This window comes from Streptomyces sp. DSM 116795, from assembly GCF_055792905.1.
This window is the reverse complement of record NZ_CM147707.1, coordinates 4,810,001-4,867,671: the sequence shown is the minus strand read 5'-3', so window position 1 is coordinate 4,867,671 and position 57,671 is coordinate 4,810,001. Positions and strand designations below refer to the sequence as shown.

Sequence of the window (57,671 nt, the reverse complement as noted above, 5' to 3'; positions counted from 1 at the left end):
CCGCCAAGCATGATGGACGAGCCGCCCGATGCGCCGCAGCCTCCGCTCGTCCCGTACGGTCCACCGGTGCCCGAGCCGCTCGCGCACCGGCGCGGGGAAGAGCCCGACCGTGAACCAGACGGTGAACCGTGCCTGCGGCCCGCGCAGCGCACGCCAGACGGCATGCGGCATCCAGGAGAGCGCCGGCGGCCTGGCGATGAGGCGGATGTCGAGCACGTCGCGCGCCAGCTGATTGTCCTCCAGCACCTCGCGCGCCATCCGGTCCCAGTACGCCTGGAATTCGGGCCAGCTCTCCGGCACGGGCCGCATGCTCATCCCGTACAGCCGCCACCAGCGCACGTGTTCGTCGAAGAGCTGCCGCTTCTCGTCCTCGCTCAGGCCGGGTCCGAAACGGTCGGCGACGAGCAGCGTGAGCATGAAGAAGGTGGAGTGTGCCCAGTAGAAGGTGTCCGGGTCGAGCGCGTGGTACGGACGTCCCTGCCCGTCGACGCCCTTGATCGTGTTGTGGTATCCGCGCACTTGACGGGCGGTCTCGACGGCGCGCGGACCGTCGTAGACGACGCCGCCGATCGGATACAGCGAACGGAACAGCCGCTGCCAGCGCTCCTCGAAGAACCGGGAGTGCTCGGCGACTCCGGCGCCCAGCCCGGGGTGCATGTTCTGCATCGCGCCCGCCCAGGGGGCGAGCAGCACTCCGCGCCAGTCGCCGAAGTACTTCCACGTCAGCGAGTCAGGGCCCAGCGGCTCCTGGCCGGCGGGGCCGGGCCTGGCATCCGGTTGCTGCTCCACACCCCGGCTCCTTCCCGCTACGGGCCTGCGCGAGTCACCGGCCGGCGGCCAGTCACTCGCCGGCGGCACCCGCGGAGGCCGCTGCGCCGATCGCGGCACCGGTTGCGATCTGCATGTCGTCCAGCGCCTTCTTCAGTGCGGGACCGGCCTCGCCTGCACGCTCCGTCAGCGCCTTGATGCGCTTCTTGTGCTCGCGCCGGTCCTTGCCCGAAGTGACGGTGGGCAGCCGGCCCACCGCGGCCAGCGCGGTCAGCGCGGCCTGCCGGGTGCTGAACTCCTCCACGGGGCGCCCGCTGGTCAGCGTCTCTACGGCTTCCGCACGCAGGCGCTTCACCGAGGCGGTGTCCTTCACGGCGATCCCGTCGTAGCGCCAGGTGCGCCGTTCGATACGGATGGCGCGCTCGCGTTCGAGTTGCTGCTCCACTGCCTGGAAGCACTGCTTGCGCTTCAGCTGCACCAGCGCCTTCCACTTGCGGGGCTTGTCCGCCGCTATCGCGCGCAGCGCCTCGTCGAGCACCGGATCGCCGGTACGCCGGTCGCCGACCGTGCGGGCCTTGCCGCCCTCATCGGTGAGGCAGCCGCGATCGGTCAACTCGACGAGCACAGCGGCGCGGAGCACGTTGCCCAGCACGTCCCGCTTAGTGAGCTTCTCCTTCTCCATGTCGCACGCGAGCAGGTACAACTCGGCGGGGAGGCTGCGCTGGTCCCCCGGATTCTTGTCCTTACGGTCCATGCCCCCATCACAGCACGGGAGGGCGGGACGACTTAAGCCCCGGTGACGGGCTTTGTTGGGGCGCGCCGTGTTCGCTTCGGGTGTGTTCGTGGTGCCGGGGGCGGGCCGTTCCGGCGGCGTCCGGTTCCGCGACGGGTTCGCCTCCGGGGGGTGCGTGGTGCCGGGGGCGGGCCGTTCCGGCGGCGGCTCCGGGAAGGCATGATTTTCCTCCCTGTGCCGTTACGGGCCTTTGTTCTGGCTCTCATGTGCCGGTCCGCAAATCCTGCTTGAGTTTCCCGGAACCACCACCTCCACGTCCCCCCCTCCCGTGCGTCGGCGGCTCTCCCCCGGTGGGAGTCACCTCGTCCGTCCCCGGCCGGGCTCCCGGATGGTTGTGAGTCCCCAACAGGCCCCTGACCAGGGCTGGTTGACGGTCTAAGGCACTCGCAAGAGTTGGCGAAGTCCAACACACGGTGCAGCGGTGGCAGCCGCGAGGGTGCAGAAACGGCGCGCAACCCCGAGGGGGTCGCCGGGGGCGAAGCCCCCGCAGGGGGTGCCGGGGGCGAAGCCCCCGCAAAGGGGGTGCGGGTGGCGGAGCCCCCGCACTGCGCGGCGGAGCCGCGCAAAAACACGACGAGGGTGACCCGGTCCGCGCTTTCCGCGGACACAGATCACCCTCACCCGAGTGGAGATGGCGGGAATCGAACCCGCGTCCAACGGTGCAAAAGAAGGGCTTCTCCGAGCGCAGTCCACTTCGATTTTCTCGGCCCCGGAGATCACGTGGACAAGTCTCCGACGGGCCCAGTCACTGTTTGATGTCCCGGCAGACCCCGTGACCGGGCCTGCGCGGTGAGTCCCCTAGCTGATGCCAGGATCCGGGTCGGGAACGCACCCGGGCTGACACTTCACACTCGCTGCTTAGGCAGCGAGGGCGAAGGAATCGCGCTTCTGATTGGCGATTATTTTTTTGCGGCACATGGTTAACGAGATCATTGCCGCGTTCCTCGGCTCGCTTCACCTGCTTCGACATCCGCTGTCGAAACCGATCATCCCCATGTTGAGTTGACAACCCACAGCGCTTACAGGGCCCTCGCGGGCGGCGCGCTGTGACCATGGTACGTGACCTGGCCACACCACGGCCAACCGTATTGCGCGCATCGGTATTCCCACCCGCAGCACAACCGTAAGGTTTCCTTACAGTCAGCGCCTACGCGCTGTGCTCAGACCTTCACCCGCTGCCGCCGTCGTGCCGCGGCCATCGCCCGGTCCGACTCGCGCCGGTCCTGCCGCTCACGCAGCGCGTGCCGCTTGTCGTACTCCTTCTTGCCCTTGGCCAGCGCGATCTCGACCTTGGCCCGCCCGTTCAGGAAGTACAGCTGGAGCGGCACAAGCGTGTGACCCGTCTCCTGGGTCTTGCCGATCAGCTTGTCGATCTCGTAGCGGTGCAGCAGCAGCTTCCGCTTCCGCCTGGCCGTGTGGTTCGTCCACGTGCCCTGTGCGTATTCGGGGATGTGCACGTTGTGCAGCCAGGCCTCGCCGCCGTCGAGCTGGGCGAAGCCGTCGGCCAGCGAAGCACGGCCCTGCCGCAGGGACTTGACCTCCGTACCGGTGAGCGCGATGCCGCACTCGTAGGTGTCGAGGATGTGGTAGTCGTGCCGCGCCTTCTTGTTCTGCGCGATGAGCTTACGGGCGCCCCTCGCGTCCTTGGCCTTCTTGGCCTTGGCCTTGTTCTTGTTCTCGTCCTTCTTCGACATAGCCCGGCCATTCTCCCACTACGACCGGGTCTCCAGGCCACTCAATACTGTGCGGGCCCGCTCCGAGGCGTCCCCCGGGGAGTCGACCGGCAGGTCCGGGGTGATGCCCTCCCCGTCCAGCGAGCGGCCCGAGGGTGTTGCGTAGTGGCCGACGGTGAGCTCAGCGACGGAGCCGTCGGGGAGCTCCCGGGGCATCTGGACGGAGCCCTTGCCGAAGGTGCGGGAGCCGACGACGACGGCCCGTCCGCGGTCCTGCAGCGCTCCGGTCACCAGCTCCGCGGCGCTCATCGTGCCGCCGTCCACGAGTACGACCAGCGGCGGCGCCGCCCGGCCGTTCGCCGAGGCGCCGTGACGGCTGTCGGCGTAGAGGGCGCGCTGGCTGCCGTGCTCTTCGTACGTGGCGACGAGGCCGCCCTCCAGGAAGACGGAGGCCGCGGTGACCGCCTCGTCGACCAGGCCGCCGGAGTTGCCGCGCAGATCGAGCACGACGCCGGAACCCGACGGGGCGTGCCGGGCGACCGCTTCGCGCACCTGCTCGGCGGAACCCTTGGTGAAGGAGGTGACCTTGATACGGGTGACGCCGCGGCCCATCCGGTCCACGGCCACCGCGTCGGTGCTCAGCTGCACCCTGCGCAGCGTCTCCTTCAACTGCCGCCCGTCGCGGTCCAGTTCGAGCTCGACGCTGCTGCCCACCGGGGACGGGTCCGCGGAACGGCCGCCGGTCTCCGAACCTCGCAGCCGGGCCACGACGTCGGTGACGGGGTGGTCGGAGACGTCCTCTCCGTCGACGGCGCGCAGCCGGTCGCCGCGCTGAACGCCCGCGCGGTGGGCGGGACTTCCCGGTGCGACCCGGGCAACGGAGACGGACGGCGTTCCCTGGGCGTCCCGTTCGCGGCGCACGGAGACGCCGACGCCGACGTACTCCCCGTCCAGGGTCCGTTGAAGCCCCTCGTACTCGCGGGCCGTATAGGCGGAGGACCAGCGGTCGCCGCTGCGGCTGACCAGATCCTCGGCCTCTTCACCGCCCGGGTCCGCGCCGTCGTCCCTGGCGCGCTCGGTGTCCTCGTACAGGCCGGCTGCTCTGCTCGTGGCGCTGCCGAGGGTGCCGTCGCCGAAGTCCGCGTTCGCGGGGGTCTCCCCCGCCGCCATGTCACGCGAGCCCGCGAAGGCCCGCACGCCGTCGCCCCATGCACCGGTGGCCGCGCCCGTCGCAAGAACGCTCGCGAAAACCAGTGCCAGACCCGCTCCGCGGCGCAGTTGCCGGGAGCTTCCCCTCCGTTTGTCGGGGGATGGGGCGGAATACCACGAGTCCGACATGCTTCGGAGTCTAGGCCAGACGAGGGGCGCCGCACGGCCCGTTGGCCGTACGGCGCCAGCGTCGTGCGTCACACCTTCAAGTACTTGCGCAGCGTGAAGAACGCGGCCACCGCAGGCATCAGGACACCCACCGCGATGAGCAACGGCAGCACCTTGAACACCGCGTCCCAGCCGATGAAGTTGATGAGTGCGATCTTCTCCGCGAGCCAGCTGTCGATGAGGAAGAACTTGCCGCCGAGGAGGAGCACGCACGCGAACCCCGCGCCGATGAGCCCGGCGATCGCCGCCTCCAGGATGAACGGCATCTGGATGTAGAAGCTGGAGGCACCCACCAGCCGCATGATCCCCGTCTCCCGTCGCCGGCTGAAGGCCGAGACTCTGACCGTGTTGACGATCAGCAGCAGGGCGACGACGAGCATCAGCCCCATCACGAACAGGGCAGCGATGTTCATGCCGTTGAGCAGATTGAAGAGGTTCTCAAGCAGGTTCCGCTGGTCCTGGACCTCCTGCACCCCTGGTCTGCCGGAGAACGCCGTCTGCAGCACCCGGTACTTGGTCGGGTCCTCGAGCTTGACCCGGTAGGACTCCTGCATCTGGTCGGGCGTGAGGGAGTCGGCGAGCGGAGAGTCCTTGAACTGCTCCTTGTAGTGCTTGTACGCCTCGTCGGCGGACTCGTGGTAGACCTTGTCGACCACGCGCAGCTTCTCCAGGTCGGTGCGGATCTGCTGCTTCTGCTGCCCGGTCACGGCGCCCTTGGCGCAGTTCGGGTCGGAGTCGGCGTCGTTCTCGTTGCACAGGTAGACCGACACCTGGACCTTGTCGTACCAGTAGCCCTTCATGGTGCTGACCTGCTCGCGCGCGAGCAGGGAACCGCCGGCCAGGGCCAGAGACAGGGCGACCGACACGATCACCGCGAAGGTCATCGTGAGATTGCGGCGGAGACCGACGCTGATCTCCGACAGTACGAACTGGGCGCGCATGGCGTCCTTTCAGTGTGTTGCCGTCTCAACTGCTCAGACTGCTCAGACTGTTCGCCCTCGGGCCCGCCGGACGCAGCGCCGGCGGCCGCCCGCCGGCTGCTCAGTGCTGGTAGCCGTAGACACCGCGCGTCTGGTCACGCACGAGCCGGCCGCGCTCCAGCTCGACGACACGCTTTCGCATCTGGTCGACGATCTGCTGGTCGTGCGTGGCCATCACCACTGTCGTACCGGTCCGGTTGATCCGGTCCAGCAGCTTCATGATTCCGACGGAGGTCTGCGGGTCCAGGTTGCCGGTCGGCTCGTCGGCGATGAGCAGCATCGGACGGTTCGCGAACGCGCGGGCGATTGCCACGCGTTGCTGCTCGCCGCCGGAGAGCTCCCCCGGCATCCGGTCGTCCTTGCCGCCGAGGCCCACCAGGTCGAGCACCTCCGGGACCGTCTTGCGGATCTGGACGCGGGACTTGCCGATGACCTCCAGCGCGAACGCGACGTTCTCACCGACCGTCTTGTTGGCCAGCAGCCTGAAGTCCTGGAAGACCGTCCCGAGCTGGCGGCGCATCTGCGGCACCTTCCAGTTGGACAGCCGCGCGAGGTCCTTGCCCAGTACGTGCACCTGCCCGGTGCTGGCGCGCTCCTCGCGGAGGATCAGCCGGAGGAAGGTGGACTTGCCGGAGCCGGACGAGCCCACCAGGAAGACGAACTCGCCGCGCTCGACGTCCAGCGAGACATCGTGCAGCGCCGGGCGGTTCTGCTTCGGGTAGGACTTGGAGACGCTGTCGAATCGGATCACGGATACACCATGTCGGCCTGGGGTAGGGGCAGCGGAAGCCGGGGTGCGGCTCCCAGGGCACTCTCTCTCCCCCTGGCTTCGCCGGGGAAGGACCCCCACCGGGCTTCCGCCGGGGGACCCCGCCTGGCTTCGCCGGGGGCAGCTCCCAGCGTTGGCTGGGGGAGTGTGGCGACCTTACGCGAACCGGCCCACGGTGCGCAGTCGGCGTCCGTTGTTGGTGGGCTTGGTCACGTGCCCTTTGGGGCAAAGCGGGCATTCGCGGTCTTTCCCTCCGGCTTTCCGGGGCGGGTGGCGCCGGCGGGCGGCGGTCGGCACCGAGCCTCTGCGCACGCGCGCGGATGCTGGCACAGTGGAGTGGAGGACCGCATCCTTTGGGGAACCGATTACTCCCCGGTGTCGTTGGCAGACTGAGAGGAGTTCGCATGACATGCGACCGACTGGTGTGTGCCAACTGCGCCGGCCCCGTGAGCGAGGGCCGCTGCTCCGTGTGCCGCGCACACCGCGAGCGTCTGCACCGTGAGTCGCCGTTGGCGAGCCTCTCCCCCACCGCCCTGTTCGCGCTGCTGCTGGCCCTGCTGACCGTCGCGCTCGTGGCCCAGCGGATGGCGACGGCGTAATGGCGTGAGCGGGTCGCGACGCCGCGTGATCGCTTCCGGTCACCGTCGCCCCCCGCCCGCCTCGCACCCGTACACGTACGAGGGGCCCGGGACGCGCTGTCCGCTGCGTCCCGGGCCCCTCGCCTGTGTATCTGCGCCTGCGGACCTCAGGCAGCCGTACGGCGGTTGATCATGCGCGGCATGACGCGGAAGGCCACACCACCCGCGATCATCGTCGCGGCACCGACCAGGAGGTAGGTCGTCTCGGCGGAACCGGTGTCGGCCAGCTCCTCCTTCGGGGCCTGCGGCTGCTCGACGGGCTGGCTGCCCGAGCTGTCGGGCTGCGTCTCGCTGCCGCAGTCGACGCTGTCGTCGTTCAGGTCGCAGGTGTCGTCGCCACCGCCGGAACCGCCGATGGTGGCGGGCTCCTCGCCGCCGCCGGTGTCGCCACCGGTGTCGCCGCCCGTGTCACCACCGGTGTCGCCGCCGGTGGTGCCCTCGGAGGTGTCACCCGTGGTCTCACCGGAGGTGCCCTCGGAGGTGTCGCCCGTGGTGCCCTCGGTCTCGCCACCCTCGACAACGCCCGTGACGCCACCGTTGACGGTGCCCTCGGTGTCGCCGCCGGTGTCGCCACCGGTGGTGCCCTCGGTCTCGCCGCCGGTCTCGCCACCGGTGTCACCGCCGCTGTCGCCACCGCCGATCACACCACCGAGGAGGCCGCCGACGAGGCCGTCCTCCTGCGCCGCGGCGCTCGGGCTGGCGGCCTGCGCGGCACCCGCAGCGGTGAACGAGGCGCCGACGGCGAACACCGTGCCGGCTGCAACGCGCGCCACACGCAGCCGCGTCTTCGATTTCATCATTGGCCAACTACCCCCAGTAGTTTCAATCTTCAATGGAGCAGCTGTGTGACGGGCTGCGGAGCCTCTTGCCGGGACACGGATTCTGTCCGCTCATCACCCCCGCACGCGCCCCTGACACAGGCATGCGATCGCACAGCTTTCCCACTTTTCACACCTCAGTCAAGCGAGAACAGTGTGAATTGGCCGTTCCGCACGGCGAGTTCACGAGTGCCGTCCGAATCGTTATGCGGACGTGGCTCGTTGAGCCTCGTGATCAGCTCTCGTCCTGCTGCTCCTGCTGCTTGCGCCAGCGGATGCCTGCTTCGAGAAAGCCGTCGATATCTCCGTCGAGAACGCTCTGGGGATTGCCGACTTCATGTTCCGTCCGCAAGTCCTTCACCATTTGGTACGGGTGCAGGACGTACGAACGCATCTGGCTGCCCCAGGAGTTGCCCCCGTCCCCCTTGAGCGCGTCCATCTTCGCCTGCTCCTCCTGACGGCGGTGTGCGAGCAGACGTGACTGCATCACGCGCATGGCGGCGGCGCGGTTCTGGATCTGGGACTTCTCGTTCTGACAGGAGACGACGATGCCCGTGGGGATGTGGGTCATCCGGACCGCGGAGTCCGTGGTGTTGACCGACTGGCCGCCCGGCCCGGAGGAACGGAACACGTCGACCCGGAGCTCGTTCTCCGGGATGTCGATGTGGTCGACCTGCTCGACGACGGGCAGCACTTCGACACCCGCGAAGGACGTCTGACGGCGGCCCTGGTTGTCGAACGGCGAGATGCGCACCATGCGGTGCGTGCCCTGCTCGACGGAGAGAGTGCCGTAGGCGTAGGGCGCCTTGACGGCGAAGGTCGCGGACTTGATGCCCGCCTCCTCCGCGTAGCTGGTGTCGTAGACCTCCGTCGGATAGCCCCTGCGCTCGCTCCAGCGCAGATACATCCGCATGAGCTGCTCGGCGAAGTCCGCCGCGTCGACTCCGCCCGCCTCGGCACGCACGCTGACGACTGCCTCGCGCGGGTCGTACTCACCGGAGAGGAGGGTGCGGACCTCCAGCTCGTCGACCGACTTGCGGAGCGACTGCAGTTCGGCCTCAGCCTCGCCGCGGGCGTCCTCGTCGTTCTCGCTGCCGGCGAGTTCGAAGAGCACCTCGACGTCGTCGATCCGCGAGCGAAGCTCCTCGACTCTCCGCAGCTGGCCCTGGAGGTAGGAGAGCTTGCTGGTGACCTGCTGCGCGTTCTCCACGTCGTCCCACAGGTCGGGGGCCGCCGCCCGCTCCTCGAGCGAGGCGATGTCCGCCCTCATCCTGCCGAGGTCCATGACGGCCTCGATCGACTCCATGGTGGAGCGGAGGGACTTGAGCTCTTCGGGAAAATCGGGGATGGCCACACCTCCACCCTAACGGCTGAGGGATCCGCCCGTTCCCGGCCGGGGTCGGCGGAACACGGCCCGTACCGGGCCCGCGGCCCCGGCGGGATCGCGTCCGGGTCCGGGCGTGATCACGTCCCGGTCCGGGCGTCATCGCGTCCGGTCCGGGGCGGGACATCCGTACGGATCCAGGCCGGAGTCCGGCCGGAATCCAGGCCGGTACGGCCTGACTCTCCCGCCTGACTCCCCCACTCGCCGGTTCCGTGTCAGGGCTCGTGCGGCCGCTCGACCGCGGGCGCCGGCTGAGTGGTCTCACCGTCGCCACCGGACGCGGCCAGCCATCCGCCCAGGCCCGCCACCGCCGCGATCACCGCTGCTCCGGCGCCCAGTTTGAGACGCCGGCGGCGCTCGGCCGCCGCGGAGGCCCGGTTCCGGGCGGAGCCCGCACGCGGCTCGCCCACGGCCCGAGGTGCGCGGGCGGTGCCGTGGGCGCCGCCGGCCAGCTCGTCGGCGCCGGGCACGCGCATGCTCGTATGGGTGTCGCGGTTGGAGTCGGGGCCCGCGCCGCTGTGCACCAGCGGCACCGCGGCACGGCCCGGGCGCCCGTGTGCGCCCGTACCGTGACCGCCGCCCGGCGGCGCCGCGCGGCCGTCGTGCCCCGCGGAGACGGACGTACGGGCGTGATCACCCGAGGAGGTCCGCCCGCCGCCGTGCAGCTCGCCGGAGCCGTGGCTCTCGTGCGGGCCGTCGGAACCGCCGTACTCGTACGACTCGTAGGGCTCCTCGGGCTGTTCGTCGATGTCCAGCTGCGGCAGGCCCTCAAGATCCGGCAGCAGCTCGCGCAGCCGTCCCGCCACCTCCTCCGCGCGCAGCCGCGAGGCGGGGGCCTTGGCCAGGCACTGGTGGATCAGCAGCCACAGCTCGTCCGGGATGCCGGGCAGCGGGGCCACCGACTCGGTGACGTGGCGGCGCAGCACCGCGCCGGGGTGTCCGCCGCCGAACGGCGTGAATCCGGCGAGGAGTTCGTAGAGCACGGTGGCGAGGGCGTATATGTCGACGGAGGCGCGCGGCGGCAGGCCCTCGACGATCTCCGGCGCGAGGTAGTCGGGCGTGCCGATGATCGACGTCGCCCGCGTGGTGCGGGGCGAGTCGATCAGCTTCGCGACGCCGAAGTCCGTGAGCAGCGCGGGCGGTGCGCCGCCGGGGCCTGCCGGTGCCAGTGCGTCCAGCAGTACGTTCTCGGGCTTGACGTCCCTGTGGACGATGCCCGCCGCGTGCGCGGCCGCCAGCCCGTCCGCGACGTCCGCCGCGATCGCGACCGCGGGCTGCGGCGCGATGCGGCGGTCGTGCTCCAGCCTGGTGCGCAGATCCGTGCCGCGGACCAACTGCATGACGAGGGCGAGGTCGTTGCCGTCCACGACGAGATCGCGGACGCCGACCACGCTCGGGTGGTCGAGGCAGAGCAGGGCGCTGCGCTCCTGCACGAACCGCTCCACCAGGTCCTCGTCGGAGGCGAGGTCCTCGCGGAGGAGCTTGACCGCGACGGGGCCGTCGGGACCTTCGCCGAGCCACACCGTGCCGGCGCTGCCGCGGCCCAGGATCTGGTGAGCTGTGTAGCGACTGCCGATCTTCCGTGCCATGGCGACAAAACTACGCGGCGGAAGGGGCTTGAGGGCCCAGGAGCGCACTAACCGTCACTTTCGAGGGGGAATTCTCTCCCCGGAAGTCGACAAATCACCGAACTCGCGTACTGGAAGCGCTATTTGGGAGCGCTGTCGACCAGATTCCCGATCTCCCTGAACAGGTTCTGCACCGACTCCCAGAAATTCTTGCCCTCCTCCCACCACTGGGGAAGCGGAGTGAGATTCCACACCAGTACGGCAGCCACGACGAGAAGAAGGATCATGAACAGGCAGCCCTTGAGACAGCCGAGCCCGGGGATGTGCATCGGGTTCGCGCCGCGCTGCCGCGGCTCGCGCCGGGGCCGCGGCTCCCTGCGGGGCGGCGGCTCCGGCTCGTACCGCTGCGGTGGCGGCTGTGCGGGGCGGCGCTGCTGCCGTCCGTACTGCTCCGGGGGCGGAGCCTGACGGCGGCCGGGCGGCGGCTGCTGCGGCGGCGGGGGCTGGCGGTGCGGACGGCGGCGCAGCGGATCCATGCTCGGGTCGAGCGGCTGGACCTGCGTCTGCTCGTTGCGGTCGCGGGCCGCGCGCATCTGGCCTTCCCAGGGGTGCGGACCCTCTGGCTGCCCCGCATCCGGGGACTGCGCGGGCGGTGGCGGAGCACCGGGGACGGGCGGCATGACCTGGGTCGGGTCCGCGTTCGGTCCCTGTCCGGCCTGACCCCCGGGGCCGCCCGGACCGCCCTGGGCGCCCGGCCCCTGGGCACTGGAGTGCGGCATGTAGCTGGTGGCGGCGTTCGGGTCGTACTGGCCGCCGCCCGGGCCCTGCCCCTGGCCCGCGCCCTGCGCCTGGGCCGAGGCGGAGTGGGGCAGCATCTGGGTGGGGTCGGCGCTCCCGGCCGCCGCACCCGCGGCGGCGCCCGCGGCCGCTCCGGCGACCGCGCCGCCGGCTGCCGCGGCTCCCACGCCGCTGCCCGTGCCGGTCTCCGGCACCGGCGCGGGGGCCGGGTCGGGCGCGAGCAGCCCGGCGACACCCATCGCGGCGGCGGCCTGGTCCGGTGTGGCCTGGGCGCCGATGCCGCCCGCGACCGTACGGAGCGCGTTCGCGAGGTTCACCGCGCTGGGCCGCTCTTCCGGCTGCTTGCGCAGACACCGCTCCACGACCGTCCACAGCGGGTCGGGCATGCTCGGCGGCCGCACCGGGTCCTCACGCAGGTGGCGGTTGAGCACTTCGAGCGCGCTGCTGCCGGCGAACGGCGGCTGCCCGGTGGCCAGTTCGTACAGCAGGATGCCCGCACCGTAGATGTCGACTGCGGAGGTCTGGGGCCGGCCCTCGGCCGACTCGGGCGCCACATATGCGGGCGTGCCGACGAACTCCTGTGTACGCGTCAGCCCCGGCGAATCGGCGAGCCGCGCGATGCCGAAGTCGGTGAGCATCGGGCGCATGCCCTCGGGACCGTTCGCGAGCAGCACGTTGGCCGGTTTGAGGTCCCGGTGCACGATGCCGTCGGCGTGGCTCGCGGCGAGCGCGTCGGCGACCTGTGCGGTCACCAGGGCGGCGGCCACCGGCGAGAACGGCCCGTTCTCGCGCAGATAGCGGTGCAGGTCCGGCCCCTCGACCAGATCCATCACCAGGGCGAGCAGATCGCCCTCCACGACCAGGTCGCGCGTACGGACGATGTTGTGGTGCGTGAGCCGGAGCAGGACGGAGCGCTCCCGCAAGAAGCGCATGACCACGTCGGGATCGTTGGCCAGCTCCTCCTTGAGGACCTTGATCGCCACCGTCTCGCCGGGCTGGCCCGGCACTGCCGCCTCGGCGCCCGCCGTCTGATTCTGCCTCGCCCGCCACACGGTGCCCGTGGCGCCGCGGCCCAGCGGTTCCTCGAGCAGGTACTTGCTGCCTACAGGCCGCACGTCATGCGCTCCCTGGTGTCGTACTGCAATCCCACCCACAATAGTGCCGTCTCGCGAACGGTCGACGCCGAGTGCGAACGGATGGGCGACTTCCGGCAAAGACGCACCGGGCGCCGGGCACGGTTGCGGCCCTGCGGCGCCCGCTGCGGCTGCCGGGGCGGCCCCCGCTCGGTACACCGGCCTGCGGCGCGCGCGGGGCGCGGATCGTATCCGGCGAAGTGTCCGGGCAGGCCCTCTTGCGCACGGGAGCGCAAAATCAAGATCATTGACCGCCGCGAGCGGGACGCGATGTCAGTGACGGGTGCGAAGATGCTCGCGGCATCGACAGCACTGTGTGCGGGCGAGTGGCCCCACGGGCCGCGTGATCCGTCCGTGGCGGCGAGGATTCGGCGGCCGCGGGTGCTGTGCCGTGTGGGACATGTGTGCAGGGCGCGGAAGCGCGGCGAGGGTGACCGCCTCGCCGCATACGCAGCCGGCACACCGGTGGTCGGGACCGGGAGGGCCGATGCAGATCCGGCTGACTGTCACCCTCGGGCCGCGCGGAGGCGGCCAGGGTGCGGGTGGCGCGGCAGGTGCGCCGGGCGCTGGAGCAGCGTGCGACGTACTGGTCACGGCCCCGTCCGGCACACCGCTGTCCGCCGTGACCGGCGGGCTCGTCTCCACCGCCGCCGCGGCGGCGAGCGGCTCGGGCACCGGCGGCTCCGGCGCGGGCGGCCCGGGTTACGGAGGCGGAGCCGAGTCCCCGGCGGATTCGACGACGGCGGTGTACGCGGGCACGGAGCGGCTCGATCCGCACCGTCAGATGCTGGGCGAACCCCCGCTGCTGGACGGCGCCGTCATCTCCCTGCACGGCCCGGTTCTCCCGGCCGCCGCGCCGGCCCTCTCCACGTACGGCTCCGCGAAGGCGAGGCTGCACGTGATCTCGGGTCCGGACGCCGGTGGCATACACCTCCTGCAGGGCGGCAAGGTCCAGCTCGGCCGCTCCGCCGAGGCCGACGTACCGCTCGACGACCCGGACGTCTCACGGCTGCACTGCGCGGTCACGGTCTCCGACGGCGGTGCCGTCACCGTCACCGATCTCGGCTCCACCAACGGCACTTCGCTCGACGGTGCGCCCGTCGGGGGGCAGCCGGTGCTCTTCCGCCCCGGTTCGACGCTGCGGGTCGGTGAGTCGGCGCTGCGTGTCGAGACATCGGCGGAGGGCGCCTTCCCCGGCTCCGGAGAAGCTGAGGGGCCTTCAGCCGCCGCTCCCCTGCCAGCCTCCCTCCCTACGCTGCCGGACGGGAACGGGCAGTTGCGGCTGGCGGCGCCGCGGGGAGGACAGGACTCCCTGCCGGACGCCCAGGGCACGCCCGGCCTCCACGGGGACGCCGCCACGCCCGTACGTGACGGGGGCGGCCCGCGCGAAGGCGGCAGGGAGAGCGCCGCACCCGCCGCAGGGGACGGCGCGCACGGATACGCACCGGGCGGCCCCTTCCCGGACGGGGGCACCACACACGGCTCGGGAATCGCCCAACACGCCCGCTACGCACAGCAGTTCCCGCCCGGGGAGGCCGCCGGGACACCGTCCGGCGGGTCCGGCGGGGCCGGCGCGGGTGAGCCCGAGCGGCCGCGCTCCCGCGGGCTGGGCGCCTGGGCCCGGCGCTTCACGGGCGGCCGCCAGGGCGAGGGCCACGCACCGTCGCTCGCGGGCGCGGCGGGCGGCTCCGCCGGCCCCGGCTCCGGCCCCGGCGCCGCGTACGGGTCCGGGTCCGCGTCCGCGTCCGGCGGTGAGGTCTCCGCGCGGACACCTGCGGACGCACGCCGTCCCGACCCGGCCACGATCCTGCTCACCGCACTCGGCCCGGGGCCCCGGCTCTGGGAGCGCGAGCCGGGCCACCCGGAGGCCCTGACCGTACGGATCGGCACGGCGCACCACGGCCACGGCCGGCCGGGGTCGCCGGTCACCGTCGGCCTGCGCGAAGCGGGCGCCCTGGGTCTGGCGGGCCCGCGGCCGCGCCTGACGGGCATGGCCCGTTCCGTGCTGGCCCAGCTCGCCGCCCTGCACGGCCCGAGCACCCTGGAGATGGTGCTGATCTCGGCGGACCGCTCGCGGGACGCCGAGGCGCGCATCCGGGAGTGGTCCTGGCTGGGGTGGCTGCCTCATCTCCGTCCGGCGCACGGCCAGGACTGCCGTCTGCTCACCGCGTACGACAGGGACCAGGCCACAGCGCGCGTGGCCGAACTCACCCACCGGCTGGAGGAGTCGCGGCAGCAGGAGTCGCGGCAGCAGGCCGGGCATGCGGGGCGCGGCGGAGCGCCCTCCGGTCCCGGTCCGTACACCCTGCTGGTCGTCGACGGCGATCCCGGATCTGCCTCGCTGCGCGACTCGGTGGCGCGGCTGGCGGTGGAGGGGCCGCGGGCCGGCATCCATCTGCTCTGCCTCGCCGAGACCCCCGCGGCGACTCCCTCCTCGCCGGTCTCCGAGACGGTACGGGCCGCGTGCGACACGTCCGCGGCCTTCCGGGAGTGCGGGGCGCTCGCGCTGCTGAGCGGAGCGGTCGCGACGGCGGTACGGGTGGTCCACCGCGAGAGGACGGCGCCCGGCGGGCCTGACGGGGTCCCCGGCGGCCCTGACGGCGATGCCGCCCCCGGCCCCGGCCCCGGCTCCGCCCCGGGGCCCGGCGCCGCGCACACCACCGCGGGCACCCCCGGCACCGTCTGCACGCTCGACGCCGTATCGCCGGCCTGGGCCGAGCGTTTCGCGCGGGCGATGGCTCCCCTGCGCGAGCCGGACGGCGCCCGGGCGCGTACGGGCGCGGCGTCCCGGTCCGTCGTCGCACTCCCGCGCAGCTCCCGGCTCCTCGACGAGCTGGGGCTCGCCCGCGCCACTCCCGCGGCGCTGCTGGCGCGGTGGGCCGAGCCCGGCGGGAAGGACGCGAACACGGCGCAGGGCGGCCGGGACGGAAGGGGCGAGCAGGGCGGCGCCGGCGGCCAGGGCCCGCAGGGCGGACCTCCCGTCCCCGCAGCCGGCCGCGCCACCCTCGTCTTCGGTGCGGGCCCGCGCGGCTCGCTGGAGACCGAGTTGGGGCTCACCCGCGGGCACGCCCTCGTCACCGGGCCGCCGGGTTCCGGCAAGACGGAGCTGCTGCGCTCGCTCGCCGCCTCCCTCTCCGTGGGCAGCCCGCCCGACCGGCTCCAGCTCGTGCTCCTCGACGGTGACGGTGCCGCGGGCGACGGCCTCCACACATGTCTGGAGCTGCCGCACGCCCGTCACCATCTGGCGGCCAACGATCCGGGCACCATGCGGGAGTTCGCGCAGTCCCTCAGCGGAGAGCTCAAGCGCCGCACGGAGCTGATCGGCACGGAGAGCACGTACGAGGGCTTCGCGCGCCGGGTCGCCCGCGCCGGGCACCGCTCGGCCGCGCGGCAGCTCCGCCGGGCGCAGCCCGCCGGATCCCCCGAAGCGGCCCCCGTGAGCGACCCCCGGGACGAGCCCGGCACGCTCCGCCTCCGCACGCAGACGGGCCCCGCGCCGAGCGGCGGCACGAACGAGCAGAGCGACGCCACGACCAGCGACGCAACCGGAGCGACCGTTCAACACTTGGACGCACAGACGGCTCCTCTCCCCAGAATCGTCATCCTTGTCGACGACTTCGACACACTTGCCGACCCCTCACTCGGCAACCCGGGGCGCCCCGCCGCGGGTTCGGTGATGCGCGCCCTGGAGAGCGTGGCGAAGGACGGAGCGCGCCTCGGGATGCATGTGGTGGCGGCGAGCGGCCGCCCGGACCGCACGGAGGGTACGGCCGTCGCCCAAGCGGCCGCGCTGCGCGCCGAACTGAGCCGGCAGGGCGGCGGCGACGGGGCGGATGGCGACAGCGCCCTCCCGGGCCGCGGCACGCTCACCGAGGCCGACGGCACGGCCACGGCCTTCCAGGCGGGCCGGATCACGGGCCGTATCCCGCGCACCGCGACGCAGCGTCCGACGGTCGTTCCGCTGGACTGGACACGCGCCGGAGATCCGCCTGCCCGCCGTCCGGTTCGCGAGCTCGGCAACGGTCCGACGGACCTCGCACTGCTGGCGAGCGCAGTGGGCCGGGCAGCGCAGTCTCTGGGGCTGGACCGACAGGAATCGGGCACGGTCGCTGCAAACAGATCACGGAGTGGTCAAGATGAGGTTCTTGAAAGCTGACAACGTATTGCGGGCCCTCCGCGTTCAGGCGTAGGAAGTTGCGCACGGGACTGAGGGCGTAGACCAGAAAGCCCTCTGCCTTGTGACGAAGCGGCACGGCGGCCGGAACCCGGAGCCGTGCTCCGATGGGGACGGCGGGAGCTATGCGTAATACGGTCCGGGCGACTGGTGCATCAGGCACCAGGAACCACACCAGCATCTTCAGCAAGACCGGCACCACCAGGGCGACTGCACGTGGCGCGGTGGCGCTGTGCGCCGTCGCAGCACTGTCGTTGACGGCCGCCTGCGGCGGCGGCAGCGACGACAAGGGGGGAGAAGGCGGTGCTTCGCAAGCTGACAAGAGCACCGTGAAGCTCCCCAAGCTCAAGGGTGAGAAGCTTCAGGTCGCAGCCGTCTGGACGGGCGACGAGGGCAAGAACTTCACCAAGGTCATCGAGGCGTTCGAGAAGCGCACGGGTGCCGAGGTCGAGGTCACGCCCACCGGTGACAACGTTGCGACGTTCCTCGGCTCGAAGCTCGAGGGCGGCGCGCCGCCGGACGTCGCGATGCTGCCGCAGGTCGGCGTGTTGAACCAGTTCGCCGAGAAGGGCTGGCTCAAGCCTCTCGACGACGCCACCAAGGAGCAGCTCGGCAAGAACTTCTCCAAGGGCTGGCAGGATCTGGGCGCCAACAACGGCAAGCAGTACGGCGTCTACTTCAAGGCCGCCAGCAAGTCCCTGATCTGGTACAACGCCGGCGCGTACGAGGCCGCGGGCGTCAGTGAGGCGAAGACCTGGAAGGACTTCGTCAAGAACGCTCAGACGATCTCCGACTCCGGCGTCGAGCCGGTCTCCGTCGGCGGCGCCGACGGCTGGGTCCTCACCGACTGGTTCGAGAACATCTACCTCTCGCAGGCAGGCGCCGAGAAGTACGACAAGCTCGCCAAGCACGAGATCAAGTGGACCGACCCCTCGGTGAAGAAGGCGCTGACCACTCTCGCCGAGCTGTTCGGGAAGAAGGATCTCCTCGCCGGAGGCAACAAGGGCGCGCTGCAGACGGACTTCCCGAAGTCCGTCACGCAGACCTTCGACTCCACCGACACCCCGAGCGCCGCGAGCGTGTTCGAGGGTGACTTCGTCGGCATCAACGTCGCCAACGACACCAAGGCGAAGATCGGCAAGGACGCGAAGGTCTACCCGTTCCCGACGGTGGACGGCAAGGCTCCGGTCGTCACGGGTGGCGACGCGGCCGTCGCGCTGAAGGACAACAAGGGCGCCCACGCCCTGCTGACCTTCCTCGCCTCGCCCGAGGCCGCCGCGGTCTGGGCTCAGGAGGGCGGCTTCGTCTCGCCGAACAAGAACCTGGACGGCAAGGCGTACCCGGACGACGTCCAGCGCGAGATCGCCAAGGCTCTGGTCTCGGCGGGCGACGACTTCCGCTTCGACATGTCCGACCAGGCTCCCGCGGAGTTCGGCGGCACCAAGGGCAAGGGCGAGTGGAAGGCCCTCCAGGACTTCCTCAAGAACCCGAAGGACGTGGCAGGTACCCAGAGCGCCCTCGAGGCAGCCGCCTCCAAGGCGTACAAGGACTGAAGCCCGCGCCGGTTCACAGCGCTCTGAGGGCCGGCGGCACAACAGCCGGTGCCGGGTCCGTCGTTGGCGACGGGCCCGGCACCGGTGACGCCGCAGCACCCGGCCCACCCCGACCACGCCCCACGGTCCCGAACAAGGGACCGGCTCCGGACAAGGGACACCACTGTCATGCCCACCCCTACCCCGACCCCGCCGACGGATGATCCGCCGGGCGCGGGCACCGCTCCCACCAAGGACTCCCCGGGCGGAACGGCTTCCGGTGCCGCCTCGGCGCCATCGGCGCCCCGGGCCAAGAAGGCCTCGGTCTCCGTGATGCGTTCGCGCCCCTGGATCGCCTTCTCGTTCCTGCTGCCGGCGATGCTGCTGCTGAGCGCGCTGGTCGTCTATCCGATCCTGTACTCGATCTTCCGCAGCACCTTCGACGCCTCAGGATCGAGCTTCATCGGGCTCGGCAACTACGTCGAGGTCTTCACGGACGACGAGATCCTGACCGCGTTCAAGAACAACCTCATCTGGGTCATCGTCGTCCCTTCGGTGTGTACGGCGCTGGGTCTGATCTTCGCCGTCCTGACCGAACGGGTGCGCTGGGGCACGGCGTTCAAGCTCATCATCTTCATGCCGATGGCGATCTCCATGCTCGCCGCGGGCATCATCTTCCGCCTGGTCTACGAGCAGGACCCGCAGCAGGGCGTCGCCAACGCCGTCTGGGTGGGGGTGCACGACACCTTCGCCGAATCCTCCGCGTGGCCGGGCGCCCGTCCCCGCCCCAACTCGGATCTGGCCAAGTCGGGTGGCGGCGACTTCACCACCAAGTCGGCCGTCTCCACCTCCGGTCCCGCCAACCTCGCGCTCGTCGGCGTCCCGCCGAAGGACGCGGCCGGCGCGGCTCCCGCCAAGGCGGCACAGCCGGAATCCGGCCAGGTCGCCGGCACCGTCTGGCTCGACTTCGCCCCCGGCGGCGCGGGCAAGCCCGACGTCGTCGACAAGAAGGAGAAGGCGCTCGAAGGCATCAAGGTCGAGGCGGTCAAGGACGGCAAGGTCGTCGGCACGGCCGAGACCGGCAAGGACGGCACGTTCTCGCTGCCGTCCAAGGCCGACGGGGCCAAACTCCGCCTGCCCGCCTCGAACTTCGCGGAGCCGTACAACGGGATCGACTGGCTCGGCTCGACGCTTGTGACGCCCTCCATCATCGGCTCGTACATCTGGATGTGGGCCGGCTTCGCCATGGTGCTGATCGCGGCCGGACTCGCGGGCGTACCACGGGAGTTGCTGGAGGCGGCGAGAGTCGACGGGGCGAACGAGTGGCAGGTCTTCCGGAAGATCACGGTGCCGGTGCTGGCTCCGGTGCTCGGAGTCGTCGTCGTCACGCTGATGATCAACGTGCTGAAGATCTTCGACCTCGTCTACATCATCGCCCCGAGCGCAAGTCAGGCCGACGCCAACGTGCTCGCCCTCCAGCTGTATCTGTCGTCCTTCGGTGCCGGATCGAACCAGGGCATCGGCAGCGCGATCGCTGTCATCCTGCTGCTGCTCGTCCTGCCGGTGATGGTCGTCAACATCCGTCGCCTCCGAAGGGAGTCCCGCCGATGACTGCCGTCAGCGCGGCCCAGCCCGAACCGACTGCCACCGTCGATCCGTCGGGGGTTCCGCCTTCCGAGACGAAGAAGACCTCGGTCGCATCCCGGCTGGTCTCTCTCACCGGCCACTGGGCGGTACGTCTCGGTCTCGTCGTCATCGCCCTCGTGTGGCTGATGCCGACCGTCGGGTTGCTGAGCTCCTCGCTCCGCAGCCCCGAGGACATCGGCGTCTCCGGCTGGTGGAGCGTCTTCGACTTCAACTCCAGCTTCCCGTGGGTGATCGACGCGGGTCAGTTCACCGGTGAGAACTACAACGCCCTGCTCTCCAACGAGCTGGTGACGGGCTCGCTCTTCACCACCCTGCTCATCACGATCCCCTCCACCCTGACCGTTGTGATCATCGGTGCTCTCGCGGGTTACGCCTTCGCCTGGCTGGACTTCCCCGGCCGCGACTGGTTCTTCCTGCTGGTCGTGGGGCTGCTCGTCGTCCCGGTGCAGGTGGCCCTCATTCCGGTCGCCAAGCTCTTCAACACCCTGGGGCTCTTCGAGACGACAGCGGGCGTCGTCATCTTCCACACGGCCTTCGGCCTGCCGTTCGCGGTCTTCCTCCTGCGCAACTTCTTCGCGGAGATCCCCCGCGAACTGCTGGAGGCCGCCCGGCTCGACGGTGCCGGGGAAGTCCGTCTCTTCACCCGCGTGGTCATGCCGCTCGGCGGTCCGGCCATCGCGTCGCTGGGCATCTTCCAGTTCCTGTGGGTGTGGAACGACATGCTCGTCGCGCTGATCTTCGCGGATTCCAGCAGTCCGCCGATCACGGTGGCTCTGCAGCAGCAGGTCCGCCAGTTCGGCAACAACATCGACGTGCTGGCGCCGGGCGCCTTCGTATCGATGATCATCCCGCTGATCGTCTTCTTCGCGTTCCAGCGTCAGTTCGTCTCGGGAATGATGGCCGGCGCCGTGAAGTAGGGCCGTACGCCGGCCGGTACGTCAGTACCCCCCTCCCGTCACCGGTTACGGGCGCCGCGCAGCGCCCGGGCCAGGTGACGGGAGATCACGGGCGGAAGCACCTCACGAGCGGCACGGCGGGAGAGCGCGGAGATCGCCGCCCCCCTGCCACGCCGGGCGGCGCCGTCCTTGGCGGAGTCCCGGGATTCGTCCCGGGGCTTCGCATGCCGGGAGCGTGGCAGCGCCGGCTGCGCCGCCTTGTCGGCCCCCACCAGCAGCAGCCGGTGCCCGGCCACGTCCTGCCACTGCAGCCAGCAGTCGCCGCGTTCGCGCAGCGCCGCGTGCAGCTCCGCCTGTACGGGTGCGGGGTCGCCCCAAGTGCCGTAGAACTTCTGGGCGCTGACACAAACCGGCCGCAGCCCCTCCTCCAGCACCGCCTGCCACGTCGCGCAGGCCACCCCGGGGGTGTGCGAAGAGCGGTAGTCGTCCAGGACGACTATCCCGTCCTTCGTCAGCGTGTCGCGTGCGGCCGCTATGTCGGGCCGCACGTGCTCGTAGAGGTGGGAGGCGTCGACGTGCACGAAGCGGCAGCTCTCATCCGCGACTTCGCCGGGAACCACGGAGGTCGGCGCGTGCAGCACACGCGGCAGCTCGTCGTGGAAGGAGAGGAAGTTGCTCTCGAAGCCCCGCCGCGTCAGGGTCGAGTACGAGCCGCGCATCTCGCGTTCGTTGCTCGCCGAGGGCGCCTCGGAGCCGAACAGGTCGCACACGGTGAACGTCTCACCGTCGCGCAGGTACGAGCGGAGCATGATGGCGCTCTTGCCGAGATAGGCGCCCATCTCCAGCAGATCGCCGGGCTGTTCGAGCTTGCGCTGCCGTGACAGCAGCCAGTCGAAGAGCACGATGTCCGTGTTGTAGAACCAGCCGCGCACTTCGCGGAAGGATCGCGGCTGCGGCAGCTGTTCTTCCTCACCTGCCGCTGCGGTTCCGTTTGCGTCCGTGGCCCCGGCTCGGGTCGTGGAAGTGGAGGTCATGGAGAGCGCTTCTCCTCGTACGGCGGGAAGGCGGAACAATGGCGCCCGGACCGGAGATCCGCAGGAGATCCGCTGAATCCGTCCGCAGCACCTACCGCTCTGTATACGAGGCCGCCGCCCCTGCGTGCACGCCCTGAGGGCCCCTGCGAGCAGGGCTTCCGCCGACCGACTTCCCGTGTCCACCGATGGTTCAGCCGATGTTGGCGCCCGGTGTCCGGACCGGCTCCCCGCGCCGGCAGACAACCTTCCCGGCACGCATCCGCCGCCTGAACACGTCGACTTCACCCTGCTGGCTATTTTCAGATCACCTATGGACAATACTGCCGATATGGGGCATTTCGGATGCCCCCCTTTTTCGAGCAGGACCTGTGAGGAATAGGCCAGATGAAGATCGCTTTTCTGCTGGACAACGCCTACGGAATCGGCGGAACGATCCGCTCCACGGTGAATCTCTCCCGGGCGCTTGCCGATCGCCACACGGTCGAGGTCGTCAGCCTGCGCCGTACGGTCCGTGAGACCGCTCTGTCCTTCGATCCCCGTGTCACCATGACCCACCTGCTGGAGCTGCGCCGCACCGAGCGCGGCTTCGACGGCGACGACCCCCGCTTCCGCGAGCCCAGCCACCGCTTCACCGAGGGCGCCGACCACCTGGAGCGCGGCGTCTCCACCCACCTCGGCGACGTGCGCGTCGAGGAGTATCTGCGCGAGACCGACGCCGACGTCGTCATCGCCACCCGCCCCAAGATCAACGACTATCTGGCGGCCTACGGCAGCGACCGCTACCTGCGCATCGGCCAGGAACACCTCACGCACGCCATGCACAGCGAACACGTGCGCTCCCACCAGGACGCGGCCATCCCGCTCCTCGACGCGTTCGTCACCGTCTCCTACGCCGACGCCGAGAACTACCGCGCCGCCATCTCCGGCACCGGCACCGAGACCGCCGAGCACGACGCCCTGATCACCTGCATTCCCAACGCCGTACCGGCCGTGGACGTGGAGCCGTCCGACGGCGAGAGCAAGCTGATCGTCGCCGCCGGAAGACTGATCAAGGTCAAGCGCTACGACCGTCTGCTCAAGGCGTTCGCACTCGTCTCGGAACAGCACCCGGACTGGCGCCTCCGGCTCTACGGACGGGGCCGGCAGGCGGCGGCGCTGCGGGCCAGGATCGACGGTCTCGGCCTCTACGACCGGGCGTTCCTCATGGGGCCGCACGCTCCCATCGAGGCCGAGTGGGCGAAGGGTGCGATCGCCGCCGTCTCGTCCGACGCGGAGTCGTTCGGGATGACGCTCGTCGAGGCCATGCACTGCGGAGTCCCGGTCGTCAGCACGGACTGCCCGTACGGGCCGGGGGAGATCATCAACCACGGGCAGGACGGCCTGCTCTCGCCCCTGGGCCCGTCCGAGAAGGACAGCGTCCGCGCGTACGCCGAGGCGCTGACGCAGCTGATCGAGAACCCCGAACTGCGCTACCGGATGAGCCAGGCCGCGCTGGAGAAGGCAGCCCGCTATGCGCCGGAGCGCATCGCGGGCGAGTACGAGCAGCTGATCGGGAAGCTGCTGGAGCAGCGGAGCAGCAGGGGCGCGCAGCCCGAGCGGATCCGGGCGGCGGAGGCCGCGGGCGTGCCGGGTGCGGCGGCTCCGGGTGCGGAGGCCGCGGGCGCGGCGGGCGCGACGGCTCCGGGTGCGGCCTCCGGTACGGCGCCGGCGACCCCGCCGGTGTCGGCCGGGACCACGGCTCAGGCGGGGGCGCCGGCGTCCGGCCCGGAGCCGGCGCCCGGGCTCGGCTCGGAGCACGGGTCGGCGCACCGGTCGGATCACGGATCGGCGCGCGGCTCGGCGCACGGCTCGGCGCACGGTGCGCAGCCAGGACCGCAGCCGGGGCCTCAGCCCGGACCCCATCCCGGGCCGAAGCCCGGATCCCAGCCCGCCTCACGGCCCAGATCTCCTCAGCACGGACCGGACCCCGCCCCCGTGCTCGCCTCCGCGCCCCAGCGCCCGGACGGGCCCGCACCCACGCCCCCTCCCGCCGGCAAGACCCCGAGCCCGGCCAACCCGGCCCCGCCCCCGTCCCGCCCCTTCCGCCGCTTCGCCCTGCGCGTCGCCGGACCCGTGCTGCGCCCGGCCGTACGAGCCTGGCGGCGGCACCGCAGCGCGAACCGTCCCGCCGCGAAGCTGCGCCGCCCGCTCGCCCGCACCCGGGTCGCCACCGACGGTTCGCTCGTGATCCGCCTGCTCGCCAAGAGGCTGCCGAAGACCACTTCCGTGCTCCTCGTACGCTCACGCCGCGACGCCGGAACACCGCACCGCATCCCGCTCCCGCCCCGCACCGAGGCCGTCGACGGCTGGGTCGAGGTACGGCTGGAGCGCACCGGGCACTTCCTGGCGGAGGACCGCTGGGACACGTACGTCGAGCGGAGTGCGGACGGAAAGCGCAAACGGATCCAGTCCGAACTCGTCGAGACCGCACGGCTGCTGTCGATGCCCGCACCCGTCGGCGGCGACGGCGTGGTCACGCCCTGGGTGCCCTACACCACCCTCGACGGCTATCTGGCCGTGCGTGCCTGGCACCGCTCCGGGCACGCCGAGGTCGTCTCCGTCGAACTCGGGCGGGAGAGCTGCACGGTACGGGCCGAGCTGTACGGGCGTGCCGCCCAGATGGCGACGGTGGAAGGGGGCTCGGTCGTGGCCGTCTCCCGCGCGAAGCCGGAACCGGACTTCGAGCTTCCGTTCGACCTCACTCCGGGCCTCGTGCCGTCACTCACCTTCGAGCTTCCGTACGAACTCCCGGCCGCTCTCGACTCGGGCGGTCTGAAGGGCGTCTGGGACCTGTGGCTGCGGAGCGGTGAGAAGGACGCTCCGCGCGTGCGCTTCGGGCGGCTGCTCGGCGACCTCGCCGACCGCAAGAAGACCGATCTGGTGCCCCGCGTCCGGCTCGGCGAGACGGAGACAGGGGTGTGGTTCTACTTCTCCCTGGTCAACGACCTGGTGGTGGCGCTGCAGCCGCTCCCGCCGGCGAAGCCGCTGGAGCCCGCGGCGGCCAAGGGCGCCAAGCCGGCGGCGCCCGCGGCTCCCGGAAGAACGGGTCAGAGCACCTCGTCCTCGTCGAGCGCCTCGCCCGGCAACTGACCGGCCGGCCCACCGGATCGGACGGCCGACCCGGACAGGCCGGAGGAACTCGCCGATCCGGAAGGGCCGGAAGGGCCGCAGCAGCCCGCCGGTCCGGAGGGGCCAGCCGGGCCGGACAGGCCGCCTGGCTCCTCCACCGAGGCGGCGCCGCACCGCGCCCGGTGCGCCTCCGCCTCGGCGCGCAGATCCTCCACGGCCCTGCCGAAGCGTACGGCTGAGGGCGGCTCGTCCGGTCCGAGCAGATACGCCTTGAGCTGCGCGCGGGCCGGTCGCAGCACATCCGCGGCCGGCTCGCGGACCGACTCCAGCAGAGCGGGCACCCCTCCGGCGTCCGGCGTCAGGATGGTTGCCGCACGCACGGTCGGGAAGCCGGCTCTGAACTCCTCCTCCGTCAGCCCGGTGGTGTTGACGACCGCGTACGGCTTCTCGCTGCTCAGATAGTCCGACACCACGCTGGAGACGTCCGAGACGAGCAGATCGGCCTGGTTGAAGCACGAGATGATGCCCGGCCGCTGGTCTGCGAGCACCAGGTGCTCCGCCGGATCGCACGCCCGCCAGTAGCACTCCTCCCACGCCTCGACGGCCTGCCACACGCTCGCGGCCGAGGGGTACGCGTCGGCGTGCTGCCACAGCATCCGTTCCGCCTCGTCCCTGCCGAGCCGGGCGGACGGACCGTCGACGGCGGCCAGTTCGGCCTCGCAGCGCTCCAGCTCCGCCACGGCCTCCGCCGGCCTCGCCGAGGTACCGGGACCGGTGACGGTGCCGGTGCCGCGGCGGCGGGCGTTGGCCGCGGCGATCTGTTCGCGGACGCGCCGGTCCACCTCCTTCACCGCCGGATCGACCGAACCCGTCATCGGATGGGGCTTGTAGAGCAGCCGCACCCCCTCCTGCGCCAGCAGGGCGGCGACGATCCGCTCACCGGCCAGCGGCAGCGACGTGTTGCCCGGATCGTCCGTCCACCCCTCCCAGGTGGGCGCGTACAGCACGGTCACCGGAGCGCCCGGTGCCGGCGGCCCGGCGAACGGGCGGACGGACTCCAGCTGTGGACGGCCCACCTCGCGCACGTCCTCGTCGCGGACGCCGATTCCGGCGAGCCGGTAGCGCTCGCGAGCGGCGGGACCGGCGACCCAGACCTCGTCGTAGGCCTTGGCGTAGGGATTGCAGGAGGAGAGCTTGTCGCTCTCGCCATGGTTGATGAAGGCGTGCTTGATGGTGGGGATGCGCAGCACGTGCGAGGTCTTGCCGGAGTTCGCCGGGTGCAGCAGCACGAGCAGACCGGACTGTTCGAGGCGCATCAGGTGCGCGACCTTCGGGATGCAGACGACCGGGACGTCCGTCGCGTCGATCTTCTGCACCATGAAGCGTTCGCGCAGCACGATGAGCGGACGCCCTTCAAGCCCGCCGAGCGTCGGCAGCCACATGTTCGCCTGGTACGCGGAGGTGGCACCGCCGGAGAAGTACATGCCGACGGTGGGCCTGTACGCGGCCAGCCAGCCGTCGAGCCAGGCCAGCACCTCCTCCTCCCCGGCGGGACGGCGTCGCGGCAGCAACCGGCACGCGAGGTGCAGCACGCCCGTCAGCAGCACCGCCCAGCACACCAGCGCCACGGCGGCGCCCCAGCGCGCGTTGCCGGTCACGGCGGTGGCGGCCGTGCCGGCGGTGACGAGGGCCGTGCACGTGAGCAGCCTCGCCGCGCCGTTGCGTCCGAACAGCGGGGGCGGCGCGGGGCCGATGCGGAGCGCGGAGGCGTCGATGTTGCGCGTGACGACGGGGAGCCTGCGCGACCGCCGTACGCGGGCGGCCACCGCCTGGCACAGGAAGTGCGTCGCCCAGCAGCCGAGCACCGCGACCAGCAGCCATGCCGCGTAGTGCAGCGGGCGCAGCGCGTCGAGCCGTGCCAGCCCGCCGAGCAGGAGGCCGTCCCGCAGCAGCTGCCGTACGGGGTGGTGAAGCTGGGCCCTGCCGAGGCCACGGGCGAGGGCGGGCCAGCGGCTCAGCATCCACGACTCGGCCAGGATGCCGAGCACCGCACCGGAGACGACCGGCACGGTCGCCGCCAGCAGCACGCCCAGCAGCTGAAGCAGATATCCGGCGGCCAGGAGAGCCAGGAGGGCGGCCGCGGCCAGCGCACGGACCGGGATCCGGCGACCGCCCGGAGCGGGCACGGAAGCGGAACCCGGAGCGGCGGATGCCCCCGGAGCGGCTGCGGCCGGCGGACCGGCCTCGGCCTCGGAGGCCGCCCCCGAAGCGGACGCGGACGCGGATTCGGTTGCGGATGCGGATGCTGACGCGGAAGCTGCGTCGGGCTCGATGCGCATGGGCCTCCCCTGCGGTCTCCTCCAGTGAAGACCGGCGGCGCGCGCCGTGCGCTCTGGGTACGGCCGAACGCGTGCACCCGGGGCCCGCCGCACATGCGACGGTCCCCGTACGAGTGACCGTACGGGGACCGAGCGCCCGAGCCTCTGCCGGCAGCCCGCCGGATCAGCGGGTCAGCGCGGATCGCGGATCAGCGGGTCAGCGGGTCAGCGGTTGCTCCGTAGCAGCGTGCGCATCGTCCGCATGGCGACCGAGAGGTTGGCCAGGTCGAATGTCTCGGACGCCTGGATCTCGTCGAGGGTGGCACGGGCACGCGAGAGGATCGTCGCGTTCTTCGCCTCCCACTTCTCGTACCGCTGCTCCGGCGTCGCCGTGCCGTCGCCCTCCGAGAGCACGTCGGCGGCGATCAACTGGTGTGCCGCATACAGGTCTTCGCGGATCGCCGCACGCGCCATGGACTGCCACCGGTCGGCGCGCGGCAGTTCACTCACGCGCTCCTGCAGCTGCGTGATGCCGAGACGGTCGGCCAGGTCGTGGTAGACGGCCGCGACGTCGAGCAGCTGCACGCCCGTACGGTCCGCGACGGCGACCACGTCCAGCCCGGAGAAGGCGGCGGAGAACCCTGCCACCCGCTGGGCCAGCTCCGAGGGAACTCCCGCCTCGTCCAGCCTGTCCAGGATCGCCTGGTGCCAGACGCGGTCGTCGCCCTTGAGGAGCTTGGGCAGCTCGTCCCACACCGCCGCCACCCTGTCGCTGAACAGCTCGATCGTCTCAGCGAGCTGCAGCGGCTGCGGACGGTTGTTCAGCAGCCAGCGGGTGCCGCGCTCCGCGAGGCGGCGCGACTGGAGCCTGATGCTGGTGAGCACGTCGGCCGAGACGACATTGTCCAGCGCCTCGGCCTCGTCCCAGATCTCGCCGAGCCTGAAGATCGTGCGCGCTGCGGTGTGCGCACGGACGATCTCCTCCGTCGACGCGCCCGTCTCCTCCTTCATGCGGTGCACGAGGCTCGAACCGCCGGTGTTGACCGTGTCGTTGACCAGCAGCGTCGTGACGATCTCACGGCGCAGCGCGTGCGCGATGATCTCCTCGGGGAACCGCTCCCGCAGCGCCCGCGGGAAGTAGGCGTGCGCGAGCTGCTGGAGGTACGGGTCGTCGGGGAGAGTCGTGTGGATCAGGTCGTCCGTCACCGTGATCTTGGTGTACGCGAGCAGCACCGCCAACTCCGGCTGGGTCAGGCCCGCTCCGGCCGCGAGCCGCTCGCGGATCTGCTTGTCGCTGGGCAGGAACTCCAGGCTCCGGTCCAGCTTGCCCTCCTTGGCCAGGTGCCGCATGTGGCGGTGGTGCGCCTGGAGGAGGCCGGAGGCGACCTCGATGGAGTTGGCCAGCGTCACGTTCTGCGCGTAGTTGCTGCGCAGGACGAGCTCCCCGACCTCATCGGTCATCTCCGCCAGCAGGGCGTTGCGCTGCTTCACCGTCATGTCGCCGTTGGCGACGACCGAGTTGAGCAGGATCTTGATGTTCACCTCGTGGTCGGAGGTGTCCACGCCCGCGCTGTTGTCGATGGCGTCGGTGTTGACGCGGCCGCCGTTCAGGGCGAACTCGATACGGCCGAGCTGGGTCAGCCCGAGGTTGCCGCCCTCCCCGACGGCCTTCACACGCAGGTCCTGGCCGTCGACGCGGATCGAGTCGTTGGCCTTGTCGCCGGCGTCCGCGTGCGCCTCCGTCGACGCCTTGACGTACGTGCCGATGCCGCCGTTCCACAGCAGATCGACGGGGGCGGCGAGGATGGCCCGCATCAGCTCGGCCGGCGTGACCTTGCCCGCCTTCGACTCGATGCCGAGGGCTGCCCGTACCTGCGCGCTGACCGGCACGGACTTCGCGGAGCGGGGATAGACGCCGCCGCCCGCGGAGATCAGCGAGGTGTCGTAGTCCTCCCAGGAGGAGCGCGGCAGCTCGTACAGGCGGCGGCGCTCCGCGTACGACGTGGCCGCGTCGGGATCGGGGTCGAGGAAGATGTGCCGGTGGTCGAAGGCCGCGATCAGCCTGATGTGTTCGGACAGCAGCATGCCGTTGCCGAAGACGTCGCCGGACATGTCGCCGACGCCGACGACCGTGAAGTCCTGGGTCTGGGTGTCGTGGCCCAGCTCGCGGAAGTGCCGCTTGACCGACTCCCAGGCGCCCCGGGCGGTGATGCCCATGCCCTTGTGGTCGTAGCCCGCGCTGCCGCCCGAGGCGAAGGCGTCACCGAGCCAGAATCCGTAGGCCTCCGCGACCTCGTTGGCGATGTCGGAGAACTTGGCGGTGCCCTTGTCGGCGGCGACGACGAGGTAGGTGTCGTCCTCGTCGTGCCGGACCACGTCCTCCGGGTGCACGACATCGCCGACGACCAGGTTGTCGGTGATGTCGAGCATGCCCGAGATGAAGGTCTTGTAGCAGGCGATGCCCTCGGCCAGCCACGCGTCCCTGTCGGCGGCCGGATCCGGCAGCTGCTTGCAGACGAAGCCGCCCTTGGCGCCGACGGGCACGATGACCGTGTTCTTGACCTCCTGCGCCTTGACCAGGCCGAGGATCTCCGTGCGGAAGTCCTCCCGCCTGTCCGACCAGCGCAGCCCGCCGCGCGCGACCTTCCCGAAGCGCAGGTGCACGCCCTCGACGCGCGGCGAATACACCCAGATCTCGTACTCGGGCCGGGGCGCCGGCAGATCGGGGATGGCCTGCGGGTCCAGCTTCACCGACAGGTACTCGTGCGGCCCCGCCGACGGATCCTTCGTGCCGCCCGCCCTGCTTCCCGCGCCGGTGCTCTGGAAGTAGTTGGTGCGCAGAGTGGCCCTGATGACGGTGAGGAAGGAGCGCAGGATCCGGTCCTCGTCGAGGCTCGCGACTTGGTCAAGCGCGCCGTCCAGCTCCTCCATCAGCCCGTCGGTCAGCTCGTGCCCCGCCCGTGAGCGGCTCGGGTCGAGGCGCGCCTCGAAGAGATTCACCAGCAGCCGCGTCGTGTGCACGTTGTGCCGGAGGGTGTCCTCCATGTACGTCGGGCTGAAGGTGGCACCGGCCTGCCGCAGATACTTCGCGTAGGAGCGCAGCACCATCGCCTGCCGCCACGTCAGACCGGCGGAGAGGACCAGCGAGTTGAGACCGTCGTTCTCGGCGCGGCCCGTCCATACGGCGGTGAAGGCGTCCTGGAAGCGCTCGCGGGCGTCCTCGCCGAGGCCGTGCGCGTGGGAGACGGGCATGCGCAGCCCGAAGTCGTAGATCCACGCCTTGCTCTTGTCGCTGCAGCGCAGCTCGTACGGACGCTCGTCGACGACCTCGACGCCCATGGCCTGCAGCGCAGGAAGGACTGCCGAGAGGGAGACGGGCTCGCCGATGCGGAAGATCTTGAACCTGCGCTCACCGGGGCCGGCGCCGACCGGCTCGTACAGGCTGAGCGAGAAGTCGGGGGTGCCGTTCTCACCGCGGGCGAGCCTGTCGAGGTGCTGGAGGTCGGCCACTGCGGCGCGCGGCGGGAAGTCCGCCTTGTACCCCTCGGGGAACGCGTTCGCGCTGTAGAGATGGCCCAGCTCGGCGGCGGCTTCCTCGCCGAACTCGGCGTTCAGCGCCTCGATGTAGCCGTCGGCCCAGGAGCGGGCGGCCTCCGCGAGCCGCGCCTCGATGCGGTCGGCCTCGGCGTCCGTCAGCTCGGGGAGCTGCGCCCCGGACCTGAGGCGGATGACGAAGTGCAGCCGGGTGAGCACCGATTCGGTGTTCCAGACGCTGAAGTCCACATTGGTGCCGCCCAGTTCCTCGGAGAGGATCTCGGTCAGGCGCAGCCGTACCGTCGTCGTGTAGCGGTCGCGGGGGAGGTAGACGAGCGCCGAGTAGTAGCGCCCGTACTCGTCCTTGCGCAGATACAGGCGCAGCTTGCGGCGCTCCTGCAGATAGAGCACCGAGGTGGCGATGGAACGCAGCTGGTCCGCGGGGATCTGGAACAGCTCGTCGCGCGGGTACGTCTCCAGGATCTGCAGCAGGTCACGGCCGGCGTGGCTGTCCGGCGCGAACCCGGCGGCGGTCAGCACCTCGGCGACCTTGCGGCGGATGACCGGGACGCGGCGCACCGACTCCGTGTACGCGGCGGAGGAGAAGAGGCCGAGGAAGCGGCGCTCCCCCACCACGTTCCCCTCGGCGTCGAACTTCTTGACGCCGACGTAGTCGAGATACGAGGAACGGTGCACGGTGGCACGGCTGTTGGCCTTGGTCAGCACCAGCAGATGGTGCTCGCGGGCCTTCGCGCGGGCGTCCGCGGGAAGCCGGCTGAAGGACGGCGAGACCGGGTGGCCCTCTTCGCTCGTGGTGTGCTGCGGGTCGGAACGCAGAATGCCCAGGCCGGTGCCCGGGACGGGGGTGAGCGTCAACTCCTTGTCCCCGTCGGGGGTTTCCTCGGACAGCTCGTACTCGCGGTAGCCGAGGAAGGTGAAGTGGTCGTCGGCGAGCCAGCGCAGCAGCTCCCGCGACTCCTCGACCTCCTGGGCGGGCACGTCGGGAGCGGTGGGCTCGGTGTCCAGCTCCTCGGCGACGTCCAGCGCGGCGCTGCGCATCTTGCGCCAGTCCTCCACGGCCTCGCGCACGTCGGAGAGGATGCGCAGCAGGTCGTCGCTGATCTGCTTGAGGTCGTCGCGCTCGGTCTCACGGTCGATCTCGACGTGGATCCAGGACTCGGTGACGGCGTCGTGCGGCAGCTCCCGCGCCTCGGCGGGCCGTTCACCCGGGCCGTGTGCGGGCTTGTCGCGCCCGGCGTCCAGCACCTCCAGCAGCTTCCCCGTGACGTCGCGGCGCACGATCATCTGCGGGTGGATCACTACGTGGATGCCGCGGTGCTGCCGTGACAGCTCGTTCGTGACCGAGTCGACGAGGAAGGGCATGTCGTCGGTGACGACTTCGATGACGGTGTGCGTGCAGGTCCAGCCGTTCTCGTCCACCGACGGCGTGTGCACGCGGACGTTGGCGGTGCCCTGGGGCCGCTCCTGTGCCAGACGGTAGTGCGCGAACGCCGCACCGAGGATGTCGACCGGGTCGCGGTCGGTGAGGTCCTCCGGCGCGGTGTGCAGGTAGTAGCGCTGGAGGAACGCCCTGAGCGCTCCGTTCTCAAGACCCCGCGCCGGGTGCTGACCCCCGGCCGGGCTCTCTTCAGCTACCCGGACGGCCTCCTCCAGCCGCTCGGCCTTTGCTTCATCCAGCTTGGTCTGCATGTCCTGTGGCTCCTGTCGCGCGCCGTTGCGTGACGTGAAATGGCTGGGGCTTGTCGGGACACGGCATCAGAACGCGGGGTGACCGCCCGGAGCTCGACGCGTGCCCTGGAAGAGACCAGCGGCTGCCCGGGGCGCTGTCGCGCAATGGGCACCGGACGGGGGGTCGCGCCGCCCCCGCGAGATATCGCGCTGATCACGCCCGTAGGCTACAGCCCTTGAGCCGGGGGCAGTCATAGACCTTATGTGTACAAAATCGGGGGTTGGTCTTGGACGGAGTGGACAGCAACCGGCTGCCGTCCGTCCGGTAGGAGCCGGCTGTCCGGCCCTTCAGTCCTACCCCGCATTCCCACCACCCGACTCCTCGACTGCCACGGTTCCTTGCGGCCCCGGCTGCTCCGACTGCCCAGCCGGCGGCCCCTGTTGACCGCACGGCGGTGCGACCTGGCGGCTGGGACCCGGCCGGGCGGCTGGGCGGCTATGCCGCTATCTGCTCTGCTGTCTCGACAGCCTCCGCCAGTGTGTCCACCACGGGGACTCCGGCCGTCTCCAGGCTCTTCCGGCTGTGCGATCCGCCCGTGTAGAGGACGGCACGGGCTCCCACGTGCCGGGCGGCCAGCGCATCGTCCACCGCGTCCCCGATGATCACCGTGTACTCCGCCTCCACGCCTTCCAAGGACAGAAGGTGCCGCGCCATCTGCTCGGCCTTGCCGCCCCCTGAGGGCCCCCGGGCACCGTCGACGCGTACGAAGTGCCGGTCGATCCCGTGCGTACGCACGAGCGGGACGAGCCTGTCGTGCGGAGCGAGGGAGCAGAGCGACTGCGTACGCCCCGAAGCCGCACGGTCCGCGAGCAGCTCGGCGGCGCCTTCGGCGAGCCCCGCGTCCCGCGCCTGCCGCCAGTAGTGCCGGTGGAACGTCTCGTCCATCACCTCCCACTCCTCGTCGCTCGGCAGCCGCCCCATCAGCCGCTCGTAGAACCGCGGGACGGGAACGCAGTACAGCTCGCGGTAGCGCTCCAGGGTGATGGAAGGGTGTCCGAGCTCGGCGAAGGCGGCGTTCGTCGCGGCGATGACTGCATGGATGTCGTGCAGCAGCGTGCCGTTCCAGTCCCAGACGATGTGAGCGGACCGTCTGTGCTTGTGTCCCAGACCCATGGATACGACGGTACGTCGAGGGTCTGACAACGCGATACCGGATTCGGCCGTCCTGACCCGCCGCCCGCCCGCGCCCGGGGCCCCGCCGGGAACCTCACCCGGGACCTGGCCGGGACCGCGCCCGGAGCCGGGACCGGCGGCCGGGAGACCCACGCCCCCGCGTACCGCCACGGCACGGCCGCCCGGCGGCCCCGGCGCACATGTCAGCAGGTCAGATGCGGGATCTCCTGTGTGGCGTACCAGAGAAGCTCGTGGTCCTCGGCTCCGTCCACCGTGAACCTGGCGTCCTCGTCGCCCATGTCGGCCGCGCCGAGCGCCCCGGCCGCCGCGGTGACGTCCGGCTCGGCCTCGGCGGAGTCCATGTGCACGGCCGCCGCCCGCGACATCGCCAGGGGCCCCTCGATCCGTACCTCTCCGAGGGATTCACGCTCCAAGCCGTGATCGGGGTCGAAGGAGACCGCCCCGTCCGGGACTTCGAAGGCGACGACGACGCGGCGACGGGGGACCTCCGGCCTGCCGGCCAGCAGCCGGAGCGACGCCTGGGCGGCGCGGTTGAGCGCGGCGTACTCCAACTCCTCGCTGTCGTCGGAGAGATACCACTCACGCAGCCCCGGTGTGACCGCGTACGCGACGGTGCCGCCGCGCTCCGGCGCCAGCTCCCCCGCCCCGTGGGCGTCGCGCAGCGCTGGGAAGGTCAGGGGGACGTAGACACGCATGGGCTGCCGCTTTCGTGTATCGCCGGAGGGTCTGCCCCGTCAGGATACGGGCCGTACAGCACAGGCCCGTCGGCCAGTCTCGGCACGAAGCCGCAGGTGAGACGGACCAGCGGTCAACCCTGTTCCGTGCGTCGTCCTGATAGGTGAACCGTGCGGGCGGCTCGCCGCGCTCCTAGTCACACATTGCGACCGAGCGGTCACGCAGCTACAACCATGAGCGAAGCTACCGCCGGGTAAACACCGTCGTCACCTCGCCCGGCGGCGTTCTCATCCCGGCTTCGCGGACTCGCGCCGTTCGCCGTTCCGTCGTCTCGTCACTCACTCATCGGGGGACCTCATGGACACCATGCCCACACCACCCGCCGCCGCCTCCCCGCGCAGCCGTCACACCCCCGCGCGGAAGGCCCCGCCCGGACGCCGTGACTCGCGGCGCCCTGAGATCCGGCGCACCCGCCCTGCCACGGCCCGTACGACAACGGCCCATACGGCAGCGGCCCGTACGGCCACGGCCGGCCCCGGCGCCGCACCCTCCGCTTCCGCACTGCGCGCGGCGGCCGCGAGGGAGCGGGAGCGGCAGCCGCCGTTCTGGTTCGCCAGCCGGCTCATGCTCGTACTCAGCGGCCAGCGGCCCGTCCACACTCTGCTGGGTCACACCCGGAGTCCGGCCTACGAGCACCTCTCCGGCCTCGCGTCGCACGCACCGCTGCGCCCGCGCGGCGCGGACCGTACGAGCCCGGCAGTCCTGGACGCGCGCGGCAGCCGGCCGCGGGACGGAGTGATCGAGGCGTTCGCGCGCATCGTCACCGGCGACCGCCAGCGGGCCATGGCATTCCGCCTGGAGCTGTGCGCCGACCGCCGCTGGAGGTGCACCGCCGTCGAGCTCGACGGCCAGTCGCCGTCGGACCGGCGGCCGGCGAGCCGTGAGCCTTAGGGGGTGTCCGCCGGACCGGTACGGGCCGGGGCCCTGCCGCCCTCACCGAGCGGCGGGCCCCGGCCCGTACCGTGAATGCGCCGAAGGCCGCACAGTGCCCAGGGCGCGGCGCGGCCTCAGCGGCTCACTTCTTGCGCTTCTTGCCCTTCTGCGCCTTGCGGCGCTCGGCCCGCGTCAGGCCGTCGGCCTCGGAGCGGACCGGGCCGCCGTTGCCGGTCTCCAGCTCGCCCTCCTCGACGCCGCCCTCGGCGGTCGGCGCGGAGTAGTGCAGCCTGTCCGGACGCTGCGGGGCGTCCAGGCCCTTGGCCCGGATGGCCGGAGCGGCACCCATCGCCGCGCCGGCGGGCACCACGTCCTGCGGCTCCTTCTCCAGCGACGCCTTCTCCGCGGGCTGCCTCTCCTCGACGGGGACCTCTTCGACCTGCTGCTCGACCTGGACCTCCAGGTTGAACAGATAGCCGACGGACTCCTCCTTGATCCCGTCCATCATGGCCTGGAACATGTCGAAGCCCTCGCGCTGGTACTCGACCAGCGGGTCCTTCTGCGCCATGGCGCGCAGGCCGATGCCCTCCTGGAGGTAGTCCATCTCGTACAGGTGCTCACGCCACTTGCGGTCGAGCACCGAGAGCACCACGCGACGTTCCAGCTCACGCATGATCTCGCTGCCGAGCTCCGCCTCACGGGCGTCGTACTGCTCGTGGACGTCGTCCTTGACGGACTCGACGATGAACTCCGCGGTGATGCCCTCGCGTTCGCCGGCGGCGTCCTCCAGCTCCTCGACGGTCACCTTCACCGGGTAGAGCTGCTTGAAGGCGCTCCACAGCCGGTCCAGGTCCCACTCCTCGGCGAAGCCCTCGACCGTCTCGGCCTGGACGTACGCCTCGATGGTGTCGTCCATGAAGTGCCGCACCTGCTCGTGCAGGTCCTCGCCCTCCAGGACGCGGCGGCGCTCCCCGTAGATGACCTCGCGCTGCCGGTTGAGGACCTCGTCGTACTTCAGGACGTTCTTGCGGATCTCGAAGTTCTGCTGCTCGACCTGGGACTGCGCGGAGGCGATGGCCCTGGTCACCATCTTGTTCTCGATGGGGACGTCGTCCGGCACGTTGGCCATGGCCATCACGCGCTCGACCATCTGTGCCTTGAACAGCCGCATCAGGTCGTCGCCGAGGGACAGGTAGAAGCGGGACTCGCCCGGGTCGCCCTGACGGCCGGAACGGCCGCGCAGCTGATTGTCGATGCGGCGCGATTCGTGCCGCTCGGTGCCCAGGACGTACAGACCGCCGAGCTCCTTGACCTCGTCGACCGCGTCCTTGACCGTACGCTCCGACTTCTCCAGGGCGGCGGGCAGCGAGGACGCCCACTCCTCGGCGGTCTCCACCGGGTCAAGGCCGCGGTCGCGCAGCTCCTTCTCGGCCATGCCTTCTGCGTTGCCGCCGAGCTTGATGTCGGTGCCGCGCCCGGCCATGTTCGTCGCGACGGTGACGGAGCCCAAGCGGCCCGCCTCGGCGACGATCGAGGCCTCGCGCTCGTGGTTCTTCGCGTTGAGCACCTGATGGCGGACACCGCGCTTGTTGAGCTGCTCCGAGAGGTACTCCGACTTCTCGACGGAGGTCGTGCCGACCAGCACCGGCTGGCCCTTCTCGTGCTTCTCCGCGATGTCGTCGACGACGGCGTCGAACTTGGAGACCTCGGTGCGGTAGATCAGGTCGGCCTGGTCGGCGCGGGCGAGCGGCCGGTTCGTCGGGATCGGGACGACGCCCAGCTTGTAGATCTGGTAGAACTCGGCGGCCTCCGTCATGGCCGTACCGGTCATGCCCGAGAGCTTCTCGTAGAGGCGGAAGAAGTTCTGGAGAGTGATCGTGGCGAGAGTCTGGTTCTCGTCCTTGATCTCGACGCCTTCCTTGGCCTCGATCGCCTGGTGCATGCCCTCGTTGTAGCGGCGGCCGGCGAGGATGCGGCCCGTGTGCTCGTCCACGATCATGACCTCGCCGTCGATGACGACGTAGTCCTTGTCCTTGTGGTAGAGCTCCTTGGCCTTGATGGCGTTGTTCAGGTAGCCGACGAGGGGGGTGTTGACCGACTCGTAGAGATTGTCGATCCCGAGCCAGTCCTCGACCTTGACGACGCCCTCCTCGTGGATGCCGACCGTGCGCTTCTTCTCCTCGACCTCGTAGTCACCGGTCTCGGGCTTCTGCGTACGGGGCTCGCCGGGCTCGCCCCTCTCCAGGCGCTTCACGAGCTTGGCGAAGTCGCTGTACCACTTCGTGGCCTGGTCGGCGGGGCCGGAGATGATCAGGGGCGTGCGCGCCTCGTCGATGAGGATGGAGTCGACCTCGTCGACGATCGCGAAGTTGTGGCCGCGCTGGACCAGTTCGTCCTTCGACCACGCCATGTTGTCGCGCAGGTAGTCGAATCCGAACTCGTTGTTCGTGCCGTAGGTGATGTCGCAGTTGTACTGCTCACGGCGCTCCGGCGGCGTCATGTGCGCCACGATGCAGCCGACCGACAGCCCGAGGAAGCGGTGGACGCGGCCCATCCACTCGGAGTCGCGCTGGGCGAGGTAGTCGTTGACGGTGATGATGTGGACGCCGTCGCCCGAGACGGCGTTCAGATACGCGGGCAGCGTGCCGACCAGGGTCTTGCCCTCACCGGTCTTCATCTCCGAGACGTAACCGAGGTGCAGCGCGGCACCGCCCATGATCTGGACGTCGTAGTGCCGCTCGCCGAGCACTCGCTTGGCGGCCTCGCGGACGGTGGCGAAGGCCTCCGGCATCAGGTCGTCGAGGCTTTCGCCCTCCGCGTACCGCTCCTTGTACTCGTCCGTGAGGGCGCGGAGCTCGGCATCCGACAGGTCCACGAAGTCCTCTTCGATGGAATTCACCTGCCGCGCGATGCGGTCCAGCTTGCGCAGGATCTTTCCTTCACCTGCGCGCATGAGCTTGCCGAAGACGGACACTTGGGGTGGCTCCTTGCCGGTCGAACCTGGCACGGTCAGTGCGCGGACACGGCGATACGGTCGCCGCCGCACCGGCCATCGTATGCGAGGGACGTACGCCCCTGTACCCCTAACGGTCCGGAGCGCTCGAAGGTGCCGGGCCGGGCCGACGGGCGGACGGACGAGCCGGGCGGAGGGCCGGAGGGGCCCCGGCCGGCCGGACCCGGCGTGCACACGGCGAGTACGGCTCGGTGACCGGCCGGGTACAGGGCGGGGTACCGGCGGCGTACGGGCCGCGAAATTCCGGGCCAGGCTCACGGAGGCAAGGGCACAATCACTCCATGGAGCCCACGACCCTCGGCACGGAACGACTGCTGCTGCGTCCTTTCGACGAACGGGACGTGGAGAGCGTGCAGGCCGCCTGCCAGGACCCGGAGATCGTGCGCTGGATACCTGTGCCGGAGCCGTACGGGCGCGAGGACGCGGAGCAGTTCGTGTGCGGCGTCAGTCCGGCGGGCTGGCGCGACGACACCATGTACAACTTCGGCGTCTTCACGAAATCGGGTGGCCTCGTCGGATCCATGGGCCTTGTGCGCCTGTGGCAGATGCACACACCCGAACGCCAGGCAGAGCTCGGTTTCTGGACGGTCAAGGAGCAGCGCGGCAACGGCTACACGGTGGAGGCGGGCCGGGCCGTGATCGACTGGGCGTTCTCGGAGCTGAAGGCGGAACGGCTCGAATGGGTCGCGGAGGCGGGGAACGTGGCCTCGCGGGCGGTGGCCCGGCGGCTGGGCTTCGTGATGGAGGGGATGCAGCGCGCGAAGGTCGTCCAGCGGGGCATCCGGCGGGACGCGTGGGTCGCGGGGCTGCTTCCCACGGATCTGGGGCAGCAGATGGAGACTCCCTATCTGCCCGCGAACGAGCGGCCACCGGCGAAGCGGCGCGGGTGAGAAGGGGAGCGGCACGGGGAGCGCGGTGGCCGGGAGCGTCTGGGAGCCGCGGGGCGGCGGGGAGTTGTGCCGGGGAGCGGCGGCGGGCGGAACCCGGGCCGCGAGTACCGAGGGCTGAGGGCTGAGACGGGTTCGTCCGCCCGGGCCGGATGTCGGTGGGTGCGTTTATCGTCTCCCGCATGACGACTGCGGAGATCTCGCTCTCCGCCGACGAGGCCCGGCGCGCGGCCCTGTCGGCGCAGGCGTTGCTGGGCGCGCCGGACCGACGGGCCGGGGTGCGCGGGTTGCTGCGCCGGCTCGGTGCGGTCCAGCTGGACACCATCTCCGTGCTGGCGCGCTCGCACGAACTCGTTCCGTACGCACGGCTGGGCGCCGTCGGCCGTTCCGCGGTCGAATCGGCGTACTGGACGGGCGGGCACAGCTTCGAGTACTGGTCGCATGCCGCCTGCATCCTGCCCGTCGAGGAGTGGCCGCACTTCGCCTTCCGGCGCCGTGAGCGGCGTGCCCGCGGGCACCGCTGGCACATTCTGGAGGACCGCGACCGCGCCTGCGCGCTCGTACGGGACAGGCTCAAGGCCGACGGACCGCTGACCACCACCGAGCTGGGCGGCGGGAAGAACGGCGGCGAATGGTTCGACTGGTCCGATACGAAGATCGCGGTGGAGTGGCTGCTGGACACCGGCGAGGTGGTCTGTACGGAGCGGCGCGGCTGGAAGCGCGTCTACGACCTGGCTGAACGTGCCGTCCCCGACGACCTGCTGCACGACGACATCGACGACCACGAGTGCATACGCCGTCTCGTGGCCCAGGCCGGGGCGGCGATGGGTGTGGCGACGCGCGCCGACCTCGCGGACTACCACCGCCTCAAGGGCGAGCAGGTGGACGCGGTGCTTCCGGACACGGATCTGGTGCCCGTGGAGGTCGAAGGCTGGGGCAAGCCCGCCTGGGCAGATCCGGCGGCACTCGAGAACTCCCCGCGGGGACGGCACCGTACGACGCTGCTCTCGCCCTTCGACTCCCTGGTCTGGGACAGGCCGCGTACGCAACGGATGTTCGGCTTCACACACAGGCTTGAGGCGTACGTCCCCAAACCCAAGCGGATACACGGCTACTTCGCGATGCCGCTGCTGTCCGGCGGCAAGCTGCTCGGCCGGGTCGATCCGGGCCGGGAAGGCAGCACACTGTTGGCGCGCCAGGTCTCCATGGCCGGCCGCAAGGCGGTGGCGCCGATGGCGAAGGCGCTGTGGGAGGCGGCGTCCTGGGTGGGCTGCGACGAGGTTCGTGTGGGGCGCTGCGACGACCCCGAGCTGGCGGAAGCGCTGGCTCACACCCTGACGGAGGGCCCTGCTGGGGCACAGGCCGGGAAAAAGGTGGGGAAGGACTGACCGGCTCTCCCGGCGGCGCTGCCGCCCGAAGGACCGCGCCGCATCAGCCGGTCAGCACATCAGCGGAGGGGACAGCGGTTGGTCGGCGGGTGGCCGACGGACCGACGGACCGGCGGATCGGCGGGTCAGCGGATCTCCAGGATCTTCTCGCGCATCGCGTAGACCACGGCCTCCATACGTGAGTGGAGCTGGAGCTTCTCCAGGATGTTGCGCACGTGGTTCTTGACGGTGTTCTCGCTGATGAAGAGCTCTTTCGCGATGTCGCGGTTGTTCATGCCGGTCGCCACGAGCTTGAGCACTTCCAGCTCGCGGTCGGTCAGTTTCGGAGCCGGCACCAGCTTGCTCTCGTCGGTGCGCTGAATCATCGACTTGAACTCGGTGAGCAGCTTCGCCGCCATCGACGGACTGATCTGGGACTGCCCGTCCGCCACCGCGCGGATCGCCGCGGAGACCTCGTCCGTGGAGATCTCCTTCAGGAGATAGCCCGTTGCACCGGCCTTGATCGCGTCGTAGAGGTCGGCCTCCTCGTCGCTGATCGTCAGCATGATGATCTTCGCGCTCGGTGCCACTTCCTTGATGGAGGTGCACGCCTCGATCCCGCCGCGCTTCGGCATGCGCACGTCCATCAGCACGATGTCGGGGAGCAGGTCGGCGGCCTTCTCGACGGCTTCGGCCCCGTCACCCGCCTCGCCGACGACCTCGATGTCCTCCTCCTGGGCGAGGACGATCTCCAGCCCACGCCGGAAGAGTTCGTGGTCGTCCACGACGAGCACACGGATCGGCTCCGGCTGCCGCGTCTCATGCTGGGCGCCGTTCTCAGCCGCGACCCGACCCGGGTGCGTCTCCGCCATGGGCATCACCGGCCCGAAGCTTTCCGCCATCAATCCTCCCCCTGCAGGCTATGCCGCGCCAACCGCGCTGCACAGGGCACAGGTTGACGAGTGAGGCCATAATTCCACGTTCGCGCCCCCGGCCAAGTCCTCGACCCGGCCGGGGGCGCGGTTCTAGGTGGTTCCGAGCGGTCAGCCGCCGAGAGCGCCGCCCGCTTCAGGAGGCGGGTCCACGGCGAACGGATCCGGATCCAGATGGATCACGCCGTAGTCGTAGCCGTGCCGGCGGTAGACGACGCTCGGCTGCTTGGTCTCGGAGTCGACGAAGAGGTAGAAGTCGTGGCCGATCAACTCCATTTCGTAGAGAGCCTGGTCCAAAGCCATCGGCGCGGCGGCGTGGGTCTTCTCGCGGACGACGAGAGGACCGTCGCCCTGGACCTCCAACGGGCCCACCCTGGTGGTCATCGGCTTCTCTTCGGTCTTGGCCGGTGCGGGTGGCGCCGCTGCGGCGTCGAGCTGTCCGTTGAGTTCTGCCGCGAGGTGTGCGGTGGCCGCGGCTACGCTGATCGGTGCGCGGCTTCCTCCACGGTGTACCCGGCGCTTGTCGTGCTGCTTGCGCAGCCGTGCCTCGAGCTTGCCCGCTGCCAGGTCCAGCGCAGCGTACGGGTCGGAGGCCGCTGCCTCCGCACGGATGACCGGCCCGCGAGTGCGGAGAGTGATCTCCACCCTCTCGGAACGGTCGGCCTGCCGGGGATTGTGTTCCTTGCACACCTCGACATCCAGGTTGATCACCTTTCCGTCGAGCTTTTGGATCTTCGCCAGCTTCTCGGCCACGTGCTTGCGGAACCTCTCGGGCACCTCTGTCTTGCGGCCCTTGACGACGATGTCCACGCAGAACTCCGTTCCCGGAGCACTCCGTCATAGCGAAGCGGAGTGCGTCCTTTGTGCACTGACACCGGAGGCAGGGCCTGCCTTCTGCCGCCAGCCTCCGGAACCTCGGCTTGCGACTGTCACCTCCTTCTCCCCCTGGGGGAAGATCGTCACCCCACCTCGAACGTACCTCCACTGGTGGACGCTGGGCACCCCCTACTGGCACGTACCTACGTTCAGGTATCAATTCGCGACAATCCCTCTCGATGCCGCTTGATCTCTGGTAGCTATCGGCGGCCACCCAGGGACGGCCTGTTCATCGGTACCTGACTCACGGCACGCGCTCACGGCACGCGCTCACGGCGCCTGATCACGACGGCTGATCACGACGCCTGATCACGACGCGGCTCACGGCCTCGACCGGACCGCCACGACGGCGGCAGCGAACACCGCCTGTGTCTCCTTGGCCACTGCGCGGGCGGCCTCGGCCAGCGACGCCCCTGTGGTCATCACGTCGTCGACCAACATCGTCTCCCCTCCGGCCAGCAGCTTTTCGCCGCCCGGCACCAACTCCAGTGCGCCACTGAGGTTCACAGCACGCTGCTGTGCCGTGAGCCCTGCCTGGTCCGCCACCGTGCGTCGCTGACGGAGCACAGCCAGCACGCGCGCAGCCACCCCTCCTCCGCGCAGCTCACGGGCCGCGGCCCCGGCGATCCGCCGAACCGGATCATGGCCCCGGCGGGCCACAGCGCGACGTGCCGAGGGCACCGGCACGAGCGTCAACGGCCCGTTTACCGCCCGCCTTCTGGCTGAATCCGGCGCCCGCACGGAGGCCTCCCGCACCGCAGCGGCCAGCAACACCCCCAACGGCCCCGCCAGTCCGAGCGCACCGCGCTCCTTGTGGGCCAGCAGCAGAGCGCGCGCCTCGTCGGCGTACGGCAGCGACGCGTACACACACGGCAGACCTGACGGCACCGGCGACGGCCGCACCCGGCGCGGCACGGCGCCCGTCAGCGCGCTGCCGCACCGCGCGCACAACTCCCCCCGCACCCCTGGGACTCCGCACCCGGCGCACCCGCCCGGCAGCACCAGACCTGCGAGTTCCTGCCGGAGCTCCCGCCACAACTCCCGCATGACGACACTGTCCCAGCGGCCGCGAGGGCCTGCCAGGCCTGTGGACAACTTCCGGACGGCATGCCCGGGACGCTGGTTCTAACCGGGGTAGGCCGGACTCGTACCGCTGTCCGTCAGCCTCTTCCAGTTGGCGTCGGGAGGCAGCCGCACGATGCCGTCCTCCGAATCGGCGAGCAGCGGCTTGCTCTCGTCCTCCGAAGCGGCCACGCCCGTCACGTCGTTGATGCCTGGCAGGGCGGGCTGGTTCGAGGCCGAGCCGTCGGTCTCGATGTACTGCATCTGCTGCACGCTCCCGGACTCGCGCCCCACGACCACCAGCCGGCTGCCACCCGCCCAGGACATCGCCGCCACATCCTCGAACTGCGGAGCGAGCGGCCGCAGCGCCGTGACCCTCACCTGTGGGTCCTGGGCCGTCCCCTGGCGCTGGACCCGTCCCAGCTTCAGCGTCCGCGAGCCGTCCTTCTGCCGGATGTGCAGCGCCATCCGTACGCCGTCGGACGCGATGCGAAGCGACTCGATCCGCTCCCCCTCGCCCAGGCCCGGCACATCGACCTCTTCCGGCTGCTCCTTGCCGCCTGCCAGACGCAGCAGGCGCGGATCGTCCGGATCGCGGTCGGCGATCCACAGGTCGCCCAGACCGTCCCAACTGGGGGCCGTCAGCCGGTCGTTCTCGCGTTTCGCCTTGCTGCTCAGTACGGGCTCGCCCAGCTCGCCGCCCTCCGTGAGGCGTGCGACATACAGCGACCGGCGTGCACGGGATACGGCCGCGCCCTCCTGCTCGGCACGGTTGACCGCGACAGCACCCATCTCCGTCTCGCCCTCGCCGAGCGCGCCTTGGACCGGCCTCGGGTCGTCGCTGTTCTCGTCGAAGGACGAGACACGGTGATCACCGTCGACGAAGTACTGCCGTGACGCACGGCCGTTGAGCCGCCCGGGCTGGTTGTCCTCCGCCTGCTCACGCGTCCGCTCGCACCGCGCCTCACCGTCTGCTCCCGCGAGCACCACCTTGGTGACCTTCGCCGACGCCTGGTCCTGCACGGTGTGCAGCACCTGGGACGCCATGCGGACGCAGCGTGCCTCGCTCACCATGGCGCCCTTGGCGTTGAGCCGGACGCTCAGCGCACCGGAGTCGTCGAGCGAGAGATGCTGGTCGCGGGCGAGTGCTGCGCCCTTCGGGAAGGCCGAGTGGACGACGGGGTCGACCCAGCCGGTCGGCCCGTCCAGCAGCGCCTCGACCGTCGAGGTGACCGGATCTATGCGGCGGCGCAGATAGACCGGATCGGCGACCAGTACGTCCTTGCCGCCGGTGATCGACTCGGAGTCGGTGCCCAGTTGCGCGTAGTAGTAGTTGTTGATCGGGCGGTAGATGCGCTGGAAGTCGGATTCGCCGAGCACCAGCCCGTCCGGGAGCCCGTCGATCCGCCACTCCCCGTGCTCCTTGGAGAGATGGAATCCCTCGCTGTAGTCGCCTGCCGCCGGTGAGTACGCATGGTTCTCGTCGACCTCCGCGACGCGCGTACCGGTCACCTGGACGCTGAAGCCGCTGCCCCCGCCCGAGTCGCGCCGGGCGTTGCCGGGGCTGGGGCCGCCCGAGACGACGCTCGTGCTGGCGAAGGGGTCCCACTTGGCGGCCGTCCGGTCGGCCAGATACTTCTTCGCCGTCGAGAACGCCGACTCGTCGCTCGTCGTCGCCTCCAGGAAGCCGCGGACTATCTGCTGCGGCTTCTCGCCCTTCTGCGGGCTGACGCCGAAGACACGGACCTGCGAGTCCGAGTCGGCGCGGTGCGATGAGTCGACGTGGTCCACGGAGCCGTCGTCAGGCATGGAGGCACAGCCCGACAACAGCAGCGCGAGCGCGGTCAGTACGACCGTTGCAGCACGGCCGTCCCGGCTCCGCCGAGCGTCACCCATCACTGTTCTCCGTCCTCGCGGGCCGTCTCGCCGTCAGCGTCAGGGGGAGCGGGGCCGCGCGGCGCGGCGACCGCGTGCGGGGACGTGGCAGTGGAGGTGGAGGTGGAGTTGGACGTGGCAGTGGACGCGGCATTGGGAGTGGGTGCGGAACGGCCGGCAGGCGACGCTGCCGGAGCCGACTGCCGGGAGGAGCCGAGGGCCGACGCTCCTGCCCTGCCCGTTCCGGACGCGGATCCGGACGCCGACCCGGACCCGGACGTGGACCCCGACGCTGATCCGGACCCGGCGGCGGTTCCTTGCCGCCCTTGCGCCGGAACCTTGCTCCTGCCGCCTCCCGTCCCGTCCGTCGCGAGCCGCTTGCGGCGCGAGTCGGCCGGCTGCAGCGGAAGCGGCGAGGAGTGCAGCGTCTCCCCCGCGGCGCACGGCAGCGTGAGCCTGAACTGCGAACCGCCGCCCGGCTCCCCCCACACCTGGAGCCAGCCGCCGTGCAGCCGCGCGTCCTCCAGGGCGATGGACAGGCCGAGACCTGAGCCCCCAGTTGTACGGGCGCGAGCGGGGTCTGCACGCCAGAAACGGTTGAAGACGCGCTCGGCCTCGCTGCCGCTGAGCCCGACGCCGTAGTCCCGTACGGCCACCGCGACCGCTCCTCCTCCGGTTGCCAGCCTGACCACGACGTCGTGGCCTTCACCGTGCTCTATGGCGTTGTCGACGAGGTTGCGCAGCACCCGCTCGATGCGGCGCACGTCCGCCTCCGCGACCACGGGGCTCTCGTCGCCCCGCACCACGACGCGGCTGCCCTTGCGCTCGGCGAGCGGCTCGCAGCCGTCGACGACGCGGCGTACGACGTCCCGCAGGTCGATCGGGTCGGGCTCGAGGTTGGCGGCTCCGGCGTCGAAGCGGCTGATCTCCAGAAGATCGCCCAGCAGCGACTCGAAGCGGTCGAGCTGCCCGAGCAGCAGTTCCGCTGAGCGCGAGGTGGCGGGATCGAACTCCTCCCGCGCCTCGTGGATCACGTCCGCCGCCATACGGACCGTGGTGAGCGGTGTACGCAGCTCGTGCGAGACGTCGGAGACGAAGCGGCGCTGCATCCGGGAGAGCTCCTCCAGCTGCTGGATCTTCAGCTGGAGGTTCTGAGCCATCTTGTTGAAGGACTCGCCGAGCCGGGCGATGTCGTCCTCGCCCGTGACCTTCATCCGTTCCTGGAGTCTTCCGGCAGCGAGGCGTTCGGAGATTCCCGCGGCCATCCGTACGGGCGTGACGACCTGCCGCACCACCAGCCACGCGATCGCGCCGAGCAGCACGACCACGAAGACTCCGGCCGTGGCCAGAGTGCCCTTGACCAGGTTGAGCGACTCCTCCTCCAGCGTGAACGGGAAGACGTAGTACATCTGGTACGGAGCTCCGCCGGCGTCGTTGAGCCGCTTGCCGACGATCAGGCCGGCGGTGCTGCTGCCGTCCTGGCGGTAGACCTTCGCATAGCGCTGGTGGGTGCCGGGCTGCTTGTCCAGGGCCCTGCGCAGGTCGGCGGGGATGCTCTCCTCGGGGCGGATGTCGCCGGAGGCGCGCGGGCCGCGCGTGGTGGAACGCCCGTTGCCGAGGAACGGGGATTCGTCGTTCTGGGAGCCGAGCGCGACGACGGAGTAGACGCCCTGGCCGCCGCTTGCGAGCTGCTCCACCAGGTTGTTCAGCCAGGTGCCCGTGTTCTGCGAGCTGCGGCCTCCGCTTCCGGGGCGGCCCTGCTGCCCCTCGCCGCTGCGGCCGCTGCCCGCGCTGTCGGCCATCTCCTGGGCGGCCGCGAACCCGCCCGCCGCCTGGCTCTGGGCGGTCTTCTCCTTCGCGTCCAGCAGCCCGTTGCGCACCTGCCCGATGACGACGATGCCGAGGAGCAGCACCACGCCCAGAGACATCAGGAGCGTGGCAGCGACGACGCGGAGCTGGATGTTCCGCCGCCACAGCCGCAGCACGGGCAGCAGCGGGCGCCGCACCCAGCGGATGAAGAAGCGGATCGCGGGGTGGGCGCGGGGCCCGGTCGTGCCTTCCGGAAGCAGGCCCTCGGAGAAGAGGGCTCCACTGCGCCACAAGCGCCGGAATGTGGACATTTCGGACTCGGGTGCCGCGGCTCCGTCCGCACCGGCGCGCTGCTGGACGGAGCCGTTCCGGGTCATCTCAGCCGGGCCCGGCCTTGTAACCCACTCCGCGCACCGTCACGACGATCTCGGGCCGTTCCGGATCACGCTCGACCTTCGAGCGCAGACGCTGCACGTGAACATTGACCAGGCGCGTATCGGCCGCGTGCCGGTAGCCCCACACCTGCTCCAGCAGCACCTCACGGGTGAAGACCTGCCAGGGCTTGCGGGCCAGCGCCACAAGAAGATCGAACTCCAGCGGCGTGAGGGCTATGGACAGCCCGTCCCGCTTCACCGAGTGCCCGGCGACATCGATCACCAGGTCGCCGATGGCCAGCTGCTCGGGCGCCGGGTCGTCCGACCGCCGCAGCCTCGCGCGGATCCTCGCCACCAGCTCCTTCGGCTTGAACGGCTTGACGATGTAGTCGTCGGCCCCGGATTCCAGGCCCACCACCACATCCACCGTGTCGGTCTTCGCGGTCAGCATGACCACCGGCACTCCGGATTCCGCGCGGATCAGGCGACAGACCTCGATGCCGTCCCTGCCCGGAAGCATCAGATCGAGCAGCACCAGATCCGGCTTGACCTCGCGGAAGGCGGCGAGCGCCTTGTCGCCGTCCGACACGAACGACGGTTCAAAGCCTTCGCCGCGCAGCACGATCCCGAGCATCTCGGCCAGTGCGGTGTCGTCGTCGACGACAAGGACTCGTCCCTTCATGCGTTCATCATCCCATTACCCCATCGTGACGTTGTCGTTCGTGACGGGGAACACAGCCCCGCGACAGTTTCGCTGGTGACGGGCGAGATCACACCCCGCTCCGTGACGACGGCCGTCACCAGTTCCGGCGGGGTCACATCGAAGGCCGGGTTGTAGGCATCTGCCCCCCTCGGGGCCACAGGAATGCCACCGCCGCGCTCCCCCCGTTCTTCCGGATGGTACGGCGAGTACGGCGAAGAGATGTGCGTCACCTCTTCCGGTGCCCGCTGCTCCACCACTATGTCCCCGCCCCGCTTCGTCGCGAGATCGACCGTCGTCACCGGCGCCACCACCACGAACGGCACCCCGTGGTGCCGCGCCACCACCGCGAGCGGATAGCTGCCGACCTTGTTGGCGACGGAACCGTCCGCCGCGATCCGGTCGGCACCGATCAGCACCGCGTCCACCTCGCCAGCCGAGAACAGCGAACCCGCAGCCCCGTCCGCGAGGACGCTGAAGGGCATGCCCTCCCGCGTGGCCTCGTACGCGGTCAGGCGTGCCCCCTGCAGCAGTGGCCGGGTCTCGTCCACCCAGAGCCTTCGCAGCTCGCCTGCGGCGTGCACCTGCGAGACGACTCCGAAAGCCGTGCCCCGGCCCCCGGAGACCAGGACCCCGGTGTTGCAGTGCGTGAGCAGCCGCATCGGCTTCCGCGGCACCAGCTCGCCGAGCAGCCCGTACCCGAGCTGTGCCATCCGCTCGCTCGCCTCGGCGTCCTCCTCGTGGAGTGCCCTGGCTTCGGAGAGGGCGGCTGCCGCCGCGCGCTCGGCATCCGCTCCCTCGCCGGCCGCCGCCCGGTACGCGCGCTCCACCCGCCGCACGCCGGCAGCGAGGTTGACAGCCGTGGGCCGCGCGGACGCCAGGTGGTCTGCCGCCTCTGCCACGTCGTGACCACGGGCGGCGGCGAGCGCGACGCCATAGCCACCGGCCACACCCAGCAGCGGCGCCCCTCGCACCGACAGAGCCCGGATCGCTGCCACCAGGTCGTGTGCGTCCCTGCACGCGAGCTCGGCTTCCTCTGCCGGCAGCCTCGTCTGGTCGAGAAGCAACAGCACCGGCCCCTCTGGGCTGTCCGCCCAGCGCAGCACCGGGACACCATGATCTGCCATCCGCACAGTCTGCCTCGATACGCGACGACTTCTGAAGGAGATCCAAGAAGCCGGGGGCCACCCGTTGTCCCGGGCGAGCGTGGGACGATGGCAGGCAACCAGGCGATGGAGCGACCTACACCTCGAGGTGACGACAAGTGAACGACTCTCCGGGCTGGACCCCGCCCGGATCTCCCACACCCGATCGTTCGCAAGACGGCGAGGAGCCGACCGTCGTCCCCGGGGGCAAACCGCACCCGGCGCCCGCGAACGATCCACCCAGGAACTGGTCCGCGCAGCAACCGCCCGCCCAGCCGAACCCTGGCTGGGGCGCTCCTCCTCCCGGCCGTCCGGGCTGGGACAAATGGGGCGGCTACTGGAATCAGCCGCCCGCTGCCAAGCCCGGGATCATCCCGCTGCGTCCGTTGGGCGTCGGGGAGATACTGGACGGCGCCGTCACCACCATGCGCGCACACTGGCGCACCGTGCTCGGCATCTCCCTCGCCGTCGCCGTGGTCGTGCAGTTCGTGGCCACCGTGGTCAACGGTCTCTGGCTGTCGGACGCCTCCGACCTGAACGCGCTGACCAGGAACCCGCAGCCCAGCCCCGACGAACTCATGGACGCCTTGACCGGATCGCTGCGGATCTCCGGGGTACGCGCACTCGTCGAAACCCTCGGCACCGTGCTCGCCACCGCCATGCTGACGATCGTGATCAGCCGGGCAGTGCTCGGCCGTACCGTCTCCGTCGGTGAGGCATGGCGGGACTCCCGCCCTCAACTGCTGCGCCTGCTCGGCCTGCTCTTCCTCCTGCCCCTGCTCGTGGCCCTGGCCATGTTCGCCGGCTCCGCGCCGGGAGGAGTGCTCCTGGCAGCCGGGCTCCGCACCCTCGGAGTCGCCGTACTGCTCGTGGGGTTGCTGGCCGGCCTGGTGGCTGCCGTGTGGATCTGGGTCCGCTTCAGCCTCGCCGCACCGGCTCTGATGCTGGAGAAGCAGGGCGTCATCACCGCGATGCGACGCTCCGCCAAGCTCGTACGAGGCAGCTGGTGGCGGGTCTTCGGCGTACAGATGCTGGCAACGATCCTGGTCGTCATCGTCGCGTCGATCATCCAGATGCCCGCGACGCTCATCGGCATGATCGCCAGCGGCCAGGGAGTCTCCGCCTTCGCCGAAGGAACACCGACCACGAGCTGGTCCTACCTGATCGCCGTGGGCATCGGCGCCGTCATCGCGTCCACGATCACCTTCCCGATCCGCGCAGGTGTCACCGCCCTGCTCTATCTCGACCAGCGCATCCGGCGCGAAGCCCTCGACCTCGAACTCGCCCGCGCCGCAGGCGTCCCGGGCTACGGCGACCCTCAGCCCGGCAGCCGGACCCCCGGGAGCTGAGGTGATGCCGGGGGATGTGGCAACCGCGGCGCCGTCCACGGCGGTCGGCCTGCACCCCGCGGTGTTCGCCGACGACGGCGGCACACCCGTGACCACCCCCCGCACACCGGCGCGCGAAGCGGCCGAGCGCGAGCTGTCGAAGGCCGAATACCACAGGGACGACCCAGGTCTTCTCAACCGCATCCTCGACTGGCTCTGGGACCACATCAGCTCTCTGCTGAACTCGGCTGCACAGGCGTCTCCCGGGGGGTGGGTCGGCCTCACCGTGATCATCTGCGTGCTGGTCCTGCTGGCCGTGGCCCTGCGTCTCAGGCTCGGCATGCTCCGGCCAGGACCGGCCTCCGAGGCGACGGCCCTCTTCGCCGAGGGGCCGCGCAGCGCGGCACAACACCGTGCGGAAGCGGAAACCCATGCCGCCGCCGGACATTGGAACCCCGCCCTCCAGGAACGGATGCGAGCCATCGTCCGGTCCCTGGAGGAACGCGCCCTGCTCGACCACCGCCCCGGCCGCACCGCCGACGAAGCCGCCGTCGAAGCCGGCCGTGCGATGCCCGGACATGCGGACGCGTTGCGCTCGGCAGCCCGCTCCTTCGACGAGGTGACATACGCGGACAGAGACGTGGACGCCTCCGCGTACACAGCCGTCCGCGACCTCGATTCCGCCCTCGGACGCGCCGAGCCCGTGCTGCCCGGCACCGGTGCGGGACAGGACGCGAACCGCCTCGTGGGGCAGGGAGCACGGAGCACGGACGCCACCCCTGCGGACGGAGGGAGAAGTTGAGCGACCCGTCCGGCACCTCCCTCTCCCCCACAACCCGGCAGCTGTGGGCCCGTGTCCGTGGACTGCTGCTCGCCGCCGCGATACTCGCCGTGGCCGGGGTGGTCATCGCGGCCCTGCGCTCCGGGAACGAGTACGGACTCCTCGATCCACGGTCCACGGCCGACCACGGCAGCAAGGCCACGGCCCAGCTCCTGAGGGAACGGGGCGTCGAGACGAAGATCGTCACGACCGCCGCCGGCGCCAAGAAGGCCGCAGGGCCCCGCACGACACTCGTCGTCAGCGACCCCGACGCCCTCAGCCCACGCCAGAAGGCCGACCTGCGCGGCGCGTTGGAACGCGGCGGCCGGACCGTCCTCATCGCTCCGGGCCCGGCCCCCACCAAGACACTCGTCCGCGGGGTACGTGCCGCGGCGCCCGCAACGACGCAGCCCACACCGCCGGACTGCGGCTTCCCCACCGCGGAACGCGCAGGCGACGCCGAACTCGGCGGCGTCCGGTACGCGGTCTCCAACGACCAGGCCGACTTCTGCTATCTGCACCAGGGCCTGCCCTCCCTGCTGAGGATCCCGGACGAGCCCGCCGACAAGGACGACCGCTCCGGCCCCGAAGGCGACACCGTGCTGCTCGGCAGCCCCGAACCGCTCTACAACCAGCGGCTCGACAAGCACGGAAACGCCTCCTTGATGCTCCAGTTGCTCGGCTCGCGCCCGCATCTCGTGTGGTACCTCCCTTCCTCTGCCGACGCCTCCGCTCCCAAGGGCGGGGAGCGCAGCTTCCTCGATCTCCTGCCGGAAGGCTGGACCTGGGCCACCGTCCAGCTGTCGATCGCAGCCGTCCTCGCCGCTCTCTGGCGCATGCGCCGTCTCGGACCGCTCGTGCCCGAGCAACTCCCCGTAGCCGTACGTGCGTCCGAGACGACCGAGGGCAGAGCCCGCCTCTACCGGCGAGCCAACGCACGCGACCGCGCCGCCGACGCACTGCGATCCGCCACCCGCGCCCGGCTCGCCTCGCCGGCCGGCGTCAGCGCCGCCGAGGCAGACTCCCCGCGAGTCCTGATTCCCGCCCTCGCCAGGAGCACCGAGACGGGTGCGCACACGGGCCCGCATACCGGCGCGGACGCAGGGACAGCACCCGGCACCCGGCCAGGCCCCGGTGGCAGCGCAGGCCTTCACTCCCTTCTGTTCGGCGCGGCCCCTACGACCGACGCCGAGCTCATCCAGCTAGCCGACGAACTCGACCATCTGGAACGGCGCTTGACCGACGCCGCCTCGTTCACCCGCCTATCGACAGACAAGGAACGCACCCAGTGAGCGCCCCCTCGCCAGACAGCGCCCGCAGCGCGCTCGAAGCACTACGCCTTGAGATCTCGAAGGCAGTCGTCGGCCAGGACGCCGCCGTCACCGGACTCGTCGTTGCGCTGCTCTGCCGCGGCCATGTGCTCCTCGAAGGCGTCCCCGGAGTCGCCAAGACACTGCTTGTGCGGACACTCGCCGCCGCCCTCGAACTCGGAACCAAACGCCTGCAGTTCACCCCCGATCTGATGCCGAGCGACGTCACCGGATCTCTCATCTACGACGCCCGCACGGCAGAGTTCTCGTTTCAGCCCGGCCCGGTCTTCACCAATCTGCTGCTCGCCGACGAGATCAACCGCACACCCCCCAAGACCCAGGCGTCCCTCCTCGAAGCCATGGAGGAACGTCAGGTCTCCGTCGACGGCACCCCACGGGCGCTGCCCGACCCCTTCCTGGTGGCAGCCACCCAGAACCCGATCGAATATGAGGGGACTTACCCCCTGCCTGAAGCGCAGCTCGACCGCTTTCTGCTCAAGCTGAACCTGCCGCTGCCCTCACGCGGAGACGAGATCAGTGTCCTGACCAGGCACTCGGAAGGTTTCGACCCGAGGGATCTCGACACCGCCGGTGTCCGCGCGGTCGCGGGACCCGCCGAACTGGACGCGGCACGAAGTGCGGTCGCCCAGACCTCCATCTCGCCCGAAGTCACGGGCTACGTCGTCGATATCTGCCGTGCCACTCGTGACTCCCCCTCGTTCATGCTCGGTGTGTCCCCCCGCGGCGCCACGGCACTACTCGCCAGTGCTCGCGCGTGGGCCTGGCTCACCGGACGCGACTATGTGACCCCCGACGACGTCAAGTCCTTCGCCCTGCCGACCCTCCGCCACCGCGTGCAACTTCGCCCCGAAGCGGAGATGGAAGGTGTCACTGCGGACAGCGTGATCAATTCGATCCTTGCCCATGTCCCCGTCCCCCGTTGAATCTCAGTGAGCTGATTGGCGAGCCCTGATTCATGGCACTCACCGGCCGTACAGCCCTCATCGCCGCCCTCGGCGCGATCCTCGTCGGGCTGCTGCTCCCCAGCTGGACCGGCGTGCTCGCCGTCGAACTCCCGTTGCTGATTGCAATCCTGTACGACCTCGCCCTCGCGGCGCCAGTGAATCAGCTGCGCTTCACACGTTCCGGTGATACGTCAGTTCGCCTCGGCGAACACGCGTACGTGAGTGTTCTCGTGGTCAACCCGTCCCGCCGCCTTTCCCGCCTCCGGCTCCGGGATGCATGGCCGCCGAGCAGCTGGCCGGACGGCGCCCCGGAAACCGCAAGCCGGCACCAGGCCCACATCGGCCCCGGGGAGCAGCGAGTTGTGACAACCGTGCTCCACCCCACCCGCCGCGGCGACCGGCGCTCCGAGCGCATCACCGTGCGCTCCTACGGGCCACTCGGCCTGGCCGCCCGCCAGGGAAGCCACTCCGTCCCGTGGACGGTGCGAGTCCTCCCGGCTTTCAACAGCCGCAAGCACCTTCCCGCCAAGCTGGCAAGGCTCCGCGAACTCGACGGCCGGACAAGCATCCTGACCCGCGGCGAAGGGACCGAATTCGACAGCCTCCGCGACTACATCCCCGGAGACGACACACGGTCGATCGACTGGCGTGCCACCGCCCGGCAGTCGACGGTCGCCGTCCGTACGTGGCGCCCCGAACGTGACCGTCACATCCTCGTCGTCCTCGACACGGGAAGGACGTCCGCCGGCCGTGTGGGCGACGCCCCCCGCCTCGACACCGCGATGGACGCCGCACTTCTCCTCGCCACTCTGGCCTCGCGGGCCGGCGACCGGATCGACCTCCTCGCGTACGACCGTGCCCCCCGCGCAACGGTCAAGGGACGTGCGGCACATGAGGTCCTGCCGGCATTCGTCTCGGCGATGGCACCGATCGAGCCCGCGCTCGTCGAATCCGACACCCGCGGTCTGGCCTCTACGGCACTCCGCATGGCAAGGCACCAGTCGCTCCTGATCCTGCTCACAGGGCTGGAAGCATCCCCCGTCGAAAACGGCCTCCTTCCGGTGCTGCCGCTGCTCACCGAACGCCATACGGTCCTCGTCGCCTCGATCGCCGATCCGCGCATCGCGGAGATGGCCGCCGCGCGAGGCGATGTCGACGCGGTCTACAACGCCGCGGCTGCGGCACGAGCCCAGTTGGAGCGCAAACAGACCGCGGACCGTCTGCGCCGACGCGGGGTCACGGTCGTCGACGCACTGCCCACCGAACTGGCGCCTGCTCTCACCGACGCATATCTCACGCTGAAATCAACAGGCCGCCTATGACCTGTAGTTGGTTCGGCATTGTCATGCCGGGGTTGTGCGGGCATGAAGAAGCCCCGTTGGTGTGGGTTGTGTTCCCATTCCAACGGGGCTTCTTCTACTGGTAGTTCGGCGGTGTCCTACTCTCCCACACGCTCCCGCATGCAGTACCATCGGCGCAGTAAGGCTTAGCTTCCGGGTTCGGAATGTGACCGGGCGTTTCCCTCACGCTATGACCACCGAAACACACCCCCGGAAAAACCGTATCCGGCACCGGGGAAATCTTTACGTGTGTCAGCAACAACACTGTTCAATTGTATCTGTCAACGGTTGTTGTTTCAGATACCGCACAGTGGACGCGAGCAAAAAGAATCTGTGGTCAAGCCCTCGGCTTATTAGTACCGGTCAACTCCAACCCTCACGGGTCTTCCATATCCGGCCTATCAACCCGGTCATCTCCCGGGAGCCTTAACCCCACACAGGGGGTGGGAGTCCTCATCTCGAAGCAGGCTTCCCGCTTAGATGCTTTCAGCGGTTATCCCTCCCGAACGTAGCCAACCAGCCATGCTCTTGGCAGAACAACTGGCACACCAGAGGTCCGTCCGTCCCGGTCCTCTCGTACTAGGGACAGCCCTTCTCAAGACTCCTACGCGCGCAGCGGATAGGGACCGAACTGTCTCACGACGTTCTAAACCCAGCTCGCGTACCGCTTTAATGGGCGAACAGCCCAACCCTTGGGACCGACTCCAGCCCCAGGATGCGACGAGCCGACATCGAGGTGCCAAACCATCCCGTCGATATGGACTCTTGGGGAAGATCAGCCTGTTATCCCCGGGGTACCTTTTATCCGTTGAGCGACGGCGCTTCCACAAGCCACCGCCGGATCACTAGTCCCGACTTTCGTCCCTGCTCGACCCGTCAGTCTCACAGTCAAGCTCCCTTGTGCACTTACACTCACCACCTGATGACCAACCAGGCTGAGGGAACCTTTGGGCGCCTCCGTTACATTTTAGGAGGCAACCGCCCCAGTTAAACTACCCACCAGACACTGTCCCTGATCCGGATCACGGACCCAGGTTAGACATCCAGCACGATCAGAGTGGTATTTCAACAACGACTCCACACCCGCTGGCGCGAATGCTTCACAGTCTCCCACCTATCCTACACAAACCGAACCGAACACCAATATCAAGCTATAGTAAAGGTCCCGGGGTCTTTCCGTCCTGCTGCGCGAAACGAGCATCTTTACTCGTAGTGCAATTTCACCGGGCCTATGGTTGAGACAGTCAAGAAGTCGTTACGCCATTCGTGCAGGTCGGAACTTACCCGACAAGGAATTTCGCTACCTTAGGATGGTTATAGTTACCACCGCCGTTTACTGGCGCTTAAGTTCTCAGCTTCGCCACACCGAAATGTGACTAACCGGTCCCCTTAACGTTCCAGCACCGGGCAGGCGTCAGTCCGTATACATCGCCTTACGGCTTCGCACGGACCTGTGTTTTTAGTAAACAGTCGCTTCTCGCTGGTCTCTGCGGCCACCACCAGCTCCCCCAGCACGTGGGATCACCAGCCGTGGCCCCCCTTCTCCCGAAGTTACGGGGGCATTTTGCCGAGTTCCTTAACCATAGTTCACCCGAACGCCTCGGTATTCTCTACCAGACCACCTGAGTCGGTTTAGGGTACGGGCCGCAACAGCACTCGCTAGAGGCTTTTCTCGACAGCATAGGATCATCCACTTCACCACAATCGGCTCGGCATCAGGTCTCAGGCCCATGTCATGCGGATTTACCTGCATGACGCCCTACACCCTTACCCCGGGACAACCACCGCCCGGGCTGGACTACCTTCCTGCGTCACCCCATCACTCACCTACTACAGACTCGGACCGCCGGCTCCACCACACCCACAGCATCCCGAAGGACACCGCAGGGGGCTTCACGGGCTTAGCATCACCTGATTCAGCGCTGGCGCACTGCCACGGGTACCGGAATATCAACCGGTTATCCATCGACTACGCCTGTCGGCCTCGCCTTAGGACCCGACTTACCCTGGGCAGATCAGCTTGACCCAGGAACCCTTAGTCAATCGGCGCACACGTTTCTCACGTATGTATCGCTACTCATGCCTGCATTCTCACTCGCATACCGTCCACAACTCGCTTACACGGCTGCTTCACCCGGCACACGACGCTCCCCTACCCACCCACACACCCGTTAGGGCACACATGTGAGTGACACGACGTCGGCGGTGTGCTTGAGCCCCGCTACATTGTCGGCGCGGAATCACTTGACCAGTGAGCTATTACGCACTCTTTCAAGGATGGCTGCTTCTAAGCCAACCTCCTGGTTGTCTCTGCGACTCCACATCCTTTCCCACTTAGCACACGCTTAGGGGCCTTAGTCGATGCTCTGGGCTGTTTCCCTCTCGACCATGGAGCTTATCCCCCACAGTCTCACTGCCGCGCTCTCACTTACCG

The 57,671-nt window shown here is 70.1% G+C and carries 37 protein-coding genes, 2 rRNA genes and 1 other RNA gene (2 of these 40 running past the window's edge); 14 read left to right on the top strand and 26 right to left on the bottom strand.

All coding sequences use genetic code 11. The features are described from left to right. The 7 genes from ACSMXX_RS20940 to ftsE all read right to left on the bottom strand — a co-directional run. Positions 1-789 carry the 5' portion of an oxygenase MpaB family protein gene (locus tag ACSMXX_RS20940; RefSeq protein ID WP_473180238.1) on the bottom strand. The gene continues 180 nt to the left of window position 1, outside the view, so the window shows 789 of its 969 coding nt (coding positions 1-789); it begins with the start codon at positions 787-789; its stop codon lies beyond the left edge, outside the window. A gap of 52 nt (positions 790-841) precedes the next feature. Beyond that, on the bottom strand, positions 842-1,522 hold the full coding sequence (locus ACSMXX_RS20935) for a GOLPH3/VPS74 family protein (RefSeq protein WP_473180237.1): 681 nt from the start codon (positions 1,520-1,522) through the stop codon (positions 842-844). Between the two features lie 662 nt (positions 1,523-2,184). Then, positions 2,185-2,555, bottom strand: a transfer-messenger RNA (tmRNA) gene (gene ssrA, locus ACSMXX_RS20930). A gap of 166 nt (positions 2,556-2,721) precedes the next feature. Continuing rightward, on the bottom strand, positions 2,722-3,255 hold the full coding sequence (gene smpB / locus ACSMXX_RS20925) for an SsrA-binding protein SmpB (protein ID WP_473180236.1): 534 nt from the start codon (positions 3,253-3,255) through the stop codon (positions 2,722-2,724). An 18-nt stretch (positions 3,256-3,273) separates the two neighbouring features. After that, entirely contained in the window at positions 3,274-4,572 is a 1,299-nt protein-coding gene (locus tag ACSMXX_RS20920; RefSeq protein WP_473180235.1) for a S41 family peptidase, read from the bottom strand. Positions 4,573-4,640: 68 nt separating this feature from the next. Beyond that, complete coding sequence (ftsX, locus tag ACSMXX_RS20915; protein ID WP_473180234.1) at positions 4,641-5,552, bottom strand: permease-like cell division protein FtsX; 912 nt, start codon at positions 5,550-5,552, stop codon at positions 4,641-4,643. 100 nt (positions 5,553-5,652) lie between these two features. Further along, positions 5,653-6,342, bottom strand: a complete 690-nt coding sequence (ftsE, locus tag ACSMXX_RS20910; RefSeq protein WP_473180233.1) for a cell division ATP-binding protein FtsE — start codon at positions 6,340-6,342, stop codon at positions 5,653-5,655. Positions 6,343-6,764: 422 nt separating this feature from the next. Here ftsE and ACSMXX_RS20905 point away from each other — a divergent pair, with 422 nt between their 5' ends. Then, positions 6,765-6,959 (top strand): hypothetical protein, encoded by a 195-nt coding sequence (locus ACSMXX_RS20905; RefSeq protein WP_055485219.1) that lies wholly within the window; start codon positions 6,765-6,767, stop codon positions 6,957-6,959. A gap of 146 nt (positions 6,960-7,105) precedes the next feature. Here ACSMXX_RS20905 and ACSMXX_RS20900 read toward each other — a convergent pair whose 3' ends face one another. The 4 genes from ACSMXX_RS20900 to ACSMXX_RS20885 all read right to left on the bottom strand — a co-directional run bounded on the left by ACSMXX_RS20900 (position 7,106) and on the right by ACSMXX_RS20885 (position 12,681). Beyond that, positions 7,106-7,798 carry an LPXTG cell wall anchor domain-containing protein gene (locus ACSMXX_RS20900; protein WP_473180232.1) on the bottom strand — a complete coding sequence of 231 codons (693 nt, stop codon included), beginning with the start codon at positions 7,796-7,798 and terminating at the stop codon, positions 7,106-7,108. A 253-nt stretch (positions 7,799-8,051) separates the two neighbouring features. Further along, a complete protein-coding gene (prfB, locus tag ACSMXX_RS20895) occupies positions 8,052-9,170 on the bottom strand; it encodes a peptide chain release factor 2 (protein WP_473180231.1) in 1,119 nt (372 codons plus the stop codon). Between the two features lie 245 nt (positions 9,171-9,415). Next, positions 9,416-10,789: a serine/threonine-protein kinase gene (locus ACSMXX_RS20890; protein WP_473180230.1), complete on the bottom strand. Its 1,374-nt coding sequence runs from the start codon at positions 10,787-10,789 to the stop codon at positions 9,416-9,418. 119 nt (positions 10,790-10,908) lie between these two features. Further along, complete coding sequence (locus ACSMXX_RS20885) at positions 10,909-12,681, bottom strand: serine/threonine-protein kinase (protein ID WP_473180229.1); 1,773 nt, start codon at positions 12,679-12,681, stop codon at positions 10,909-10,911. A 505-nt stretch (positions 12,682-13,186) separates the two neighbouring features. Between ACSMXX_RS20885 and ACSMXX_RS20880 the strand changes: the two genes are divergently transcribed. From ACSMXX_RS20880 to ACSMXX_RS20865, 4 genes are all read left to right on the top strand, one after another. After that, positions 13,187-16,855 carry an FHA domain-containing protein gene (locus ACSMXX_RS20880; RefSeq protein ID WP_473180228.1) on the top strand — a complete coding sequence of 1,223 codons (3,669 nt, stop codon included), beginning with the start codon at positions 13,187-13,189 and terminating at the stop codon, positions 16,853-16,855. Positions 16,856-16,998: 143 nt separating this feature from the next. Continuing rightward, positions 16,999-18,426: an ABC transporter substrate-binding protein gene (locus ACSMXX_RS20875; protein ID WP_473180227.1), complete on the top strand. Its 1,428-nt coding sequence runs from the start codon at positions 16,999-17,001 to the stop codon at positions 18,424-18,426. Between the two features lie 312 nt (positions 18,427-18,738). Further along, positions 18,739-20,016 carry a carbohydrate ABC transporter permease gene (locus tag ACSMXX_RS20870; protein WP_473184884.1) on the top strand — a complete coding sequence of 426 codons (1,278 nt, stop codon included), beginning with the start codon at positions 18,739-18,741 and terminating at the stop codon, positions 20,014-20,016. Then, positions 20,013-20,969: a carbohydrate ABC transporter permease gene (locus tag ACSMXX_RS20865; protein ID WP_473180226.1), complete on the top strand. Its 957-nt coding sequence runs from the start codon at positions 20,013-20,015 to the stop codon at positions 20,967-20,969. The genes ACSMXX_RS20870 and ACSMXX_RS20865 overlap by 4 nt, the downstream gene beginning before the upstream one ends. A gap of 38 nt (positions 20,970-21,007) precedes the next feature. Here the strand turns inward: ACSMXX_RS20865 and ACSMXX_RS20860 are convergent, their stop codons facing one another. After that, complete coding sequence (locus ACSMXX_RS20860) at positions 21,008-21,982, bottom strand: class I SAM-dependent methyltransferase (protein WP_473180225.1); 975 nt, start codon at positions 21,980-21,982, stop codon at positions 21,008-21,010. Positions 21,983-22,366: 384 nt separating this feature from the next. On the opposite strand from ACSMXX_RS20860, the gene ACSMXX_RS20855 reads away from it, so the two are divergent. Next, positions 22,367-25,111 carry a glycosyltransferase family 4 protein gene (locus ACSMXX_RS20855; protein WP_473180224.1) on the top strand — a complete coding sequence of 915 codons (2,745 nt, stop codon included), beginning with the start codon at positions 22,367-22,369 and terminating at the stop codon, positions 25,109-25,111. On the opposite strand, the gene ACSMXX_RS20850 is transcribed toward ACSMXX_RS20855, so the two are convergent. The 4 genes from ACSMXX_RS20850 to ACSMXX_RS20835 form a co-directional block, all read right to left on the bottom strand. Further along, positions 25,069-27,429: a hypothetical protein gene (locus tag ACSMXX_RS20850; RefSeq protein WP_473180223.1), complete on the bottom strand. Its 2,361-nt coding sequence runs from the start codon at positions 27,427-27,429 to the stop codon at positions 25,069-25,071. The two genes, ACSMXX_RS20855 and ACSMXX_RS20850, sit on opposite strands and share 43 nt — an antisense overlap. Before the next feature lie 204 nt (positions 27,430-27,633). After that, positions 27,634-32,652 carry an NAD-glutamate dehydrogenase gene (locus ACSMXX_RS20845; protein ID WP_473180222.1) on the bottom strand — a complete coding sequence of 1,673 codons (5,019 nt, stop codon included), beginning with the start codon at positions 32,650-32,652 and terminating at the stop codon, positions 27,634-27,636. 475 nt (positions 32,653-33,127) lie between these two features. Beyond that, the gene (locus ACSMXX_RS20840) at positions 33,128-33,805 is read right to left on the bottom strand and encodes an HAD family hydrolase (protein WP_473180221.1); all 678 of its coding nucleotides are present in this window, start codon (positions 33,803-33,805) and stop codon (positions 33,128-33,130) included. Between the two features lie 203 nt (positions 33,806-34,008). Further along, positions 34,009-34,521 (bottom strand): DUF6912 family protein, encoded by a 513-nt coding sequence (locus tag ACSMXX_RS20835; RefSeq protein WP_473180220.1) that lies wholly within the window; start codon positions 34,519-34,521, stop codon positions 34,009-34,011. Positions 34,522-34,867: 346 nt separating this feature from the next. On the opposite strand from ACSMXX_RS20835, the gene ACSMXX_RS20830 reads away from it, so the two are divergent. After that, the gene (locus ACSMXX_RS20830) at positions 34,868-35,452 is read left to right on the top strand and encodes an Rv3235 family protein (RefSeq protein ID WP_473180219.1); all 585 of its coding nucleotides are present in this window, start codon (positions 34,868-34,870) and stop codon (positions 35,450-35,452) included. Positions 35,453-35,576: 124 nt separating this feature from the next. Here the strand turns inward: ACSMXX_RS20830 and secA are convergent, their stop codons facing one another. Continuing rightward, a complete protein-coding gene (gene secA, locus ACSMXX_RS20825) occupies positions 35,577-38,408 on the bottom strand; it encodes a preprotein translocase subunit SecA (RefSeq protein WP_473180218.1) in 2,832 nt (943 codons plus the stop codon). Between the two features lie 320 nt (positions 38,409-38,728). Between secA and ACSMXX_RS20820 the strand changes: the two genes are divergently transcribed. Beyond that, positions 38,729-39,337, top strand: a complete 609-nt coding sequence (locus ACSMXX_RS20820) for a GNAT family N-acetyltransferase (protein WP_473180217.1) — start codon at positions 38,729-38,731, stop codon at positions 39,335-39,337. A gap of 179 nt (positions 39,338-39,516) precedes the next feature. After that, positions 39,517-40,722: a winged helix-turn-helix domain-containing protein gene (locus ACSMXX_RS20815; RefSeq protein ID WP_473180216.1), complete on the top strand. Its 1,206-nt coding sequence runs from the start codon at positions 39,517-39,519 to the stop codon at positions 40,720-40,722. A 125-nt stretch (positions 40,723-40,847) separates the two neighbouring features. On the opposite strand, the gene ACSMXX_RS20810 is transcribed toward ACSMXX_RS20815, so the two are convergent. From ACSMXX_RS20810 to mtnA, 7 genes are all read right to left on the bottom strand, one after another. Further along, positions 40,848-41,603, bottom strand: coding sequence for a response regulator (locus ACSMXX_RS20810; RefSeq protein ID WP_473180215.1), 756 nt, complete (start codon positions 41,601-41,603; stop codon positions 40,848-40,850). Positions 41,604-41,744: 141 nt separating this feature from the next. Beyond that, a complete protein-coding gene (gene hpf, locus ACSMXX_RS20805; RefSeq protein WP_070013528.1) occupies positions 41,745-42,443 on the bottom strand; it encodes a ribosome hibernation-promoting factor, HPF/YfiA family in 699 nt (232 codons plus the stop codon). A gap of 387 nt (positions 42,444-42,830) precedes the next feature. Beyond that, a complete protein-coding gene (locus ACSMXX_RS20800; RefSeq protein WP_473184883.1) occupies positions 42,831-43,556 on the bottom strand; it encodes a ComF family protein in 726 nt (241 codons plus the stop codon). Positions 43,557-43,634: 78 nt separating this feature from the next. Further along, positions 43,635-45,467 (bottom strand): LpqB family beta-propeller domain-containing protein, encoded by a 1,833-nt coding sequence (locus tag ACSMXX_RS20795; RefSeq protein WP_473180214.1) that lies wholly within the window; start codon positions 45,465-45,467, stop codon positions 43,635-43,637. Next, positions 45,467-47,632 (bottom strand): MtrAB system histidine kinase MtrB, encoded by a 2,166-nt coding sequence (mtrB, locus tag ACSMXX_RS20790; protein ID WP_473180213.1) that lies wholly within the window; start codon positions 47,630-47,632, stop codon positions 45,467-45,469. The genes ACSMXX_RS20795 and mtrB overlap by 1 nt, the downstream gene beginning before the upstream one ends. Position 47,633: 1 nt before the next feature. Next, positions 47,634-48,311, bottom strand: a complete 678-nt coding sequence (mtrA, locus tag ACSMXX_RS20785; protein WP_473180212.1) for a two-component system response regulator MtrA — start codon at positions 48,309-48,311, stop codon at positions 47,634-47,636. Beyond that, positions 48,308-49,456, bottom strand: a complete 1,149-nt coding sequence (gene mtnA, locus ACSMXX_RS20780) for an S-methyl-5-thioribose-1-phosphate isomerase (protein WP_473180211.1) — start codon at positions 49,454-49,456, stop codon at positions 48,308-48,310. The genes mtrA and mtnA overlap by 4 nt, the downstream gene beginning before the upstream one ends. A gap of 137 nt (positions 49,457-49,593) precedes the next feature. On the opposite strand from mtnA, the gene ACSMXX_RS20775 reads away from it, so the two are divergent. Genes ACSMXX_RS20775 through ACSMXX_RS20755 form a run of 5 tightly spaced genes read left to right on the top strand, consistent with a single transcriptional unit; the run spans position 49,594 to position 55,219 of the window. Then, on the top strand, positions 49,594-50,823 hold the full coding sequence (locus ACSMXX_RS20775) for a DUF7847 domain-containing protein (RefSeq protein WP_473180210.1): 1,230 nt from the start codon (positions 49,594-49,596) through the stop codon (positions 50,821-50,823). Positions 50,824-50,827: 4 nt separating this feature from the next. Then, positions 50,828-51,604, top strand: coding sequence for a DUF4129 domain-containing protein (locus ACSMXX_RS20770; protein WP_473180209.1), 777 nt, complete (start codon positions 50,828-50,830; stop codon positions 51,602-51,604). Further along, positions 51,601-52,914 (top strand): DUF4350 domain-containing protein, encoded by a 1,314-nt coding sequence (locus tag ACSMXX_RS20765; protein ID WP_473180208.1) that lies wholly within the window; start codon positions 51,601-51,603, stop codon positions 52,912-52,914. Before ACSMXX_RS20770 ends, ACSMXX_RS20765 begins: the two co-directional genes overlap by 4 nt. After that, positions 52,911-53,876 carry an AAA family ATPase gene (locus tag ACSMXX_RS20760; RefSeq protein WP_473180207.1) on the top strand — a complete coding sequence of 322 codons (966 nt, stop codon included), beginning with the start codon at positions 52,911-52,913 and terminating at the stop codon, positions 53,874-53,876. Before ACSMXX_RS20765 ends, ACSMXX_RS20760 begins: the two co-directional genes overlap by 4 nt. Before the next feature lie 32 nt (positions 53,877-53,908). Next, complete coding sequence (locus tag ACSMXX_RS20755; protein ID WP_473180206.1) at positions 53,909-55,219, top strand: DUF58 domain-containing protein; 1,311 nt, start codon at positions 53,909-53,911, stop codon at positions 55,217-55,219. 103 nt (positions 55,220-55,322) lie between these two features. Here the strand turns inward: ACSMXX_RS20755 and rrf are convergent. Both rrf and ACSMXX_RS20745 read right to left on the bottom strand, forming a co-directional pair. Next, a 5S ribosomal RNA gene (gene rrf, locus ACSMXX_RS20750) occupies positions 55,323-55,439 on the bottom strand. A 131-nt stretch (positions 55,440-55,570) separates the two neighbouring features. Continuing rightward, a 23S ribosomal RNA gene (locus ACSMXX_RS20745) occupies positions 55,571-57,671 on the bottom strand (it continues 1,024 nt past the right edge of the window).

Excerpts from the sequence above, each read along its gene's own strand:
- smpB (WP_473180236.1), bottom strand. The coding sequence starts at position 3,255 with ATGTCGAAGAAGGACGAGAACAAGAACAAGGCCAAGGCCAAGAAGGCC.
- ACSMXX_RS20795 (WP_473180214.1), bottom strand. The coding sequence starts at position 45,467 with ATGGGTGACGCTCGGCGGAGCCGGGACGGCCGTGCTGCAACGGTCGTA.
- ftsX (WP_473180234.1), bottom strand. The coding sequence starts at position 5,552 with ATGCGCGCCCAGTTCGTACTGTCGGAGATCAGCGTCGGTCTCCGCCGC.
- ACSMXX_RS20755 (WP_473180206.1), top strand. The coding sequence starts at position 53,909 with ATGGCACTCACCGGCCGTACAGCCCTCATCGCCGCCCTCGGCGCGATC.
- mtrB (WP_473180213.1), bottom strand. The coding sequence starts at position 47,632 with ATGACCCGGAACGGCTCCGTCCAGCAGCGCGCCGGTGCGGACGGAGCC.
- ACSMXX_RS20875 (WP_473180227.1), top strand. The coding sequence starts at position 16,999 with ATGCGTAATACGGTCCGGGCGACTGGTGCATCAGGCACCAGGAACCAC.
- ACSMXX_RS20920 (WP_473180235.1), bottom strand. The coding sequence starts at position 4,572 with ATGTCGGACTCGTGGTATTCCGCCCCATCCCCCGACAAACGGAGGGGA.
- ACSMXX_RS20840 (WP_473180221.1), bottom strand. The coding sequence starts at position 33,805 with ATGGGTCTGGGACACAAGCACAGACGGTCCGCTCACATCGTCTGGGAC.
- ACSMXX_RS20830 (WP_473180219.1), top strand. The coding sequence starts at position 34,868 with ATGCCCACACCACCCGCCGCCGCCTCCCCGCGCAGCCGTCACACCCCC.
- ACSMXX_RS20845 (WP_473180222.1), bottom strand. The coding sequence starts at position 32,652 with ATGCAGACCAAGCTGGATGAAGCAAAGGCCGAGCGGCTGGAGGAGGCC.
- ACSMXX_RS20905 (WP_055485219.1), top strand. The coding sequence starts at position 6,765 with ATGACATGCGACCGACTGGTGTGTGCCAACTGCGCCGGCCCCGTGAGC.
- ACSMXX_RS20935 (WP_473180237.1), bottom strand. The coding sequence starts at position 1,522 with ATGGACCGTAAGGACAAGAATCCGGGGGACCAGCGCAGCCTCCCCGCC.
- ACSMXX_RS20865 (WP_473180226.1), top strand. The coding sequence starts at position 20,013 with ATGACTGCCGTCAGCGCGGCCCAGCCCGAACCGACTGCCACCGTCGAT.
- ACSMXX_RS20815 (WP_473180216.1), top strand. The coding sequence starts at position 39,517 with ATGACGACTGCGGAGATCTCGCTCTCCGCCGACGAGGCCCGGCGCGCG.
- ACSMXX_RS20880 (WP_473180228.1), top strand. The coding sequence starts at position 13,187 with ATGCAGATCCGGCTGACTGTCACCCTCGGGCCGCGCGGAGGCGGCCAG.
- ACSMXX_RS20800 (WP_473184883.1), bottom strand. The coding sequence starts at position 43,556 with ATGCGGGAGTTGTGGCGGGAGCTCCGGCAGGAACTCGCAGGTCTGGTG.
- ACSMXX_RS20870 (WP_473184884.1), top strand. The coding sequence starts at position 18,739 with ATGCGTTCGCGCCCCTGGATCGCCTTCTCGTTCCTGCTGCCGGCGATG.
- ACSMXX_RS20770 (WP_473180209.1), top strand. The coding sequence starts at position 50,828 with ATGCCGGGGGATGTGGCAACCGCGGCGCCGTCCACGGCGGTCGGCCTG.
- ACSMXX_RS20900 (WP_473180232.1), bottom strand. The coding sequence starts at position 7,798 with ATGATGAAATCGAAGACGCGGCTGCGTGTGGCGCGCGTTGCAGCCGGC.
- mtrA (WP_473180212.1), bottom strand. The coding sequence starts at position 48,311 with ATGAAGGGACGAGTCCTTGTCGTCGACGACGACACCGCACTGGCCGAG.
- mtnA (WP_473180211.1), bottom strand. The coding sequence starts at position 49,456 with ATGGCAGATCATGGTGTCCCGGTGCTGCGCTGGGCGGACAGCCCAGAG.
- ACSMXX_RS20820 (WP_473180217.1), top strand. The coding sequence starts at position 38,729 with ATGGAGCCCACGACCCTCGGCACGGAACGACTGCTGCTGCGTCCTTTC.
- ACSMXX_RS20855 (WP_473180224.1), top strand. The coding sequence starts at position 22,367 with ATGAAGATCGCTTTTCTGCTGGACAACGCCTACGGAATCGGCGGAACG.
- ACSMXX_RS20860 (WP_473180225.1), bottom strand. The coding sequence starts at position 21,982 with ATGACCTCCACTTCCACGACCCGAGCCGGGGCCACGGACGCAAACGGA.
- ACSMXX_RS20835 (WP_473180220.1), bottom strand. The coding sequence starts at position 34,521 with ATGCGTGTCTACGTCCCCCTGACCTTCCCAGCGCTGCGCGACGCCCAC.
- ACSMXX_RS20810 (WP_473180215.1), bottom strand. The coding sequence starts at position 41,603 with ATGGCGGAAAGCTTCGGGCCGGTGATGCCCATGGCGGAGACGCACCCG.
- ACSMXX_RS20850 (WP_473180223.1), bottom strand. The coding sequence starts at position 27,429 with ATGCGCATCGAGCCCGACGCAGCTTCCGCGTCAGCATCCGCATCCGCA.
- ACSMXX_RS20890 (WP_473180230.1), bottom strand. The coding sequence starts at position 10,789 with ATGGCACGGAAGATCGGCAGTCGCTACACAGCTCACCAGATCCTGGGC.